The sequence below is a fragment of the Acinetobacter courvalinii genome (genome assembly GCF_014635545.1).
Lineage (GTDB): Bacteria > Pseudomonadota > Gammaproteobacteria > Pseudomonadales > Moraxellaceae > Acinetobacter > Acinetobacter courvalinii.
Map to the genome: position 1 here is coordinate 115344 of NZ_BMDA01000002.1, position 57671 is coordinate 173014.

53 protein-coding genes and 1 riboswitch (2 of these 54 cut by a window edge) are annotated in these 57671 nt (G+C 43.7%); of the genes, 36 read left to right on the forward strand and 17 right to left on the reverse strand.

Going from position 1 to position 57671, the window contains the following annotated elements; all coding sequences use genetic code 11:
- A protein-coding gene (locus tag IEV39_RS10135; protein ID WP_005282375.1) for a hypothetical protein crosses the window boundary here: on the reverse strand, positions 1-112 show its 5' portion. The gene continues 383 nt to the left of window position 1, outside the view; only the first 112 of its 495 coding nucleotides appear in the window; its start codon is at positions 110-112; the stop codon falls past the left edge of the window.
- A 913-nt stretch (positions 113-1025) separates the two neighbouring features.
- Between IEV39_RS10135 and IEV39_RS10140 the strand changes: the two genes are divergently transcribed.
- The 3 genes from IEV39_RS10140 (at position 1026) to IEV39_RS10150 (ending at position 3520) form a co-directional block, all read left to right on the forward strand.
- Positions 1026-1457: a hypothetical protein gene (locus IEV39_RS10140; protein ID WP_005282377.1), complete on the forward strand. Its 432-nt coding sequence runs from the start codon at positions 1026-1028 to the stop codon at positions 1455-1457.
- Between the two features lie 2 nt (positions 1458-1459).
- Positions 1460-2767, forward strand: a complete 1308-nt coding sequence (locus IEV39_RS10145) for a PQQ-dependent sugar dehydrogenase (RefSeq protein WP_005282379.1) — start codon at positions 1460-1462, stop codon at positions 2765-2767.
- Between the two features lie 300 nt (positions 2768-3067).
- A complete protein-coding gene (locus IEV39_RS10150; RefSeq protein WP_005282380.1) occupies positions 3068-3520 on the forward strand; it encodes a hypothetical protein in 453 nt (150 codons plus the stop codon).
- 55 nt (positions 3521-3575) lie between these two features.
- On the opposite strand, the gene IEV39_RS10155 is transcribed toward IEV39_RS10150, so the two are convergent.
- Entirely contained in the window at positions 3576-3773 is a 198-nt protein-coding gene (locus IEV39_RS10155) for a DUF3565 domain-containing protein (protein WP_005282381.1), read from the reverse strand.
- Entirely contained in the window at positions 3774-4226 is a 453-nt protein-coding gene (locus IEV39_RS10160; RefSeq protein WP_005282383.1) for a MarR family winged helix-turn-helix transcriptional regulator, read from the reverse strand.
- 177 nt (positions 4227-4403) lie between these two features.
- Between IEV39_RS10160 and IEV39_RS10165 the strand changes: the two genes are divergently transcribed.
- The 9 genes from IEV39_RS10165 to lpxC all read left to right on the forward strand — a co-directional run bounded on the left by IEV39_RS10165 (position 4404) and on the right by lpxC (position 14364).
- A complete protein-coding gene (locus IEV39_RS10165; protein WP_005282385.1) occupies positions 4404-4886 on the forward strand; it encodes a glutathione peroxidase in 483 nt (160 codons plus the stop codon).
- A gap of 227 nt (positions 4887-5113) precedes the next feature.
- Positions 5114-6058 (forward strand): glutathione synthase, encoded by a 945-nt coding sequence (gene gshB / locus IEV39_RS10170; RefSeq protein ID WP_005282387.1) that lies wholly within the window; start codon positions 5114-5116, stop codon positions 6056-6058.
- A gap of 227 nt (positions 6059-6285) precedes the next feature.
- Positions 6286-7383, forward strand: a complete 1098-nt coding sequence (murG, locus tag IEV39_RS10175) for an undecaprenyldiphospho-muramoylpentapeptide beta-N-acetylglucosaminyltransferase (protein ID WP_081401586.1) — start codon at positions 6286-6288, stop codon at positions 7381-7383.
- Between the two features lie 13 nt (positions 7384-7396).
- Positions 7397-8842, forward strand: coding sequence for a UDP-N-acetylmuramate--L-alanine ligase (murC, locus tag IEV39_RS10180; protein WP_005227915.1), 1446 nt, complete (start codon positions 7397-7399; stop codon positions 8840-8842).
- 47 nt (positions 8843-8889) lie between these two features.
- Positions 8890-9816: a D-alanine--D-alanine ligase gene (locus IEV39_RS10185; protein WP_005282391.1), complete on the forward strand. Its 927-nt coding sequence runs from the start codon at positions 8890-8892 to the stop codon at positions 9814-9816.
- Positions 9817-9822: 6 nt separating this feature from the next.
- A complete protein-coding gene (locus IEV39_RS10190; protein ID WP_005282394.1) occupies positions 9823-10680 on the forward strand; it encodes a cell division protein FtsQ/DivIB in 858 nt (285 codons plus the stop codon).
- Between the two features lie 61 nt (positions 10681-10741).
- Positions 10742-12004, forward strand: coding sequence for a cell division protein FtsA (gene ftsA / locus IEV39_RS10195; RefSeq protein WP_005282397.1), 1263 nt, complete (start codon positions 10742-10744; stop codon positions 12002-12004).
- A 164-nt stretch (positions 12005-12168) separates the two neighbouring features.
- Positions 12169-13350 carry a cell division protein FtsZ gene (gene ftsZ / locus IEV39_RS10200; RefSeq protein WP_005227906.1) on the forward strand — a complete coding sequence of 394 codons (1182 nt, stop codon included), beginning with the start codon at positions 12169-12171 and terminating at the stop codon, positions 13348-13350.
- 111 nt (positions 13351-13461) lie between these two features.
- Complete coding sequence (gene lpxC / locus IEV39_RS10205) at positions 13462-14364, forward strand: UDP-3-O-acyl-N-acetylglucosamine deacetylase (protein WP_005282399.1); 903 nt, start codon at positions 13462-13464, stop codon at positions 14362-14364.
- Positions 14365-14462: 98 nt separating this feature from the next.
- Here lpxC and IEV39_RS10210 read toward each other — a convergent pair whose 3' ends face one another.
- Complete coding sequence (locus IEV39_RS10210) at positions 14463-14903, reverse strand: DciA family protein (RefSeq protein ID WP_005227903.1); 441 nt, start codon at positions 14901-14903, stop codon at positions 14463-14465.
- 105 nt (positions 14904-15008) lie between these two features.
- Between IEV39_RS10210 and IEV39_RS10215 the strand changes: the two genes are divergently transcribed.
- The 11 genes from IEV39_RS10215 to recJ all read left to right on the forward strand — a co-directional run bounded on the left by IEV39_RS10215 (position 15009) and on the right by recJ (position 28759).
- Complete coding sequence (locus IEV39_RS10215) at positions 15009-15713, forward strand: M23 family metallopeptidase (protein ID WP_005227901.1); 705 nt, start codon at positions 15009-15011, stop codon at positions 15711-15713.
- 205 nt (positions 15714-15918) lie between these two features.
- Complete coding sequence (gene aceE, locus IEV39_RS10220; protein ID WP_005282403.1) at positions 15919-18636, forward strand: pyruvate dehydrogenase (acetyl-transferring), homodimeric type; 2718 nt, start codon at positions 15919-15921, stop codon at positions 18634-18636.
- A gap of 2 nt (positions 18637-18638) precedes the next feature.
- Positions 18639-20606, forward strand: a complete 1968-nt coding sequence (locus IEV39_RS10225; RefSeq protein ID WP_005282406.1) for a 2-oxo acid dehydrogenase subunit E2 — start codon at positions 18639-18641, stop codon at positions 20604-20606.
- Between the two features lie 136 nt (positions 20607-20742).
- Entirely contained in the window at positions 20743-21030 is a 288-nt protein-coding gene (locus tag IEV39_RS10230) for a hypothetical protein (RefSeq protein WP_005282409.1), read from the forward strand.
- 34 nt (positions 21031-21064) lie between these two features.
- A riboswitch (yybP-ykoY riboswitch) is annotated at positions 21065-21206 on the forward strand.
- A gap of 83 nt (positions 21207-21289) precedes the next feature.
- On the forward strand, positions 21290-21865 hold the full coding sequence (locus tag IEV39_RS10235; RefSeq protein WP_005227893.1) for a TMEM165/GDT1 family protein: 576 nt from the start codon (positions 21290-21292) through the stop codon (positions 21863-21865).
- A gap of 156 nt (positions 21866-22021) precedes the next feature.
- Positions 22022-22828 carry an oxygen-binding di-iron domain-containing protein gene (locus IEV39_RS10240; protein ID WP_032883210.1) on the forward strand — a complete coding sequence of 269 codons (807 nt, stop codon included), beginning with the start codon at positions 22022-22024 and terminating at the stop codon, positions 22826-22828.
- A 127-nt stretch (positions 22829-22955) separates the two neighbouring features.
- The gene (locus IEV39_RS10245) at positions 22956-23321 is read left to right on the forward strand and encodes a YkgJ family cysteine cluster protein (RefSeq protein WP_005282413.1); all 366 of its coding nucleotides are present in this window, start codon (positions 22956-22958) and stop codon (positions 23319-23321) included.
- Between the two features lie 141 nt (positions 23322-23462).
- The gene (gene guaB, locus IEV39_RS10250) at positions 23463-24929 is read left to right on the forward strand and encodes an IMP dehydrogenase (protein WP_005227887.1); all 1467 of its coding nucleotides are present in this window, start codon (positions 23463-23465) and stop codon (positions 24927-24929) included.
- Between the two features lie 128 nt (positions 24930-25057).
- Positions 25058-26395, forward strand: a complete 1338-nt coding sequence (glmM, locus tag IEV39_RS10255; protein ID WP_005282417.1) for a phosphoglucosamine mutase — start codon at positions 25058-25060, stop codon at positions 26393-26395.
- Between the two features lie 12 nt (positions 26396-26407).
- On the forward strand, positions 26408-27058 hold the full coding sequence (gene pdxH / locus IEV39_RS10260) for a pyridoxamine 5'-phosphate oxidase (RefSeq protein ID WP_005282420.1): 651 nt from the start codon (positions 26408-26410) through the stop codon (positions 27056-27058).
- Positions 27059-28759: a single-stranded-DNA-specific exonuclease RecJ gene (gene recJ, locus IEV39_RS10265; protein WP_005282422.1), complete on the forward strand. Its 1701-nt coding sequence runs from the start codon at positions 27059-27061 to the stop codon at positions 28757-28759.
- 44 nt (positions 28760-28803) lie between these two features.
- Here recJ and IEV39_RS10270 read toward each other — a convergent pair whose 3' ends face one another.
- Entirely contained in the window at positions 28804-29571 is a 768-nt protein-coding gene (locus tag IEV39_RS10270; RefSeq protein WP_005227880.1) for a putative porin, read from the reverse strand.
- A 418-nt stretch (positions 29572-29989) separates the two neighbouring features.
- Between IEV39_RS10270 and prfB the strand changes: the two genes are divergently transcribed.
- The 5 genes from prfB (at position 29990) to IEV39_RS10295 (ending at position 34775) form a co-directional block, all read left to right on the forward strand.
- Positions 29990-31085, forward strand: a protein-coding gene (gene prfB, locus IEV39_RS10275; protein WP_126687562.1) for a peptide chain release factor 2 whose coding sequence is annotated in 2 segments (ribosomal slippage) — positions 29990-30061 and positions 30063-31085 — 1095 coding nt in all. Because the reading frame shifts where the segments join, the coding sequence is not laid out codon by codon here.
- A gap of 161 nt (positions 31086-31246) precedes the next feature.
- Complete coding sequence (locus IEV39_RS10280) at positions 31247-31549, forward strand: ArsR/SmtB family transcription factor (RefSeq protein WP_005403396.1); 303 nt, start codon at positions 31247-31249, stop codon at positions 31547-31549.
- Between the two features lie 26 nt (positions 31550-31575).
- Positions 31576-32640 (forward strand): alkene reductase, encoded by a 1065-nt coding sequence (locus tag IEV39_RS10285; protein WP_005282424.1) that lies wholly within the window; start codon positions 31576-31578, stop codon positions 32638-32640.
- A 108-nt stretch (positions 32641-32748) separates the two neighbouring features.
- Positions 32749-34068 carry a 3-deoxy-D-manno-octulosonic acid transferase gene (locus IEV39_RS10290; protein WP_005282427.1) on the forward strand — a complete coding sequence of 440 codons (1320 nt, stop codon included), beginning with the start codon at positions 32749-32751 and terminating at the stop codon, positions 34066-34068.
- Positions 34065-34775 carry a 16S rRNA (uracil(1498)-N(3))-methyltransferase gene (locus tag IEV39_RS10295; RefSeq protein ID WP_005282430.1) on the forward strand — a complete coding sequence of 237 codons (711 nt, stop codon included), beginning with the start codon at positions 34065-34067 and terminating at the stop codon, positions 34773-34775. The genes IEV39_RS10290 and IEV39_RS10295 overlap by 4 nt, the downstream gene beginning before the upstream one ends.
- Here the strand turns inward: IEV39_RS10295 and IEV39_RS10300 are convergent.
- Together IEV39_RS10300 and IEV39_RS10305 are read right to left on the reverse strand one after the other, a co-directional pair.
- Complete coding sequence (locus IEV39_RS10300) at positions 34755-35735, reverse strand: mechanosensitive ion channel family protein (protein WP_005282439.1); 981 nt, start codon at positions 35733-35735, stop codon at positions 34755-34757. The genes IEV39_RS10295 and IEV39_RS10300 overlap by 21 nt on opposite strands.
- 126 nt (positions 35736-35861) lie before the next feature.
- Positions 35862-36431 (reverse strand): DUF805 domain-containing protein, encoded by a 570-nt coding sequence (locus IEV39_RS10305; RefSeq protein ID WP_005282442.1) that lies wholly within the window; start codon positions 36429-36431, stop codon positions 35862-35864.
- A 352-nt stretch (positions 36432-36783) separates the two neighbouring features.
- Here IEV39_RS10305 and acs point away from each other — a divergent pair, with 352 nt between their 5' ends.
- Positions 36784-38727, forward strand: a complete 1944-nt coding sequence (gene acs, locus IEV39_RS10310; protein ID WP_005282444.1) for an acetate--CoA ligase — start codon at positions 36784-36786, stop codon at positions 38725-38727.
- A 54-nt stretch (positions 38728-38781) separates the two neighbouring features.
- Here the strand turns inward: acs and IEV39_RS10315 are convergent, their stop codons facing one another.
- Positions 38782-39324: a cysteine hydrolase family protein gene (locus IEV39_RS10315; RefSeq protein WP_005282448.1), complete on the reverse strand. Its 543-nt coding sequence runs from the start codon at positions 39322-39324 to the stop codon at positions 38782-38784.
- 105 nt (positions 39325-39429) lie between these two features.
- Between IEV39_RS10315 and IEV39_RS10320 the strand changes: the two genes are divergently transcribed.
- Positions 39430-39843, forward strand: a complete 414-nt coding sequence (locus IEV39_RS10320; RefSeq protein ID WP_032883211.1) for an Lrp/AsnC family transcriptional regulator — start codon at positions 39430-39432, stop codon at positions 39841-39843.
- 78 nt (positions 39844-39921) lie between these two features.
- Here the strand turns inward: IEV39_RS10320 and sfnG are convergent, their stop codons facing one another.
- Together sfnG and msuE are read right to left on the reverse strand one after the other, a co-directional pair.
- Positions 39922-41028, reverse strand: a complete 1107-nt coding sequence (gene sfnG / locus IEV39_RS10325) for a dimethylsulfone monooxygenase SfnG (RefSeq protein WP_005282452.1) — start codon at positions 41026-41028, stop codon at positions 39922-39924.
- A gap of 25 nt (positions 41029-41053) precedes the next feature.
- Positions 41054-41794, reverse strand: coding sequence for an FMN reductase (msuE, locus tag IEV39_RS10330; RefSeq protein WP_005282455.1), 741 nt, complete (start codon positions 41792-41794; stop codon positions 41054-41056).
- 351 nt (positions 41795-42145) lie between these two features.
- Between msuE and IEV39_RS10335 the strand changes: the two genes are divergently transcribed.
- Entirely contained in the window at positions 42146-42796 is a 651-nt protein-coding gene (locus IEV39_RS10335; protein WP_005227861.1) for a response regulator, read from the forward strand.
- A gap of 121 nt (positions 42797-42917) precedes the next feature.
- Here IEV39_RS10335 and omp33-36 read toward each other — a convergent pair whose 3' ends face one another.
- Entirely contained in the window at positions 42918-43865 is a 948-nt protein-coding gene (omp33-36, locus tag IEV39_RS10340) for a porin Omp33-36 (protein WP_009510167.1), read from the reverse strand.
- A gap of 690 nt (positions 43866-44555) precedes the next feature.
- On the opposite strand from omp33-36, the gene blaOXA reads away from it, so the two are divergent.
- On the forward strand, positions 44556-45392 hold the full coding sequence (gene blaOXA / locus IEV39_RS10345) for an OXA-294 family class D beta-lactamase (protein WP_032883129.1): 837 nt from the start codon (positions 44556-44558) through the stop codon (positions 45390-45392).
- A 337-nt stretch (positions 45393-45729) separates the two neighbouring features.
- Here blaOXA and IEV39_RS10350 read toward each other — a convergent pair whose 3' ends face one another.
- Genes IEV39_RS10350 through kynU form a run of 4 tightly spaced genes read right to left on the reverse strand, consistent with a single transcriptional unit; the run spans position 45730 to position 50367 of the window.
- Entirely contained in the window at positions 45730-46884 is a 1155-nt protein-coding gene (locus IEV39_RS10350) for a porin (protein WP_005282464.1), read from the reverse strand.
- 23 nt (positions 46885-46907) lie between these two features.
- The gene (locus IEV39_RS10355; RefSeq protein ID WP_005282468.1) at positions 46908-47663 is read right to left on the reverse strand and encodes an alpha/beta hydrolase; all 756 of its coding nucleotides are present in this window, start codon (positions 47661-47663) and stop codon (positions 46908-46910) included.
- A 6-nt stretch (positions 47664-47669) separates the two neighbouring features.
- On the reverse strand, positions 47670-49076 hold the full coding sequence (locus IEV39_RS10360) for an amino acid permease (RefSeq protein ID WP_005282471.1): 1407 nt from the start codon (positions 49074-49076) through the stop codon (positions 47670-47672).
- Between the two features lie 40 nt (positions 49077-49116).
- Positions 49117-50367, reverse strand: coding sequence for a kynureninase (gene kynU / locus IEV39_RS10365; RefSeq protein ID WP_005282474.1), 1251 nt, complete (start codon positions 50365-50367; stop codon positions 49117-49119).
- A gap of 145 nt (positions 50368-50512) precedes the next feature.
- On the opposite strand from kynU, the gene gigD reads away from it, so the two are divergent.
- Together gigD and IEV39_RS10375 are read left to right on the forward strand one after the other, a co-directional pair.
- Positions 50513-50965 (forward strand): Lrp/AsnC family transcriptional regulator GigD, encoded by a 453-nt coding sequence (gene gigD, locus IEV39_RS10370; RefSeq protein WP_032873854.1) that lies wholly within the window; start codon positions 50513-50515, stop codon positions 50963-50965.
- A gap of 272 nt (positions 50966-51237) precedes the next feature.
- A complete protein-coding gene (locus tag IEV39_RS10375; protein ID WP_005282480.1) occupies positions 51238-52959 on the forward strand; it encodes a GGDEF domain-containing protein in 1722 nt (573 codons plus the stop codon).
- A gap of 17 nt (positions 52960-52976) precedes the next feature.
- Here the strand turns inward: IEV39_RS10375 and IEV39_RS10380 are convergent, their stop codons facing one another.
- Together IEV39_RS10380 and uvrA are read right to left on the reverse strand one after the other, a co-directional pair.
- Positions 52977-53819: an AbiJ-NTD4 domain-containing protein gene (locus IEV39_RS10380; protein WP_005282482.1), complete on the reverse strand. Its 843-nt coding sequence runs from the start codon at positions 53817-53819 to the stop codon at positions 52977-52979.
- Positions 53820-53938: 119 nt separating this feature from the next.
- Positions 53939-56770, reverse strand: coding sequence for an excinuclease ABC subunit UvrA (gene uvrA / locus IEV39_RS10385; RefSeq protein WP_005282485.1), 2832 nt, complete (start codon positions 56768-56770; stop codon positions 53939-53941).
- A 244-nt stretch (positions 56771-57014) separates the two neighbouring features.
- On the opposite strand from uvrA, the gene IEV39_RS10390 reads away from it, so the two are divergent.
- Entirely contained in the window at positions 57015-57617 is a 603-nt protein-coding gene (locus IEV39_RS10390) for a TetR/AcrR family transcriptional regulator (protein WP_005282488.1), read from the forward strand.
- 3 nt (positions 57618-57620) lie between these two features.
- Positions 57621-57671: the start of a zinc-binding dehydrogenase gene (locus tag IEV39_RS10395; protein ID WP_005282493.1), read on the forward strand. Its footprint extends 927 nt past the window's final position; 51 of the gene's 978 nt are visible here — the first part of the coding sequence; it begins with the start codon at positions 57621-57623; its stop codon lies off the right edge, out of view.

The following is a 57671-nucleotide window of genomic DNA, read 5'->3' on the forward strand; positions in this document are numbered from 1 at the left end:
GCATTTCTTTGGGCTCAAGTTGATTGACGAAGTTTTCAAAAGCTTTGCTTTCTGTGCTTTCGCCCAAAAGATCGAAATATTGATCTGGATGATCAATATACTTGGTATTCATGCAAGCTGTAGATAAGCAGCATAAAAATAGAATTAGAATAATTTTGTACATCTTGAATTTTGAGTTGATCTAATCGTTTTGGAAAAATGAACTTAAAGGCATTCATTGCAAGCAGATAGTATACAGATGAGTCTTTATAAAAAATACAAGATAAAATATTGAGGAGGGACAATATCCGCCTAGATCAGAATTTAAACACTTTATTCCTGTAGCCTGGTCACCTTTCTTTAACGTAAATGAATTTAACGGAGCTAAAAGTAAATATTGTATGGCATGAAGCACATCAGCCAGCAGGAGAGAAGAACAGTTTTTATTCTAAAACTATGTCAATCAAGGGCTCCCTAAGTTTTTTAATCGTGACTGCGATTTGTCTCGGCGCAAACTGAGTTACCTAGAAAACCATTTGTTTATGGGTCTGTTTATCCCTTGCACCAGCTGTTGGACCGACCAAAATGGTTTTGGCAATTATGATTTTATCGATATCTGTAGCAGAAGTGTTTAAAAGAGTCATGATAAAATGAGGGTGCCACATCACAGGATCATCATTTTTATTTAACATTATGAGTTGTTTTTACAATTTATTACTCGATAATTTTATAGCTATAAAAAACCCTAAACTGTAACGCTAAATAAAAACAACGTTACGCAAATATAAAAAAATGAAATATTTAATTTTGTTCTGACCCTTATTGTTAAATAAAAAATTAAAAAATGTATATTTCTATTGTAAAGGTATCGTCACTTTATTATTTCAATCAAAAAATAAAAAGAACAAGTTTGATGGCATTTTTGACAGTCCCTGAATAGGCCCTTTATAGTGGGTGAAAATTATACTATCTGAGTTTTTAATAAATAATGAGATTTTTTTACGTTGTATTGACCATCCATAACTCATCAAAAGTAAGAGGTTTGAATGAAAAAAAACAATCCAAGATCTGGTGTTCTGTATGCCATCTATATGCTGTTGAACCCGCTTCCCTTTGGCTTTTTTGCTGCAGGTTGGATTTTTGATATTTTTTATAATCAGAGTGCCGAAGTATTATGGGCGAAGGCTGCCGCATGGTGTATTACATTCGGATTGCTGATCTGTATTATTCCACGCTTGATTAATTTGTTTTATGTCTGGTTTAGGCCCGTTGTTGAGCAAAGAAAAGCTGATATTGTCGGCTTTTGGCTCTATGGTTTTGCCATTATTGCAGCGACCTTCAATGCCTTTGTGCATAGTCGTGATGCCTTTGCCATCGCGCCGGAAAACCTTATTTTGTCGACCCTGACTATTGTCCTGATTGCACTGCATTATTTATATCAATCCACCCATATCCACAACAGACTGATTGGAGAATAAACGTGAAACGATCAAATACATTATTCTTTTCAGCTTTGCTGGGTATGGGTTTATACGGCTGTTCTGGTGGAAAACCCCTTGACCCGCAAACACAATATGGCCCTGATCCGGAATTACCTGAAGCAAAGAACTTTCTGGTTCCTCCAATAAAAGTACCAAATGGGGTAGGCTGGAAAGCCAATCAGACGCCTGTGGTTGCAGCAGGTTTAAAGATTGAAAAGATTGCTGATCAGCTTGAGCATCCACGTCAGTTATATACCCTGCCGAATGGCGATATTCTGGTGGTTGAATCGAACAATCCTGGAGAGGCGCCACTGACCGCACCAAAACAGGTGATTGCTAATTTTGTTAAAAAATCTTCAGGCAAAGGTGGTAAAGGGGGAAATCGAATCACCTTGCTTCGTCTGGAAGCCGATGGCCAGTGGAAGAAATATAAGTTTCTGGAACATCTGCATTCTCCATTTGGGGTGCAATTGATTGGTAATAGTCTATATGTGGCAAATACCAATAATATTATGAAATATCACTATGACGAGAATGCAACCCAAATTACTGATCAGGGTGAGGAGCTGTCTGATTTGCCGGATACGGTTAATCATCACTGGACCAAAGCATTATTGGCCAGTAAAGATGGACAGAAGCTATATGTCGGTGTGGGCTCAAACAGTAATATCACCGAAAATGGATTAGCGATTGAATATCGCCGTGCAACTGTTTTAGAAGTTGATGTCGCCACAGGGGCAAGCCGAATTTTTGCCAGTGGGATCCGCAATCCAACCGGACTGCAATGGGAACCTGAAACTGGAAAATTATGGACGATTGTGAATGAACGTGACGAAATTGGTGCCAGTCTAGTGCCTGATTATTTAACGTCAGTACAGGAAAAAGGATTTTATGGCTGGCCGTATAGTTATTTTGGTCAGCATGTGGATGAGCGGGTACGACCACAACGTCCAGATCTGGTTGCTAAAGCGATTAAACCTGATTATGCCTTGAGTTCTCATGTTGCACCCTTAGGTTTATGGTTTGCTTCGGCTACAACCCAGCTGTCTGATCAGTTTAAAAATGGCGCATTTGTGAGTAATCATGGCAGTTGGAATAGAGATCCGCTCAATGGTTATAACGTGGTCTTTATTCCATTTAAAGAGGGTAAGCCGAATGGCAAGCCTGTTAATGTGGTTCAAGGTTTCTATTCAAAAGATGAAAAAACTTTATATGGTGCGCCTGTGGGTCTCACTGAGGATAAAAGCGGTGCTTTGTTGATTGCGGATGATGTTGGCAATACAGTATGGCGAGTTTATTCACCTTGATAGGTTTGCTGTCTGTTTTAAAACTTAGGTCAATCTGGATTGGCCTAAGTCTTTAGATATTTGTATTTAGCATTACTGGCATCAAAATCTCGTTCGAATAACTCATTAATCTATCCATATTTCTGAGAATAAGAGGCTATTATAAAAGCTTAATTTGGCTTGAGGTCAAGAGTATAATATATAGAGCCAAGAAAAGAATTTTTGTATTATTAATCCTTTATATCTAAGATTGGTTTGATTACTACTGGCTTGAGTGTTTTTCTTATATAATTACTTTACTTTTTAGGCTGATTATTCATTATGATAAAAACTAAATTATTACTTATCATTTTTTTAGGCCTGAGTATTGTCCAATTAGTGTGGTCAGCACTCCCAGAAAATAATCAAATTGCTCCAATTCTGAAAGCTGAACTTAGCGATAAAATATTAACACAGGCTGAAATTACACAAGGTGCAAATCAGACACAGATGCTTTACCAATACTGTATCCAAGAAACGGTTGAGAAACTTAAAATGATGTATCCGGATGTGGATCAAAACACTATCATCAATACAGTAAATAGTTCTTGTGTATATTCTGAGGATCATTTTAATCTTTATAGTATATTATTGGCAGCTTCGAGCATGAAAAAGCCAATGTCAGAAAAACAAGCGGCAGTGTTTATAGAAAAAAATTATGCAAAAGATGGTCGTGATCAAAATAATGCTGCCCAACGCAAGGATATTTATAAAAAGTTAGGTTTGTTGGAGTAATATTTCATTATTATCTCATTGAGATAGGTTCCGCTAGTATTGAGTACAAAACGTCTTATTGAGACTTTTTCTCCTCACACTTCTTACATTCCAGCATCATCCCTAATTTCTCTTTGCGTCCTTGCTCGGTCAACACCCAAGGGCGATTTTGCCACGGTGGATCATGACGCACATGTTGCCCATGCCCACAGGCAAGGTCTGCAACCCAATGTCCTTGCTCATCGAGATGAAAGCTCACAATCGCTTGTTGCATTTAATTGTCCAGACTCTCAAGTTTAGATTGTTCCAAACCTTTTAAAAAACGATGGCATAAGTTATGAATCGCCAGCAGATCATTCTGCTCCATGCCTAAAGCGCAGGCGAGTTTAAACGGAATACCGATAATCTCATCTTTTGAAACCAGTGCTTTTTCTAGCAACACCACTTTTTTCATCCGCTCATCTTCTTTAACTGCCACACGTTTTAAAAACTGCTTTTCTTCAAGTTTTTTAATAATTGGCGTTAGCGTTCCCGAATCAAAAAAGGTCTTTTGTCCAATCTCTGACAACATCACATTGTCCTGCTCATACAAAGCCAGCAATACAATAAATTGCGGATAGGTCAGATCATATTCCTGAAGCAAAGGGCGATACTGGCGAATCATGGCATTGGTCGCGGAATACATGGCAAAACATACCTGATTATCCAAAAATGAAACTTCAGCCATGATGTTTTTCCTCGACTTGGTTGTTGAACATTCAGTATAAATTGGATCGTTTAAAAAGTACATTGTGTATAATTAACTTGTGCACAATATAATTGTGTGCAATATTAAGTAGCCAAGCTGAATGATTAAGCAACGTATTTTGGGTAAGTCTGCAATTTGATTGATGAGAGTATGTGTATGAGCAAGATTTATGATTTTCAGGCTGAACTGTTAGAAGGTGAACAAAAGAACCTCGCGGATTACCAAGGCAAAGTGTTATTGGTGGTGAATACGGCGAGCCAGTGTGGTCTAACGCCACAATTTGAGGGCTTGGAAAAGCTATATCAGAACTATCAACAACAAGGGTTGGTGATTCTCGGTTTTCCATGTAACCAATTTGCCAATCAAGATCCATCCAGCAATGAAGAAATCGGCAGCTTCTGTCAGCGTAATTATGGTGTGTCATTTCCAATGTTTGCCAAGATTGATGTGAATGGTCCAACCGCACATCCTCTGTATCAATACTTAACTTCTGAAGCCAAGGGAATTTTGGGCAGTGAAAGTATTAAATGGAATTTCACCAAATTCCTAATTAATCAAAATGGTGAGGTGGTCAAACGCTATTCGCCGATTACCAAACCTGAAAAAATTGCCAAAGATATTCAACGTCTTCTTGGCTAAAGCAGTTTTAAATTAGAGAGAGTGGAAATGACTGGTTTATAAGTTGAGTCAACTGGTGGTTTCCTTCTCCTCAACAAATTAAATGATAAAGCTGAATATTTTTAATATGTTGTAATTAATTGAACAAAATAGATTTTTTAATCTTTAAGATTTATACAACTTGTTTCACGATTGCCTGCAAACTTCGCTATACTTTTTGCCAAGATTAAAAATACGAGCGTCAGATTATGCGTGTACTGGTAGTGATGGACCCGATTGAAACCGTGAATCTCAAAAAAGATTCCACCATGGCGATGTTATGGGCGGCCAGCCGTCGTGGACATGAACTGGGTTATGCATTACAGCACGATTTATATATCGATCAAGGCAAAGCGTTTGGCCTGATCTCTCCTTTGCAAGTATTTGAAGATTATAATCATTATTATGAGTTAGGCAAGCAGCGCAAAGAGTCGCTGGCCGATTACGATGTGATATTGATGCGTAAAGATCCGCCGTTTGACATGAACTTTGTCTATACCACCTATATTCTGGAACAGGCAGAACGTGAAGGTGCGTGGATTATCAATAAACCGCAATCACTACGTGACTGTAATGAAAAGCTCTTTGCCACCCAATTCCCAGAACTGCAAGTCCCGACCTTAGTGACGTCTCAACAAAGCCTGATTCGTGAATTTATCAAAGAACATGGTGATGTGATTGTGAAACCGCTGGATGGTATGGGCGGTATGGGGATTTTCCGTTTGTATCAAGACGGGGTGAATATTGGTTCAACGCTGGAAATGCTCACGGAAATGGGGACACGTCCGATCATGGCACAGCGTTATATTCCTGAGATTGTAGAAGGGGATAAGCGTATCTTGATGGTCAATGGCGAACCGGTTCCCTATTGTCTGGCTCGTATTCCGCAAAATGGCGAAGTGCGCGGTAATCTGGCGGCAGGTGGTTTAGGTCAAGCGCGTCCACTGACTGAAAATGATAAATTGATTGCGGCAAAAGTTGGTCCGTTCCTGCGTGAAAAAGGTTTGGTTTTCGTTGGTCTGGATGTGATTGGTAATTACGTGACTGAAATTAATGTGACCAGTCCAACCTGTATCCGTGAGATTGATGCACAATTTGGGACATCGATTGCGGATGATTTATTTGCCGTGCTGGAAGCAGGATCTAAAAACTAAATAATTCTTATTTTTTTGACCAAACTGCCCGTTTGTATTGCCTCGAATTTTGGATGCAAATGGGCTTTTAGATATCGGCGGTCTCTAGTTTTTAACAAACAATCGAAAAAAGCTCAGCTTTCTGTTGTAAACAAGTGAAATTCGCTTTTCGTGAATGAAGCTTTAGGATTAAAATAACGCTCGAAAACAATAGACGATAACCTTTTTTTGAGTTGAAGAATTAAACCGTGACCAATTCACCCCAGAACAAACCCAAACATGTCATGATGATGGCCGCTGGTACAGGTGGACATGTTTTTCCTGCGCTTGCTGTTGCCAAACAACTGCAACAAGAGGGCTGTCAGGTCTCTTGGTTGGCGACCCCGACAGGAATGGAAAACCGGTTACTTAAAGATCAAAATATTCCAATTTATCAGATCGATATTCAAGGTGTGCGCGGTAATGGCCTGATCCGTAAACTCAGTGCACCATTTAAAATTTTAAAAGCAACCTTAAGCGCCATGCGCTACATGAAGCAGCTGAAAATTGATGCTGTCGCGGGTTTTGGCGGTTATGTCGCCGGGCCAGGTGGCTTGGCTGCACGGTTGCTGGGTATTCCTGTGTTGATCCATGAACAGAATGCGATTGCAGGCTTTACCAATACTCAACTGGCGCGTATCGCCACAACCGTATGTCAGGCTTTTCCAGAGACATTCCCAAGTAGTGATAAAGTGGTGACCACAGGCAATCCTGTGCGTGCCGAAATCACTGCGATTTTGAATCCGTCATGGCGTTACCAAACCCGTGAACAGCAACAGTTGCCACTAAATATTTTAATTGTGGGCGGTTCATTGGGGGCGCAAGCGTTAAATGAGCGTTTGCCGGAAGCATTAAAAAAGGTCAGTGTACCGCTGAATGTATTTCATCAATGTGGTCAAAATAAGCAAGATGCGACGCGTGCACTCTATCAAGGTGCAGCTGAGCATTTAACGGTTCAGGTTGAGCCGTTTATTCATGATATGGCCAAAGCCTATAGCGAGGCTGATTTAATTATTTGTCGTGCCGGTGCTTTAACGGTAACTGAAGTCGCAACCGCAGGTCTGGCAGCGGTTTTTGTTCCTTTACCGATTGCGGTGGATGATCACCAGACTGCAAACGCCAAATTTTTGGCAAATGCAGGCGCTGCAAAGATTTGCCAGCAAACAGAAATGACCCCTGCTGTTTTAGATGAGTTATTTGCCAGCTTGCTCAATCGCCAGCTCCTTTCTGAAATGGCGGTTAAAGCACGTCAACAAGCACAACCGGATGCGACGCAGCATGTGGTTGATCTGATTAAAAAATTGTAATTCGAGTTTATCTATGTCTCCTACAAATCCAAACCAAGCCAAAAAGCTGATTAAAGTGCCAGAAATGCGCCGTATTAAAAATATCCACTTTGTTGGTATTGGGGGTGCAGGGATGTGTGGTATCGCCGAGGTATTGAGCAACCAGGGTTATAAAATTTCGGGCTCGGATATCAAAGCCTCAAAAACCACGGCTCAACTCGAAGCCAACGGCATTAAGGTGTTTATCGGCCACTCGGCAGACAATATTAAAAACGCCAATGTACTGGTGGTGTCGACAGCAATTGATCCTGAAAATCCAGAGATTAAAGCTGCAATTGAACAACGTACCCCGATTGTGCGCCGTGCAGAAATGTTAGGTGAGTTAATGCGTTACCGTCATGGTATCGCGGTTGCGGGAACACATGGCAAAACCACCACTACCAGTTTATTGACCACCATGCTGGCGGAAGAAAATCTCGATCCAACCTATGTGATCGGTGGTTTGCTGAATAGTACCGGGGTCAATGCAGCCTTGGGCGAAAGCCGCTTTATCGTGGCGGAAGCAGATGAGTCGGATGCTTCATTCCTGTATTTACAGCCAATGGCTGCGATTGTGACCAATATCGATGCAGATCACATGGACACTTATGAAGGCAGCTTCGATAAATTAAAAGATACCTTTATCCAGTTCCTGCATAACCTGCCATTTTACGGCTTGGCTGTGGTCTGTGGCGATGATGCCAATATTCGTGAGATTTTACCGCGAGTCGGTCGTCCGGTCTTAACTTACGGTTTTGACGAAGGTAACGATATCCGTGCCATTGATGTGGCGCAGGAAGGCATGCGTTCGCACTTTACCGTATTGCGTAAAGACCGTGAGCCATTACGCGTCACTATCAACCAGCCAGGCTTGCATAATGTTCTAAATGCGCTTGCTGCGATTGGTGTGGCAACCGATGAGGGCGTTTCTGATGGGGCGATTTGTCGTGCCTTGGAAGGCTTTAGTGGTGTGGGTCGTCGCTTCCAGGTGCAAGGTGAATATGAAGTGGGCGAGGGCATGGTGAAGTTGGTGGATGATTATGGCCACCATCCAAAAGAAGTTGAGGCAACCATTAAGGCTGCACGTGCCAGCCATCCGGACCGCCGTTTGGTGATGTTGTTCCAGCCGCACCGTTTTAGCCGTACCCGTGACTGTTTTGATGACTTCGTAGATGTGTTGTCCCAAGTCGACCAGTTATTATTGTTAGAAGTTTACCCGGCAGGCGAAAAACCGATTGTGGGTGCGGATAGCCGTGCCTTGGCGCGTAGTATTCGTCTGCGCGGCGAAGTGGAACCGATTCTGGTTGATCCAGTGGAAGGGAATTTACCAGGCGTTTTACAAAAAGTGTTACAAGCTAATGACCTGTTATTAACACAAGGCGCGGGTAACGTGGGTGCAATTTCGGTAGAATTGGCCCAGCATCGTTTGTATGCCCAATAATTTTGTGTTTTGAATATTAAAAGTTTTACAGTTTTAAGGATATAAACGTGTCAAATGCTGCGAAATTCGGCAAAGTTGCTGTGTTATTTGGTGGGAAATCGGCTGAGCGTGCGGTGTCATTAGACAGCGGTCAAGCCGTTTTAGACGCATTGTTGCGTTCGGGTGTGCAGGCAGAAGCATTTGATCCGCAAGATCGTAGTGTGACTGAACTGGTCGGTTATGATCGTGCTTTTATCGTGTTGCATGGTCGTGGCGGTGAAGATGGCCAGATTCAAGGCGTATTGGAATGGTTGAATATTCCGTATACCGGGACTGGCGTGCAAGGTTCTGCCATTGGCATGGACAAAGTCAAAACCAAGCAGATCTGGCAGGGTAGCGATTTACCGACTGCGCCTTACCGCATTATTACCAAAGATACCGATCTTGAACCTGTAATTGCTGAATTGGGCTTGCCTGTGATTATCAAGCCAGTACATGAAGGCTCGAGTGTTGGCATGAGCAAGGTTGAAAAAGCCGAAGACTTTGCCGCTGCGATCGAAAAAGCGACCCAGCATGATGCAGTGGTGATGGCTGAAAAATGGATTACAGGTCGTGAATTCACGATTTCATTCCTGAACGGTCAGCCTTTACCGGTGATTCGTTTACAACCACCTGCAGATGTTGCTTTTTATGACTATGAAGCAAAATATCAGCGTAATGATGTGGAATATGGTATTCCTTGCGGTCTCAGCGAGTCAGAAGAGAAAAGTCTACAGGCATTGTGTTTACGTGCTTTCCAGGCTGTGGGTGCAGAAGGCTGGGGCCGTATTGATGCGATGCAGGATGAACAGGGTCATTTCTGGTTATTGGAAGTCAATACCGTTCCAGGCATGACCAGTCATTCTCTGGTACCAAAAGCAGCGCAAGCCGTTGGTTATAATTTTGATCAGCTCTGTGTTGCGATTTTAGAGCAAACTTTAGCACAGCCGGCTTAATTATTTATGGCTCAACTTCCTGCATCTATGCGTCGCAAAACGCGACCAGCCATTAGCTCGATTCACGAGAAACCGCCTTCGCCTAAACAAAAGATGGTGAATGCGGGGGGCTGGGCATTACTTGTTATTGCATTCGCTGTACTGGCATTAGGTCTGTTTGGCTTATATAAAGTCATGACCGATGCCAAAGTTGCAGAATTGCAGGTGGTGGGAACCAATTCTGAAGTTGAAAATCAGCAATTAGTTAAATACCTGAATCCTGTCATTAAAGATAATTATTTCACTTCGGATTTAGAGCAGATTCGGGATCAGGCATTAAAGGTTTCTTGGGTAGACCGTGTGGTGGTATCACGAGCTTGGCCAAATGCAATTCGGGTGCGGGTGATGCCGCGTCATGCGATTGCACGTTGGGGAACAGGGCGTTTGCTGAGTGATAATGGTGAGGTGTTTAGTGAAGCGGTTCCGCAAGCACATCCAAATTTGCCACTGTTACATGGGCCAGCCAGCCAATCCAAAATGATGATGCGTCGCTATAATGAAATTAACCAGTTATTTCATCCAGCGAATTTAAGATTAAAAGAACTGTATTTAACTGAGCGCATGACCTGGTTTATGCAGTTTGATTCGGGTTTACGGATTATCGTGGATCAGGATCAAACCATGAACAAGCTACAGCGCTTAAGCCATTTGGCACAGACAGATCTAAAACCTGCATGGTCTAAAATCACGGCAATTGATCTGCGTTACCGCAATGGCCTGGCCATTCAATGGAAAAACGCAGCTCCGCCGAAGATTGTGAATGGTCAGTTAGTTGTAACGATTGATGACACAAGCCTTGCAGGGGCAATTCAGGCAAAGCCATAATACGTGGCTTAAAATAAAGGGCAGTGGTCCTAAACAACACTAAAGATATGGTATTGAAGTAATGAGTGAAGCTGTTCCCTCAGTTGTTGCGATTGATATTGGGACCCATAAAGTCTCAGTCTTGATTGGTAAGGTCCATGCACCGGATAATATCCAGGTCATTGGCATGGCAACTGCTCGCAACCGAGGCATGGTTAAAGGCAAGATTGTCAGCTTGGACAAGGTCATTGCTGCGATTAAAAATGCAGTATCCGAAGCAGAGGATATGGCAGAGTGCCGTATTCATAGCGCATGGGTGTCTATTCCGAGTACTGAATTACAAAGTTTTTATGCATCAGGTCGTACCCCTGTCGCCAACCACGATCATATTATTACGACAAATGAAGTGGTGCGTGCGCTGGAGTTGGCCAAAGCCAGTCATGTCTCACCAGATTATTATCTGGCCAGCGCTGTGCCATTGGGCTTTGAGCTCGGTGATTCGGCTGAATGGGTGCAGAATCCGGTCAATATGTCTGCACATAGTATGACGGGCCATTATCAGTTGATGATGATGCCGATCAGCACCATGCAAAACCTGGATCGAGCCATGAAAGGGGCCAATATCGGGGTAGAGAAAATGGTGGTGTCTTGTCTGGCAACGGCTGAGGCAAGTCTGCTCAAAGATGAAAAAGAATATGGGGTTTGTCTGGTCGATATTGGCGCAGGCATTACCAATATTGCAGTGTATCTGGATGGTCGATTGGCTTTAGCACGGACCTTGCCACGTGGTGGCGAGAATGTCACCCGTGATATTGCAGCGGTTTTACAAACCACCACAGAAGAAGCGGAACGCATCAAGATTTTACATGGTTGCGTCGATCTGAGTGTGGTGAAACCCGATCATATGATTCAGGTGCAAGGCATTGATGGCACACAAACCATCAGTCGTATTGAGCTTGCAGAAATCATTATTGCGCGTTATGAAGAAATCTTTGCTTCAATTCGTGAAGAACTGGAGCATAGTGGGGCGATTCATGGTTTATATCATGGTGTGGTGCTGACCGGAGATGCCTGCCAAATTGAAGGTATGGTGAATCTGGCGCGTCGTACGCTCGGTGTGTCTGCGCATCTGGGCAATCCGCCACTGCAAGTGTATGCGGAGGATCAGCACTTACCAGCCTTGCGTCGTTCAATGTATGCTACTGCAGCTGGTTTGTTGATGTTTAGCCAGAGTGATTTGCAGGATACGGTCGAAGAACCAGAAGAGGCTAGCGATCGTAGTTTTGTTGATCGGGTTGCCAATGGTTGGAATGCATTAAATAGCAAATTAAAGGCCATTTTTTAAGTTGTAGTTATTTTTGGGAAAATTTGTTAGGAAGTTGTTCTAAATCTGCCACTGTACTTGACAATCTGGTGATTATTGAACAGCATCCTAAACATCAGTTGTTTAAAAATCAGGGCAGTAACGGGCTGAAGTAACTGCCATTAATATTAGGAAATCTAAAGGTCATGGCCTCATTTGAATTTATAGAAGATGAACTAGACAATGGCAACGGTCAAGCCCGTTTCACAGTATTTGGTGTGGGTGGTGGCGGTGGTAATGCCGTGCAACACATGGCCCAATCGGATATTCAAGGTGTCAAGTTTGTTTGTGCCAATACAGATAAACAAGCACTGGACAGCATGAACGCGCCATTCAAAATTCAATTGGGTGAACAAAGTACGCGTGGTTTAGGCGCGGGTGCGAATCCAGAAGTGGGTCAAATCGCCGCTGAAGAAAGCCGTGATGTGATCCGTCAGCACCTTGAAGGTACTGATATGGTCTTCGTTACTGCCGGTATGGGTGGTGGTACTGGTACAGGTGCTGCACCGGTTGTTGCTGAAGTTGCCAAAGAAATGGGTATCCTGACCGTTGGTGTAGTGACAACCCCATTTAACTTTGAAGGCCGTCGCCGTCAAAAGTCTGCTGAAAAAGGCATTGATGCTTTAGAAGCACATGTTGATTCACTGATTATCATTCCGAACCAGCGCTTACTCAGCGTCTATGGCGATATCTCAATGAAAGATGCCTATAAAAAGGCAGATGATGTATTGTTGAACGCAGTTCGCAGTATTTTTGACCTTGTGGTCAATCGTGGTCATATTAACCTCGACTTCGCCGACTTGAAAACAGCGATGAGTACACGTGGTTATGCCATGATGGGTGCTGGTTTAGGTCGTGGTGAAGATCGTGCCCGCCAAGCCGCTGAACAGGCGATCCGTAGCCCATTGCTTGATAATGTGAATATTATCAATGCGAAAGGTGTATTGATCAACATCACCGGTGGTGATGATATTACCTTACGTGAAACCGAGATCATTACAGATGTGGTGAACCAGATTGTTGACTTGGATGAAGGTGAAATCTTCTACGGTACGGTATTCGATCCGGATGCGCGTGATGAACTTCGTGTTACGGTTATAGCGACTGGTTTAACGCGTAATGCCAGTGAAGTGGACCAGAAACGACGGACTGCTGCTTCGCATGTAAGTTCTGCTCAAGTGGCACAACAACCGGTTGATGAAGATGACGTTCCGGCGATTAGTAAACGAGCAAATGTAGACGCTCCAGCAAGCGCTACCGCAAGTTCTACGCCACGTTCATCGCCAATGAGCATTCAAGACTATCTGAAAAATCAGCAACGTAAATAATAAAATCAGTTATTTAGAGAAAGGAGGCAATCAATTGCCTCCTTTTTTATTTTTTTAAAATGGCAAAATATGCTAAGTTATATCGGTTTTTGCAAATGAAGTTGGTATGGCATGTTGAAACAACGTACTCTCAAGCGTGTGGTGAAAGCGAGCGGGATTGGTTTGCACAGTGGTCAAAAGGTGCTGATCAATTTTGTTCCACACCATATTGACGGAGGTATTGTCTTTCGCCGTATCGACTTAAATCCCCCTGTGGATATTCCAGCCAATGCCTTGCTGATTCAAGAAGCATTTATGTGTTCGAATCTGGTGCGTGAGGACATCAAAGTGGGCACCATTGAGCATGTCATGAGTGCGATTGCCGGATTGGGAATCGATAACCTGATTGTTGAAGTGTCTGCTTCTGAAGTGCCGATCATGGATGGCAGTGCAGGACCTTTTATCTATCTGCTCATGCAAGGTGAGCTGGCAGAGCAAGATGCGCCAAAGAAGTTTATCCGCATTTTAAAGCCCGTCGAAGCTTTAATTGATGACAAAAAAGCGATTTTCACGCCCCATTCGGGCTTTCAGCTTAACTTTACCATTGATTTTGATCATCCCGCCTTTGCCAAAGAATACCAGTCAGCGACCATTGATTTTTCAACAGAAACCTTTGTTTATGAAGTGAGTGAAGCCCGAACTTTTGGTTTCATGAAGGATCTGGATTATCTCAAAGCCAATAATCTGGCCTTGGGTGCAAGCCTGGAAAATGCCATTGGTGTCGATGATACCGGTGTGGTCAATGAGGAAGGCTTGCGTTTCGCCGACGAGTTTGTGCGACATAAGATTTTAGATGCAGTCGGTGACTTATATTTGCTTGGTCACCAGATTATTGCCAAGTTTGATGGCTATAAGTCGGGTCACGCGCTGAACAATCAGTTATTACGCAATGTTCAAAATGATCCAAGCAGCTATGAAATTGTAACATTTAATAACGAGAATGATTGTCCAATTCCTTATGTGAGTGTGACATAAGTCATTGTCTTTTATTGGCTATGTTATATTATAACAAATGAATCTGAGAATTTTGTCACAAAATATAATGATGTATTTCGATACTGAATGTATGAAGTTTACTTTTTATTGCTTGCCAAACGTAGTAGAGCTTGGCTAAGCTTAGGGTCGCTCACATATTCAGCGGCGCTACGCAATTGCTCTTGGGTCTCTGATGTAAGTGCTTTTGTTGGGGGAGAGGGTTCACGAGAGACAACTGTTTTGTTTCTTAAACGAACTTGAATTTTTCGTAATTCCTTGAGTCCTTCGAGCTGAGCTAACTGCGCAACATAGTTGCTTTGTAAATAGCTGAGTTGACTAATCATGGCCTGATTTTCACCAGTAATGATCAAAACACCATGTTGATAACAAACAACTTGCCATTGCTCTGGTTGGGGCAATAACGGTTGAATAATTTTCGTAAGTTGTTTCCATTGCGTAACTTGCGTTGTCAGAAACGTTAAGTTTCCAGTTTTTATGTGTTGTCCTTTCTGTTGGAAAACGTTGTTAGGCTCAGACATAGCACTTCCTCGGAGGTAATGTGTCCATCTTAAGCGTTTGGTTCAGCTGTTATCAAGGAAGAGATGATAAAGGAACGTTTGAAGGACGGTTTCAAGAGGTTTTTTATGCATCATACGCGTCGTATTTTACTCGCATTTTCATTGGCTGCTTCAGCTGCTTCGGTTGCTTTTGCAGACTACCAGAATATTGGTCAGTCAACAGGTGATGACCGTCTAGAGCAATTATCAAAGACTCTCGCTCAAGGTTCTTATACTCATTCTGCAGATATGGATCTGCCTGCTATTTCGAATGTGTCAGTTAAATTACGTGAAAAAACCATTGAATTGAACAATGCAACGATCGAAAAGAAATACGGTCGTTCCGCAGTTTCATCTCAAGACAATGCGTCTTCTTCGTTCTCTGCAAATACCGGTTATTCTTGGTTGGTCAGCCATCCATTACAGGAAGGTCGCGTGAGTTCTTCTTGGGGAACACGTACTTTACTCGGTTCAACCCGCCATCATTCAGGGGTTGATCTGGCTGCACCTTCAGGCACACCGATTTATTCAACAGGCCCTGGTGTTGTGACCAAATCAGGCTGGGGCACGGGTTATGGTCAATATGTTGAAATTGATCATGGCAATGGTTATATCACTCGCTATGCCCATGCATCACGTTTAATCGTGAACGCAGGAGATCGTGTTAGCGCAGGTGAGCATATTGCCAATGTTGGCTGTACTGGTCGTTGTACTGGCCCACATCTACATTTTGAAGTTGTGAAAGATGGACAGCGTAAAAATCCTTCAACTTACCTCGCAATGTTGCCTTAATGTAATTTGTTAACAGTTGTATATAAATGTTAAGAGAAAATCGCCTTTATTGGCGATTTTTTATGTGTTTTGTTTCAGTTCGGTCAATGACTATTTTGTCAGAAAATAATATAGCGTTTCCCATTCAGCTAGGGCCATACCCCTTATAAAGCAAAACATGATAAAAATAGGGTCGACAAATAACTTAAGGGAAAAGGTGAATTGTATGGCGTTTTATGGCGACTCTGACGCGCAAGAAACCCAGGAATGGCAAGAAGCATTTGATTCTGTATTACAACACATGGGCACGGAACGAGCTGCTTTCTTACTAGAAAAACTCTATCAACGGGCAATTGCGAAACATGTGCCAATCCAGCGCTTAAATACACCTTACCTCAACACCATTTCAGTTGATGAACAACCTGCAATGCCAGGTGATCAGGATATGGAACGCCGTATCCGAGCTTTGATCCGCTGGAATGCTTTGGCAATGGTATTACGTGCGAACAAGACTGGGGATGATCTGGGTGGTCACCTTGCAAGTTTCGCATCGTCTGCAACCTTGTATGATGTTGGTTTCAACCATTTCTTCCGTGCTGCCTCGAACAACTTTGGCGGCGACATGATTTATTACCAAGGTCATTGTGCCCCGGGTATCTATGCGCGTTCTTTCCTTGAAGGGCGTTTAAATGAAGAGCAGCTCAGTAATTTCCGCCGTGAAGTGGGCGGTAACGGTTTACCTAGCTATCCACATCCTTATTTAATGCCGGACTACTGGCAGTTCCCGACCGTATCAATGGGTCTTGGTCCGATCATGTCGATCTATCAGGCACATATTCAGAAATATCTGATGAATCGTGGCCTGATCAAAGAAGAGGACCGTAAAGTCTGGGCTTATCTGGGCGATGGTGAGATGGATGAGCCAGAAAGTACGGGTGCAATTTCACTGGCAGGTCGTGAAAAGCTTGATAACCTGATTTGGGTGGTGAACTGTAACTTACAGCGTCTGGATGGTCCGGTACGTGGTAACGGTAAAATCATTCAAGAATTAGAATCTTTATTCCGTGGTGCGGGCTGGCGTGTGATTAAAGTGGTCTGGGGCCGTCATTGGGATCCGCTCCTTGCCAAAGACAAGTCTGGTGCTTTAAAAGCAGTGATGGATGAAACCGTTGATGGCGAATACCAACGCTATCAAGTGAAAGGCGGTGCATATACACGTGAGAAATTCTTTGGCAAGTATCCAGAAGCTGCGGAACTGGTCAAAGATTTAAGCGATGAAGACATCGACAATCTTAACCGTGGTGGTCATGACCCGTATAAGGTTTTTGCTGCCTATGCCGAAGCAATGAAAGCCAAAGGTCAACCAACCGTTATTCTTGCGAAAACGGTTAAAGGGTATGGTTTATCTGAAGAAATTGAAGCGGTGAACAAAACTCACCAAATCAAGAAAATGCAGATCGACTCTTTGAAATATGTACGTGACCGTTTCAACCTGCCATTTACAGATGATAAGTTAGAAGAGCTGCCATTCTATCGCCCAAGTGAAAACTCTCCAGAAATGAAGTATATGAAGGCGCGTCGTGAGGCATTAGGCGGTTACTTACCTGCACGTCGTAAAGAGAGTGAAACTTTAGCGATTCCTGAATTATCAGTATTTGATGCGGTATTAAATGGTTCTGGTGGTAAAGAGCAATCGACCACGATGCTGATGGTGCGTTTAATTGCCGCTTTACTGAAAGAAAAAGCCATTAAAGACCGCGTCGTGCCAATCGTTCCAGACGAAGCTCGTACATTTGGTCTGGAAGGGATGTTCCGTCAGCTCGGTATTTATGCCGCTCACGGTCAAAAATATACCCCAGAAGACCAAGAACAGTTAATGCATTATCGTGAAGCAAGTGACGGTCACATGTTGCAAGAAGGGATTAACGAAGCGGGTGCGATGAGCGCTTGGGCTGCGTTGGCAACCAGTTATTCAACCAATAACTTGCCAATGATTCCAATGTACATGTACTACTCAATGTTCGGTTTCCAACGTATTGGCGACATTGCATGGGCTGCAGGTGATGCACAGGCACAAGGTTTCTTGTTGGGCGCGACTGCTGGCCGTACCACATTGAACGGTGAAGGTTTACAGCACCAAGATGGTCATTCACATATCTTGGCGAACACGATTCCAAACTGCGTATCTTATGATCCATGTTTTGGTTATGAACTGGCTGTGATCGTTCATGACGGTTTACAACGTATGTATGTCAACCAAGAGCGTGTGTTCTATTACTTAACCGTAATGAATGAAAACTACGAGCATCCTGCAATGCCAGAAGGCGCTGAGGAAGGCATTAAACGTGGTATGTACCTGTTCGAAAAAGATGACAAAGCTACGGTTCAATTAATGGGCTCAGGTGTCATTCTGCGTGAAGTGATTAAAGCTGCGAAAATCTTGCGTGATGAATACCAGATTCATTCAAACGTTTGGAGTGTCACCAGCTTCAATGAGTTGTCACGTGACGGTATGGCATGTGAAGAATACAACCGTTTACACCCACTGGCTGAAGAAGTGAAAGAGTCTTGGGTATCTAAACAGTTACGTGGTACCGAAGGTATCGTTGTGTCTGCAACAGATCATATGCGTGCGTATAGCGAACAAATCCGTGCCTATCTTCCAGATGGTCGTCCATTTGTTGCATTAGGTACAGATGGTTACGGTCGTTCAGATACACGTGCGAACTTACGTAGTTTCTTTGGTGTTGACGCTGCGCATATCGTTGTTGCGACATTGAAAAAACTTGCTGATGAAGGCGAAGTTGATGCGCGTTTAGTGAAAGATGCCATTTCTAACTTTGAGTTAGATACGGATCGTCCAGTTGCATGGGCACCACAAGCGCATCCGGAAGTTCAGGCTGTTGCTGAATACAATGAAACACAAACAGGTGAGGGGAAATAATCATGCAAATCCAAGCACCTGATATTGGCGTAGATAAAGCGCTCGTTGCAGAAATCTTGGTCAAAGTAGGCGACCATGTTGCAGTTGACGATAGCCTGCTGGTGTTAGAGTCAGATAAGGCAACGGTAGAAGTACCAAGCACTGCGGCAGGGATCGTAAAAAGTATTCTGGTTAAACAGGGTGATGAAGTCACTGAAGGCGTTGCATTGATCGAACTAGAGTCGGAGTCTGCTGCGGAAGCACCTGCGAACGAAGCACCGAAAGCGGAAGCGCCAAAAGCAGAAGCAAAACCTGTCGAAGCTGAAACAAAAGCACAGCCCGCCGCTGCTCCAACAGCGACAGCAAGCCAGGTTGTGGATGTCAAAGTTCCAGATATTGGTGTAGAAAAAGCCTTGGTTGCAGAAGTGCTGGTCAAAGTCGGTGACCAGATTGAACCGGAACAAAGTATTGTTGTGGTTGAATCGGACAAGGCGACGGTAGAAGTACCAAGCTCGGTTGCAGGGGTTGTAGAAGCCATTCAGATCAAAGAAGGCGACAGCATCAAAGAAGGTGTGGTCTTAATTCAGGTGAAGACAGCTGCTCATGCAGCATCGGAACCGGAACCGCAAGCTGCCCCAGCTCAAGCAGAAGCGCCAGTCACAACGACTGAAGCACCAGCTGCAAGCAATACCTCAACAGGTAATGTTGAAATTGAAGTGCCTGATCTGGGTGTAGAAAAAGCACTGGTTTCAGAAATTCTGGTCAATGTTGGCGATCGTGTTGAAGCTCAACAAAGCCTATGTGTGGTTGAGTCAGATAAGGCATCGGTTGAAGTGCCAAGCTCGGTTGCAGGGATTGTGAAAGCAATTCATGTCTCTGCCAACCAAGAAGTGCGTCAAGGCGTGGCTTTGGCAACAATTGAGGTGAGCGGTCAGGTTGCTGCTCCAGCAGAAGCGAAAGCTCAACCTGCCGCAGCACCTGCGACTCCAGCAGCACCAGCAAAACCACAGGCAGCAGCGACCGCAGCACCGAGTGCACCAGCGCAAGCAGAAAAGCTGACCAAAGAACAAGAAGCTGAAAATGCGAAGGTTTATGCAGGTCCTGCGGTGCGTAAACTGGCACGTGAATTAGGCGTGATTCTGGGTCAGGTGAAGGCTTCAGGTGAACATGGCCGTGTGATGAAGGACGATGTTTTTGCTTATGTGAAAGCGCGTCTCACCACAGCTCAGGCAGCGCCTGCTGCGCAAGCAGCGCCAGTAGCGTCGGGCTTGCCGAAGTTGCCAGACTTTAGTGCCTTTGGTGGCGGTGAAGTGAAAACAATGACGCGTTTACAGCAAGTGTCTGTACCGCAATTGTCATTGAATAACTTTATCCCGCAAGTCACACAGTTTGATTTGGCCGATATCACCGAGCTTGAAGCGTGGCGTGGCGAGCTGAAGGACGGCTTTAAAAAGCAGGGTCTGAGCTTAACCATTTTGGCCTTTATTGCCAAAGCAGTCGCACACTTGCTGAAAGAAGAGCCTTATTTCGCAGGCCATTTGGCGGATGATCAGAAGTCAGTATTGTTACGTAACGAAATCCATATGGGTATTGCGGTTGCGACCCCAGATGGCTTGACTGTTCCAGTACTGCGTAATCCTGACCAGAAATCAATTAAGCAAATCGCGACTGAACTGGCTGAGCTGAGCCAGAAAGCGCGTGACCGTAAATTGTCGCCGAAAGATTTACAAGGTGCCAACTTTACCATTACCAGCTTAGGCAGTATTGGTGGAACCGCATTTACGCCGTTGGTGAACTGGCCACAGGTTGCGATTTTAGGTATTTCACCTGCAACCATGCAACCAGTGTGGAATGGTAAAGACTTTGATCCGCGTTTGATGTTGCCATTGTCATTATCTTATGACCATCGTGTCATTAACGGTGCGGATGCAGCACGCTTTACCAATAAGCTGACCAAGTTACTCAAAGACATTCGTAGCTTATTGCTGTAATCGTTTTTGAATCTAGAAGACCTCGCATCAGCGGGGTTTTCTATTTTTAGGGTGACAAAAATATGGCTTTATTTGAGAATACTTTTGCCTAAAATAAATCCGTATTGATAACGATTTTTTGGATCAGGGAGCAAGGATGTTAGTGATTTATCGGGTGATGCTACCCTTATTACTCATCGTTTTTGTATTAATGGGCTTATGGGTGAGTTTTTTGCATTTCCCTTGGGATTGGGTCATGTACGCCGTTATGGGGCTGGAGGTACTGGTCGGGACCGTAGTGATGGCCATGGAATATCAGGCACAGCATGTCGGTGGGGTAAGTGCTGGGGGCAGTTTTGGTTTTCTCGGTCTCAGTGCCTATCTGGCGTTGGTTCTGGGGCTGATCCGTCTTTTGGTCTGGAGTTACCAAAAATTTTGGGCTTAAGCATTCAAAAGCATTTTATTGTTTGCTAGAATGGCTTTACTTCATTGGGGAGTAGCCGCTCTTTACGCAAAGTAAAGAGGTGATGATCAACATAATTGTTCAACCGAACATGGTCATCATAGCAAAGAACCAAGAACAGCTTTTCAGCTGTGCTTTTGTTGGCAAGACCTTTGATTTACCACTCTGCATCAATCTATTTGATTTTGGCTAGCAGGAGGGGTAGGTCATCGGTATATTTTGCTAGCCAGAGCATTCAACTATGTATGAATTCCTCATCTCCACATCAATTGTTGCCCTTGCTGAAATGGGCGATAAAACCCAATTACTGGCATTGTTACTGGCGGCGCGTTTCCGTAAACCTGTTCCGATCTTAATTGCTATCCTGCTTGCGACCACCATTAACCATGGTATTTCGGCTGTGTTGGGGCAATGGATTACCACCGTCCTCAGCCCTGAAATCCTGTTGTGGATTCTCGCACTGGGCTTTATCGGCATGGCGATCTGGATGCTGATTCCGGATGAATTGGGTGATGAAAGTGAAAGCATCAATAAATGGCAGAAATTTGGGGTTTTTGGTGCCACCTTCATCTTATTCTTCTTGGCTGAAATTGGTGATAAAACCCAGATTGCAACCGTGGCTTTGGCGGCACGTTTTGACAGTGTGTTCTGGGTTATGTGTGGAACCACGTTCGGCATGATGCTTGCCAATGCACCGGCTGTGTTTATTGGCGATAAACTCGCGGATAAATTACCGATTTCCTTGATCCATAAAATTGGTGCTGCAATTTTCCTGGTGGTGGGTGTCTCAACCTTAGTGCAGCATTATTTCTTCTAATTGAGTTAGAACCTGAAAAAACCCGTCTAGTCGTGACGGGTTTTTTTATAAATAATGATAAAAATCTAAACTCTGATTGAAACATGCATTAAATCCCATTATTTTATTATGGAATTAAAAAATATTTCATATTTAAAGAATTTTTCCGGGGTAGTTATGAGTTTCGAGCGCACAACGTCACAAATATTATTTGATAATGGCACACATAAATGCATCAGTTTTACCAGTCTGGTCAAAGGGGAAGGCATTCAGGCCAATCAGTTTTTAATTATTGACCATGATCGGGCCGCGGTTTTAGATCCGGGCGGTGACCTGACCTATGTGCCTTTAACCATGGAACTGAACCGTTATACCAAACTAAAAAATCTGGACTATGTGATGGCCTCCCATCAAGATCCTGACATTATTACCTCAATGCCGCGCTGGCTGGTGTATACCGATGCCAAAGTAGTGGCTTCCAAGTTATGGGCACGCTTTTTACCGCATCTGAATTCGGCCTTTATGAGTGACCGTATGAAAGGCAATTGGGAGGAGCGCCTGATTGAGCTATCAGATACAGGGCAAGTCATTCCTCTCGGTGAAGCTTCGATTTTGGCTGTGCCTGCGCATTTCCTGCACTCGGTTGGAAATTTCCAGTTCTATGATCCGACTGCAAAAATTTTATTTTCAGGTGATATGGGGGCTTCAATTGTCGAAGATGCCAGCTTACCGATTACTGACTTTGATGCCCACATCAAAAAAATGAAAGGTTTTCATCAGCGTTATATGTGTTCCAATAAAGTCATCCGTCTTTGGGTCAATATGGTTCGGCAGATGGATCTTGAAATGATTGTGCCTCAGCATGGGACCGCTTTTGTTGGTAAAGCGATGATCAATCAGTTCCTGGACTGGATCGAAACGCTGGAATGTGGTGTAGATCTGATGAATGAATATGTGTTCAGTTTGCCGGCTGAAATGAGCTAAATGTCCGGGGTTGCAAAATGACTGGAAAATACATCAATCATTGATCAGACACTCTTGTCGGCAGGCATAAATTTTCTTAGGATTTATCGGATCAAGGATTGAATCTGATAACGAGAATTTTAACAAAATGTTGTCTCAAATTGCGACTCCCGATGCCTGTGTCAGTTGTGGTGCCTGCTGTGCAAATTACCGTGTTTCTTTCTATTGGGCTGAGGCAGAACTGATCCCTGAACACATGGTTGAGCCGTTGACTGCGGTCTACTCATGCATGAAAGGGACCAATCAGGCACAAGTCAAATGTGTGGCCTTGCAAGGTGAGGTGGGGCAGCAAGTCAACTGTTCAATCTATTCAGTTCGGAGCTCAAGTTGCAAGGAAGTACAGATTGCCGATTCGCATTGTAACAAGGCACGGCTGGCGCATAACCTGATCCCGCTGGTCGCGATTGACCAGCAGCCCTCTGAAAATAATGACAATTATGATCAGGTTTGCTAAGGGGATGTATTTGATTCGAAGGGTAAAACTCTCTAGCTGAAAGCTTTTTAAACAACGATTGAAATTATTTTCATCATAGAAAATGAAAATCACATCGAAATTTGTTTATAATAGCTCACGGAAATTACCAGTGAGATTGTTATGCTGACCATCGTTCAAGAAGCGTTAACCTTCGATGATGTCTTATTACTTCCTGCCTACTCAACTGTTCTCCCAAAAGATGTCTCCTTAAAGACACGTTTAACTCGCGGAATTCAACTTAATATCCCTCTCGTTTCTGCTGCAATGGATACCGTGACTGAATCACGTATGGCGATTGCAATGGCGCAAAACGGTGGTATAGGTATTTTGCACAAAAACATGGATATCGCAGCACAAGCTGCTGAAGTCCGTCGTGTGAAAAAATTTGAAGCAGGTATGGTGAAAGATCCAATCACTGTATCACCTGAGACAACAGTGCGTGAACTGATTGCGATTACCCAGGCCAATAATATTAGCGGCGTGCCTGTTGTGAAAGACGGCAAAGTGGTGGGTATTGTCACCGGACGTGATACACGTTTTGAAACCAATCTTGAACAGCCTGTAAGCAACATCATGACCGGTCAAGACCGTTTGGTGACTGTTCGTGAAGGTGAATCAAAAGAAAATATCCAAGCTTTGCTTCAAAAGCATCGTATTGAAAAAGTGTTGGTGATTGGTGAGAACCATGAGCTGAAAGGTCTAATTACGGTGACTGATTTCCGTAAAGCCGAAAGCTATCCAAACAGCTGTAAAGATGATTTAGGCCGTTTACGTGTCGGCGCTGCAGTCGGTACCGGTGCTGAAACTCCAAGCCGTGTAGAGGCTTTGGTTGAGGCGGGTGTCGATGCAATTGTGGTTGATACGGCGCATGGTCATTCTGCTGGTGTAATTGAACGCGTACGTTGGGTAAAAGCCAACTACCCACAAGTTCAAGTGATTGGCGGCAACATTGCAACGGGTGATGCAGCGTTAGCATTGCTTGATGCCGGTGCAGATGCGGTCAAAGTCGGTATTGGTCCAGGTTCAATCTGTACCACACGTATCGTTGCTGGTATTGGCATGCCACAGATTTCGGCGATTGACAGCGTTGCCAATGCACTGAAAGATCAGATTCCTTTGATTGCAGATGGCGGTATCCGTTTCTCTGGCGATATGGCAAAAGCAATCGGCGCGGGTGCGAGTACGATTATGGTCGGTTCACTCCTTGCTGGTACTGAAGAAGCGCCTGGTGAGGTTGAGTTCTTCCAGGGCCGTTACTACAAAGCTTACCGTGGTATGGGTTCATTAGGCGCGATGGCTGGTGTATCCGGTTCTGCGGACCGTTACTTCCAGGACGCTAAAGCAGGTGCTGAGAAATTAGTTCCAGAAGGCATTGAAGGCCGCGTGCCATATAAAGGCCCAATGGGCAACATCGTTCATCAAATGATGGGTGGCTTACGTTCATCTATGGGCTATACCGGTTCATCTGTGATTGAAGATCTTCGTCAAAATGCGAAATTTGTGAAAATTACTTCAGCCGGTATGTCTGAATCACATGTGCATGATGTAACCATTACCAAGGAAGCACCAAACTACCGAGTTGGTTGATTTTTGGTAATTTTGCCGATCGAAAAACCGTCAGTGTACTGACGGTTTTTTTTGTTTTGGTGTAAAGTGAACAGGATGAAGAAGGATATGGTTACAGGCCATATAAAAGATAAGAAAGTGAGTAAAACATGAGCTATTTTGGTACTGATGGAATTCGAGGCAAGTTTGGACAAATGCCAATTACCCCAGAGTTCGCATTAAAACTAGGTTTTGCCGCAGGAACAGTATTAAAAAGAAATAATCCTAAAAGTAAGCCGATTGTGGTATTAGGAAAAGATACCCGTTTATCTGGCTATATTCTGGAAGCGGCTCTACAGGCTGGCTTGAATGCCGCAGGTGTTTATGTGCATCTGTTAGGTCCTTTGCCAACACCAGCGATTGCGCATTTAACCCGCGCACTACATGCGCATGCAGGTATCGTCATTTCAGCATCGCATAATCCATATTTCGATAACGGGATTAAATTTTTCTCCAGTGAAGGCAAGAAATTACCTGATGCAATTCAGGATCAGATCAATCAGGAATTAGAGAAAGAACTGGTCATTGAAGATACAGCAAATCTGGGTAAAAGCGTGCGTGTCAAAGATGCCAATGGTCGCTATATCGAATTTTGTAAATCTACTTTCCCCTACCATTTCGACCTGCGTAATTTAAAAATCGTGGTGGATTGTGCCAATGGCGCTGCCTATAGCGTTGGGCCATCGGTATTCCGTGAATTAGGCGCGAAAGTTATTCCACTGTTTAATGAGCCAGATGGTTTAAATATCAATGAAAACTGTGGTTCAACCCATCCTGAACAATTGCAAAAAGCAGTAGTAGCGCATCAGGCGGATCTGGGTATTGCGTTTGATGGTGATGCAGACCGTGTGGTTATGGTGGATAAGAATGGTCAATTGGTTGATGGTGACCACATTCTATATATCCTGGCGACACAGGCAAATCACAAGCCGGCAGGCGTGGTCGGTACCGTGATGAGCAATATGGCACTGGAACTGGCGTTACAACAGGCTGAAGTTGGCTTTGTCCGTGCCAAAGTCGGTGACCGCTATGTACTACAGGCGTTGGAAGAAAATAACTGGGTCACAGGTGGTGAACCTTCAGGGCATATCCTGACGCTAGATAAGAGTACCACTGGTGATGCGATCATTGCAGCACTTCAGGTGTTAACCGTGATGGTGGAACAAGGTAAGGCTTTACATGAACTGGTTGCAGGCTTTGAACTGTTCCCGCAAGTCTTGGTCAATGTGCGTCTACAGGACATGATTGACCCTTATTCGATTCCTGCACTGGTTGCAGAGTTTGAAAAAGCAGAGCAGCAACTCAAAGGCCGTGGTCGACTCTTGATTCGTAAGTCAGGCACTGAACCTGTTATTCGTGTCATGGTGGAAGGCGATCAGCAGCAAGAAGTTGAAGCATTGGCGAACCATTTGGCTGATGCGGTCCGTGCTCACGCCCAAGCTGCTTAAGAGAGTTTCCGCATGAATGATGTGATTAAAGACCTGAGTGAATTGCGTTTAAGCTATGAACAAGGTGAATTACATGAAACCCAAGTGAGCGATCAGCCTCACTTGCAGTTTTTAAACTGGTTTAACCATGCCCTTGCCGCGAATTTGCATGAACCCTATGCCATGTCTTTAGCCACCGCAAATGCACAAGGCCGTCCACATGTACGTACGGTGCTATTACGTGGTGCCACAGAAGCGGGTTATGACTTCTATACCAATTATGACAGTCAGAAAGGATTGGACCTTGCGGAAAATCCTTATGCTGAATTGTTATTCTATTGGCCGAGTCTGGAGCGTCAGGTCCGCATTGGCGGCAAGGTGGCCAAAATTTCTGAACAGGAATCGACCGACTATTACCATAAACGTCCACGTGATAGTCAGATTGCAGCGCATATCAGTACACCACAAAGTGGCGTGATTGAGAGTCGTGAAGTGCTGCAACAACGCTTTCAAGCATTACAGAGCCAAGCTCAGGCTGAGCTGGATAAACCTGAGTTCTGGGGCGGTTACCGCTTAGAAGCGGATTATTATGAGTTCTGGCAGGGGCGACCAAATCGCTTACATGATCGTTTAAGTTATGAAAAACAGAACGACCGCTGGGCCCTACAACGTTTGATGCCATAAATGACGCAGATGCAAATTCAAAAAAGACCTTTACTTACACGCCCTGAACAGTTTCAGGGCGTGCCTGCTTTTATTGCTGAAATTCTGGCCAGACGGGGCGTGCAGTCAGAACAAGAGCTTGAACTGAAACTGAAACATTTATTGCCCCCAGCTTTAAAAGGCCTGGAGACGGCAGTTGAGTTGATAGATCAAGCCATTGATCAACAAAAACAGATCGTGATTGTTGGGGATTATGATGCGGATGGTGCAACCAGCACTGCTTTGATGGTGCTGGTCTTGCAAGAAATGGGTGCCAAGGTCGAGTATCTGGTGCCTGACCGGTTTAAGTACGGCTATGGTCTGACCCCGGCAATTGCCGAGTTGGCCCAGCACAGTTATCAGCCTGATCTTTTGATTACCGTGGATAATGGTATTTCCAGTCATGCAGGGGTGGAAACCGCCCAAGCCCTAGGCATGCAGGTGATCATCACCGACCACCACCTCACCACTAAACCAACTCCAGTTGCCGAAGCGGTGGTCAATCCGAACCAGCTGGGCTGTGACTTTCCCAGTAAGGCTCTGGCTGGTGTCGGGGTTGCTTTCTATGTGCTGGCAAGATTGGCAAGTTCACGCACTCAGCAAGGGAAAAGTAGCGCTAAAGTGACGCAATATCTGGATCTGGTGGCTTTGGGCACCTATGCCGATGTGGCGACACTGGATTATAACAACCGGATCCTGATTGATGCGGGATTAAAGCGGATTCAGCAACAGCAGTGTCGTGCTGGCATTTTGGCCTTACTGGATATTGCCGGGCGTGATCCTGCCAGCTTGCGCGCACAAGATTTAGGTTTTGTTGTTGGTCCCCGCATTAACGCAGCGGGACGGATGGAAAGCATGCGGATCGGTATTGAATGCCTGCTGGCCGCCGATATGGCAACGGCTTATCCGCTGGCGCAACAGTTGAACCAATTGAATATCGAACGCCGTCAGGTGGAAAATGAAATGAAGCAGCAGGCAATGCAAGCGCTGCAACATATTCAACTGGAAACGACCCATCTACCGGCTGCACTGGTGATGTTTGATGAACAATGGCATCAAGGGGTGATTGGCATTGTGGCAGGGCGCTTAAAGGAACAGTTCCATCGTCCCAGTCTGGTGTTTGCACCTGATGAAGATGGTGTGCATATCAAGGGTTCAGCACGTTCGATCGAAGGTATTCATATTCGCGATACCATTGAGCAGGTGGCTGAGCAGTATCCGCATCTGGTCAGCCATTTTGGTGGTCATGCTGCGGCAGCCGGCTTAACCCTGAAAAAAGAACATTTTGAGACGTTTAAAAGCGTGTTTACCCAGTCGATTGCCGAGATGGATGAGGATTTATTTCAAGCGACTTTGTGGACCGATGGTGAATTGACCGATGCCGATCTGCATTTGGGAACACTGGACTGGATCGAACAACTGGGCCCGTGGGGACAAAAATTTCCATTACCTCAATTCGAGGGGCGCTTCAAAGTCATTGATTATCGCTGGTTGAAAGAACAGCATCTGAAATTGAAACTGGCGGTCGGGCCACATTCGGTCGATGCCATTGCCTTTAATGCCAAAGATCGTTTTGAATTTGATCCCATGCTGGGCCATGTCGATCTGGTCTATACGCTGGAACGTAATGTCTTTAATGGCAATACCAGTCTGCAGCTGCAAATTGCCTATTTAAAACAATAAAAAAAATCCGCTCATTTGAGCGGATTTTTTGTTTCTGACGGAGATTAGAAACGATAAGCGGCACGGACACCGTAGTTTTTATCGTTATCGCCGAAACCAATACGGCCTTCAACACTCACTTGCTGATTTAAGAATTTCTTGGCATTAATACCCCATTCATCCTTATCAGTTAGGTCATTGTTGTAGTAATCAGCACCTACGCTTAAAGTTTTATCAAGGTAGTAGTCGCCTTTAACGCGGTATTCGTCAAGATCACCAAAAGCGCCATAAGCTTCAAGGTTGATATCGTTGCCGCCGACCTGTGTTACGTATTTCGCACGAACGGTAGGATCTGCACCGTCTTTACCATTCTTCTCATCGTAACCTTTCACACCTAAAGCAAGTAATAAACCAGGCGCTGGTAAATAACCTACTTCAGCAGCATAGGTCGTTAATTTTTGGTCGTAATTGATTTTGTCAATTTCACGTTCCTGTCTTCCTACATCACCACTGAGGTAGAAATCAGAGTTTGGAACGTAGTATTCAATACCTACACCATATTGTGTATCTTTAGTCCCACTGTTATCGCCATAATTCACATGGGCGTCAACATTACTGGCACGATTTAAGAAAGCTGCTTCTGCAAGCGGTGCATTACGGGTCTGAACTGGATTGAAATAATAAGTTCCATCGACACCAAATTTACTTACGCTGTTGCCGTGATCCGGATCAAGATAATTATAAGAACCACCAACTTCAGCTTGATAAGCATGAGCAGTGCCTGTTACTGCCAAAGCAGATAATAGTGCTGATGCAATTGCTAATTTTTTCATGGTTATGCCCCTTTTGAGATAATGAACCAGATGAATGTTAATTACATGTTTTGTTACAACTACCAGTCTAATTGAAATAACAGGAGCGTCAATCGCAGGAACGTAAGCAGAGTGTACAAATGTAATGGACTTGTAAAATTGACAGGGCAAGGTTTTGATATTTAAATATAAATTTCAATTGTTTTGAATTATTAAAACTTAGTAGAGATTGTGTTTTTGGCTATTTTAAAGACTAATTTAAGTGAATTGTTAAGAAATTTTAATCAAAATTAAGGCCTAAAATATAGTTGATTTAGCAGCCCAGCTTACTTTAGAGATTATTTTCTTCAACAGATTGAGCCAGAATAAGGGTGCTGTGTCGACCAAAACAGTTATGTTAAAATAGCGGATTAAGTGAAAAAATTGTGAGAAAACACGCGTGGAAATTAATCCGTATTTAGTCCAATTGAAAGATTTATCTGATCGTAGCCAAACACTACGGGGGTATCTTTGACTACGATCTAAAGGTTGAGCGTTTAGAAGAAGTTTTAAGAGAATTAGAAGACCCTGCGATCTGGAATGACCAAAGTCGTGCTCAGGCGATCGCGAAAGAAAAGGGCAGCTTAGAAAATACTATTGGTGTATTTGATCGTCTTGCAGAACAGCTCGATGATGCCAAAGCCATGCTTGATCTTGCTGTTGAAGCAGATGATGAAAGCCTGCTGGTCGATGTACAAACTGAATTAGACAGTGCTGAACAGGCTTTAGGTAATCTTGAATTCCGCCGTATGTTTAGCAATCCGATGGATCCAAATCCTTGCTTCCTTGAAATCCAGTCAGGTTCTGGCGGTACAGAGGCACAAGACTGGGCATCGATGTTATTGCGTATGTACTTGCGCTGGATCGAGCGCCACGGTTTTAAAGCGGAATTGATGGAAGTGTCGGATGGCGATGTGGCAGGGATTAAATCTGCGACCATTCGTGTCGATGGCGAGTTCGCTTACGGCTGGTTACGAACTGAAAGCGGTGTTCACCGTTTAGTGCGTAAATCACCATTTGATAGTAACAATAACCGTCATACTTCATTCTCGGCGGTGTTCATTTCACCTGAGATTGATGACAATATCGAAATCGATATTAATCCTTCTGATGTGCGTACCGATACTTACCGTGCATCGGGTGCAGGCGGTCAGCACATTAACAAAACTGACTCTGCGGTCCGTTTAACTCACGCACCAACGGGTATTGTGGTGGCATGTCAGAACCAGCGTTCACAACACGCCAACCGTGACCATGCCTGGAAACAGTTACGTGCCAAACTCTATGAATTAGAGATGAGCAAACGTAATGAAGCGGCACAGGCGCTGGAAGATTCGAAATCTGATATTGGCTGGGGCAGCCAGATTCGTTCTTATGTCCTGGATGATTCACGTATTAAAGACTTGCGTACCAGTGTGGAAACATCTAATACCAAAGCAGTTTTAGATGGTGACCTTGATAAATTTATCGAAGCAAGTTTGAAGCAAGGTCTATAAGTTTTTATCAATTAAAACGGCAATCTCGTTCAGCATCGGCTGGTCAATCGAAAAAACATGATATTAATATCGAAAAAAATGGATATTAATATTTGAAAATTTCGATATACTGGATTTAGATGCTGAACAAAGCTTTGCCTGTTGAGAAGCGTGGTGAGTCTATGGATATTGATGTAATAAGCAAGGCCTTAGCCAATCCATTACGTCGACAGATTTTGCAATGGTTAAAAGAGCCTGAGCAATTTTTACCGGTACAGGAATGTGGTGGCAGTTTCGAACGGGGCGTATGTGCAGGGCACATCGAACGTTTAGGAAAAGTTGCACAGTCGACCATGTCGAATCATTTGTCTGTCTTGCAACAGGCAGGTCTGATTAAGGTCGAAAAATATGGGCAATGGTCATATTTCACCCGTAATGAAGCTTTGATTCAGCAATATATCGAACATTTAAAACAAACACTTTAGATCAATAAGTGTAAGTTGAGGCGATCATGGCTGAACTAAATTCTGCGTTACAAGTAGGTGATTTTACTATTAAAAACCGTCTGGTTTTAGCACCTCTGACCAGAGCACGGAGTGGTGAACAACGTATTCCGAATGATTTAATGGTGGAATATTATCAACAACGTGCCAATGCGGGCCTAATTCTTACTGAAGCGACCGTCATCAGTCCGAAAGCAGCGGGTTATGCCAATACCCCAGGCTTATGGTCACAAGAACAGGCTCAGGCATGGCATAAAATTGTAGATGCTGTGCATGCACAAGGCTCGAAAATTGTGGTTCAGCTCTGGCATGTTGGACGTATTTCACATCCAGATTTACTGGATGGCGATACGCCTGTCGCACCAAGTGCGATTCAGCCTGCAGGTGAAGTGAGCCTGCTTCGACCAAAACGTCCTTTTGTAACTCCACGTGCTTTATCGCATGAAGAAATTCAGGAAATTGTCGCGCAATATAAACATTCTGCAGAACTGGCAAAAGCGGCTGGTTTCGATGGGGTTGAATTGCATGCTGCTAATGGTTATTTGATCGATCAATTCCTGCAAAGCACCACCAACCAACGTGATGATGAATACGGTGGCCCAATTGAAAACCGTGCGCGTTTATTATTGCAAGTGGTCGATGCATTCATTGAAGTATGGGGTGCGGGTCGTGTTGGTGTGCATCTTGCACCACGTGGTGATTCCCATGATATGGGTGATGAAAATCCATTGGCAACGTTTGGTTATGTGGTTGAGCAACTGAATCAACGCAATATTGGCTTTATTTTCACGCGTGAATATGAAGCAGAAGACAGCTTAATGCCAAAATTACGCCCTAAATTTAAAGGCGTATGGATTGCCAATGAAAGCCTAACTGCTGAATCTGCGAAACGTATTCTGGCAACCGGTCAGGCGGATGCGGTTTCATTCGGTAAACAGTATATTGCCAATCCGGATTTGCTGGATCGTTTGCAACATGATTTGCCTTTAAATCCACTTCAGCCCCAAACCCTGTATGGTGCTGGTGCGGAAGGCTATACCGATTATCCGGTATTTGAAAAGTTAGAAGCTTAAGCCGTATTAAATGCTACAAATGACTCATGTAATTTACCAAAATTGCATGAGTTTTTTATTTAAATTCCGCATAATGAGCGGGAATCAAATTGTCAATTATGGTCTCGGATGGCGCAGCAAAACGCAGTACAGCAAACCCCGTTCTGGTATAACTTTCTACTGACCTGTCTCAAACCGTTATATCGTTGGAAAATCAAACAGCGGGCGGAAAGTGATGCACTGTTTCAGCAGGAATGCCTTGAACGTTTTGGTCCATTCCAGCCCGTCAAAAATACGGGTGCAATCTGGTTTCATGCGGTATCCGTTGGGGAAACCAATGCCGCCCAGCCTTTAATTGAGCATTACTTAAAATTAGGCCACCCCGTTTTGGTCACCAATACCACCAAGACCGGGCAGGCACGGGCAAAATCACTGTTTCAAAAAGCACCCTATTTAGATTTATTTCAGGCAGTGTATCTACCTGTTGATCAGAAGCCCTTACTCAAACAGTTTTTTCAGTGTTATCAACCGAAAATACTGGCTTTGGTTGAAACCGAAATCTGGCCGAACCTGATTGCCGAAGCCAAACTACAGCAGATTCCTTGTATTCTATTAAATGCCCGCCTTTCTGAAAAATCAGCCCAAGGTTACGCTAAAGTTCGTCGTTTAACCCGGCCCATGTTGCAACAGTTGACCTGGATGCTGGCACAAGATGAGGCTACGCAACAACGTTATGTCAGCTTGGGATTTGATCAGGCTAACAGTCAGGTGGTCGGCAATATTAAATTTGACATTACCGCGCCGGAACATTTTGTCGCGCAAGCACGGCAACTCAAACAGGATTGGCCATTGTCGGGACGTCAGATCATCACGCTGGCCAGTACTCATGCGCCTGAAGAACAAAGCCTGTTGCAACAGTTGCAACCGCATTTAAATTCGAATCCGAATTTACTCTGTATCGTGGTGCCACGACATCCGGAACGCTTTGATGAGGTGTTTCAAGTTTGCCAGCGTCTAAATTTGAAAACGCAACGCCGTAGTTTACAACAGCCGATTCAGGCGGATACCCAAGTCTTTCTTGCTGACAGCATGGGCGAAATGTGGCTGTGGTATGGCTTGAGTCAAGCCTGTTTTGTTGGTGGTTCACTGAATGAGCCAGGTGGCGGACATAATATCTTAGAGCCAATGGTGCTGGATGTGCCGACCTTGATTGGACCACGATACTTTAATTTTCAAACGATTGTAGATGAGTTCGTGGCTGAACAAGCGATTCTGATCGGTGAGGATGCAGCACAGGTGGTACAGCAGTTATTGAGTTGTCTGGAGAATTCTGCCCAAGTCTCGCAACGGCTTGAACGTGCACAACAGGTGTTACAACGCAATCAGGGTTCCTTACAAAAACATATTCAGTTACTTGATCATTATTTAGCACAAGCCACTTTGCCATGAATATCGTTTTACTTGAACCTGAGCAGATTGCTGGTAGTGATGCATGGAAAATTAAGTCCCCCCGTCAATTACAGCATTTACGGCAACATCTTGATTTAAAAATTGGCGATACCTTAAAAGTGGGCATCCGCCAAGGAGCGCGTTATCTTAGCGAAGTGTTGGAAATTTCAGAGCAGTGCATTCTGGTGAAACCTGTTCAACTAGAAACTGTACCGGAAAAGTTGCCTGTGCATTTGATTCTTGCCTTGCCACGACCCAAAGTCCTGCGTCGTATCATTATGGATGCCGTGACGATCGGTGTTGAACGGATTAGCCTGATTCATAGTTATCGGGTGGATAAAAGTTACTGGCAAACGCCATTTTTACAACAGCTGGATGATTATGTAACACTGGGCCTAGAGCAGGCAGGCGATACGATTGCACCCGAGATCCAATTATATAAACGTTTTAAGCCCTTTGTTGAGGATGTCTTGCCGACCTGGATCAATGCTGAGCGACCTGCTTATGTGGCGCATCCCTATGCAGAACAGCACATGCCTTATGCGATTCAGCAGGGCTGTAGCTTGATTGTGGGACCAGAGGGTGGATTTATTCCCTATGAGGTTGATCTACTCAAAAAAAACGGCTGCCAGGCAATGAGCATCGGCAACCGGATTTTGCGGACTGAAACAGCCGTATCGAATATTTTAGGTCGTTTGTTTGTCTGATGAATCAGCCTGTTCAGATTGATCGCCACGATAGACTTTGACTTCCTGTACCGGGTAGGGAATAGAGATACCTTTCTCGTCAAAAGCCGTGACTACCTGTTCCTGAATTTCACTGATTGAGGTGGAGGTCGAGGTTTCAGTGGTATTGACCCACCAGCGTACGGTGAGGTTAATCGAAAAATCTGCAAGCGCCGTGACATTAACAGAGAAACCGGGCTGGCTGAGCACATTCAGGTTGCGATCCAGAATATCCAGAATGATCTGCTTGGCCTTTTGCATATCGTCTTCATAGCCAATGCCGACCACAAATTCGCAACGACGGCGCTGGTAGGCATTATTGACTGTGACCGCGCTGGTATAGACGGTTGCATTCGGAATCACGATACGGCGGCCATCAGGCGAACGTAAAAAAGTCGCGCGGATCTGGATATCTTCGACATTACCTTCTAGACCATTGACCACAATATCATCGCCAATACGGAATGGTTCACTGATCAGAATCAGGATACCTGACAGCAAGTTCTGGAAAATATCCTTAAAGGCAAAACCAATCGCAACCGAACCAATCCCCAAGGCACCAATCAGTTGGCTGGGGGTGAAGCCAGGAATAGCGATGACCAGTGCAATCAGGAAACCGAAGAAGATAATAAAGGTGCTGCCGACGCGATTCAGGACCAGCACCAGATTCTGACGGGTATAGCTGCGATTTTCTAAAGTCTTGCGAATAAACAGTTTAAATAATTTGGTCAGAAGCCAGAAAATGACGAAAACCGTAATCGCGATCCCGATATAAGGCAAACGCTCCCAAAAGCTATCCATGATTTTATCAATCGTAGTATAGGCATCGTGATATTTTTCAGTATGAGCGAGTACGGTCTGGGTGGTTTTGGTCCCTGCCTGATGAATCAGCTCACCCGTATCTCTTGCCACTTCAGTCAATGTTGTTTGTTCATTCGCCACAGGAAAATCTCTATTTCGCAAAGGATGGAGTCAATGAGGGAAGCAATCATAATGAATTTCTTGCGAATACGCATGCATAATTCATAGACCTGATCCCTCTAATTATCCGCTACCTTTTGTTATGTTCTAGAAATAATCGGTTGTATTTTGAATCATTTGTGTTGGGGTTTCCCACAGGTCTGGACTGGCAAAATAATAAGCAAAAGTAAACAGGCCAAACATCATCAATACTGTGACCAGAATCATGAGCCAGGCCAGCAGTTTTTCCCAGCCACGTGATGGACGTACCTCACCATAGTCATTGCGATGTGGCGTGCCCGGTGCCAGTAACACATATAAGGTAAAAAAGAACTGCAGCAGAGGTACTAGCATCAGCAGGCTGAGCCAGCCTGTTTTATTTAGGTCATGTAAACGACGGATCAAGAATACAATTTGGAAATACATTGCCACCAACCACAATGCGATCAGGGCAAAGACCGAAAAGCCTGAAAAGGCCGACATTATCGCAGCATCAATATTGACCTGATTCATGCTAAAAAGCCCGGTAAATGCAAACAGGCCAAGAAAAGCAGCCATGCACAGCAGACTGAGTAATCCGTACCAGCCAATATAGCTCAGGCGATTAAAACGGCCGTTTGGCGACAGCGGATGGTCGTTTAGTGGTGGGGATGAGGTCGGGGTATCGGGGTTGAACATAGGTGGATCCTGTTTTTTTGTTTATTAAATCTTTTAAGCTTGCTGCAATGATCAAAATAATCACTTATTTTAAAAAGAAAAAGCATAGACAAGCAGTTCAGATTTAAATTATTTTGAGTAAATTTTTGAAAATAAATTAGGGACTGTTGACACTTCAGCCATGCATTGAGAGCTTTAGCTTGCAAGGTGAAATGTTAACAGCCCCTAGTCGTAACAGAATAACCTTCCTACGACCAAAGCCGCATTGTTTGCACTTGTAAATGATGCACATACTGCTAAAGAGAACAAAACATATCCAGAAGAATAGATGAGAGCATCTAGGATATGAAATAAAAGACCAAGGAAGTAAGCTATGAAAGAAATCTACCCAGTGCCTGATAAATTCAAAGAAACGGCAAGAATCTCGGAAGCAGACTATTTCAAACGTTATCAGGAATCGATTGAGCAGCCCGAAGCATTTTGGGCAGAAGAAGCAAAAAATATTGACTGGATCAAACCGTTTACCCAGGTAAAAAATACCAGTTTTCAGCAAGATAATTTTAAAATCGAATGGTTTGCAGATGGTGAACTGAATGTCTCTGCAAATTGTTTGGACCGCCATCTTAAGGATAATCCATTAAAGCCGGCGATTATCTGGGAAGGTGATCACCCATCACGTCACAAGATCATTTCTTTTGTCGAATTGCATGATGAAGTGTGCCGCTTTGCCAATGTCTTGAAAAAACACGGGATCAGCAAAGGCGATCGTGTGGTGCTGTATATGCCGATGGTACCAGAAGCCGCAATTGCGATGTTGGCCTGTGCACGGATTGGTGCCGTGCATTGTGTTGTATTCGGTGGCTTCTCGCCAGATTCACTGGCCAGCCGGATTGAAGACAGTCAGGCCAAACTGGTGATTACTGCCGATGCCGGGATGCGTGGCGGCAAGTTGCTGCCATTGAAAGAAAATGTCGATGCTGCATTAGAGATTGCAGGAACTGAAAGCGTGCAGAATGTGATTGTGGTGCACCGTACCGGTAATTCGATTCAGTTTAATGCAGCACGTGATATCTGGTATCACCTTGCCATTATGGAAGTGGATGAGCATTGTCCACCTGAGCCCATGAAAGCGGAAGATCCGTTATTCATTCTGTATACCTCGGGTTCAACTGGCAAACCTAAAGGTGTGTTGCATACCACCGGCGGTTATCTGGTTTATGTCAACAGTACCTTTAGAGAAATCTTTGATTTAAAAGAAGATGACGTGTATTGGTGTACCGCCGATGTGGGTTGGATCACCGGACACAGTTACCTGCTTTATGGTCCGCTCAGTAATGCCACCACAACCGTGATGTTTGAAGGCATTCCGCAATATCCGACCTGGGCGCGTATCGGGCATGTGATTGATAAGCACAACATCACCATTCTGTATACTGCACCCACTGCAATTCGTGCCATGATGCGTGAAGGTGATGCTTATGTGCGTGAAAGTGATCGCAGTAGCTTGCGCTTACTCGGTTCTGTCGGGGAGCCGATCAACCCAGAGGCATGGAACTGGTACCATGAAATCGTCGGTGAGGGACGTTGTCCAATCGTCGATACCTGGTGGCAAACTGAAACAGGTGGCATCCTGATTTCCCCATTACCAGGGGCAACTGCACTTAAACCGGGTTCGGCGACACGTCCATTCTTTGGGGTACAACCTGCCTTGGTGGATGGTGAAGGCAATGAACTTGAAGGTGCGACTGAAGGCAATCTGGTGATTAAGGATTCTTGGCCGGGCCAGATGCGAACCATTTGGGGCGATCCGGAACGCTTTATTGAGGCTTATTTCTCAACCTTTAAAGGCAGTTATTTTACTGGTGATGGCGCGCGTCGGGATGAAGATGGCTATTACTGGATTACCGGACGTGTTGATGACGTGCTTAACGTCTCTGGGCACCGCCTGGGTACGGCTGAAATCGAGAGTGCGCTGGTGGCACATGAAGCGGTTGCTGAGGCTGCTGTGGTCGGCATGCCGCATGAGATCAAGGGACAGGGCATATGTACCTTCGTCACCTTGCAGGCCGATGTTGCAGAATCGGAAGAACTGCGTAAGGAGTTGGTGAACTGGGTGCGTAAAGTGCTTGGGCCAGTGGCAACGCCGGATGCCTTACATTGGGCACCTGCCTTGCCAAAAACGCGTTCAGGTAAAATTATGCGCCGTATCTTGAGAAAGATTGCTGCCAATGAACTGGATACGCTTGGTGATACCTCAACACTGGCAGAACCAGCTGTGGTAGATCATTTGATTGCGACGGTGTACCCGAACCGATAACCATGATTGAATTGAAGAAGAGCGTTATCGAACGCTCTTTTTTATGTGCATTATTTAATGATTTGCTAAAAAATCAGCCGTATTTTGTACCGTGGCAAAGAAACTCAGTGCCGATAAAAATGCAGTTTGGACATCTGCTGCTTTTACTGTTTTACCGTTATATTCGAGATCACGGGATGCAGTGGCATCTGCAATCACAATCGGTTGATAGCCCAGTTCTTTGGCAGCACGTGTGCCCGAATCAATACATACATGGGTCATCATGCCCGTAATCACCAGTTGCTCAACCTCATGCTGTTCAAGAATGGCCTGTAGATTGGTGTCTACAAAGCTATTTGGAACATGCTTTTCCACGATAATCGAGTGATTGTTTACTTTTAACTGTGGATGTAGTTCAGCACCGACAGTATTTTCCTGAAAGAAGCTGGCAGTGGCCGGGCTAATATGCTGGATATAAATAATGGGTAAATTGTGCTGGATAAAATAATCTTCCAGCTTGTTGGTTTGTGCCAGTGCTAGGTCTGGATTGACCAGTTCCATTTTGCCATGTTTAAAATAATCATTTTGCACATCAATAATCAGCAGGGCTTGTTTCATGGTTTTTACTTCCCGTGTTAAGTTAAAACAAGAGTAGGGCAAGCGTGAAAAATCGGCTATATTCAGGTGAAAGCATTGTTGCCGGTTTTCTTTCGTTATGAAAAAATGAATATTGAACTTGATCCCATCGACTTAAAAATTATTGAACTGCTGAAACAGGATTCGCGGTTAAGCCATAAACAGATTGGCCAGCGGGTGCATCGTACAGGGCAAGCTGTGGGGGCACGTATTGCCCAACTGATGGATGCTGGCATCATTAAAAATTACACCATTGCCCTTCAATATGAACACAAGCAGTTTATTCAACTGTTTATGAATGATCAGCAGGCCTTTATTGAGGTTGAGCACTTGGTCAAACAATATGAGCAGGTAGATGAGTGTTTTAAAATTCTCGGCAATGCCTGTTACATGATTGTCAGTCACTTTAATCCTGCGCAGCTGAATGATTTCATTGAGCAGTTGTCCAAATGGTGCCGTTATTCGGTTGAAACGGTGATGCGGGAAATTGCAACGACTTAAAATAAAAGACCCCAAGCCGAGTCTTGGGGGAGAGTATTTGCCCTATCTTTTCTTTTTCTTCTTGTTTCCTAGTTAAGATTAAGCTGATTTTTCGATCAATAGCGTCTCCTGTTGTTGCTCCAGTTGACGAACCAGGGGTAAGACTTTCTCGCCGAAATATTCGACTTCCTCAATGAAATGCAGAAAGCCAGAAAGCACCAGATCAACGCCCACCTGTTTTAAGGCCACAATCCGTTCTGCAATCTGTTGCGGTGTGCCAATCAGGTTGGTTTTAAAGCCATCGTTATATTGCACCAGATCATCGAAGGTCGATTTGGCCCAGTTGCCCTCACGTTCAGGCGCGGCTGCGCCTGCTTCACGTGTGGCATCACCAAAGGCATTGACGGCTTCAACATTGGCCTGAGCAATGATCTCATTCAGCACTGCTTTGGCTTCTTCTTCAGTATCACGGGCGATAATAAATGCATTGACGCCAATTTTGACCTGACGATTTTCCAGTTTGGCTTTTGTCCGGACATCCTCAATCTGTTTTTTGATTTCTGCAACACTGTTGCCATTGGTAAAATACCAGTCGGACACACGCGCAGCCATATCACGCGCAGCACGCGAGCTACCGCCTTGAAATACTTCAATATGGGGCTGTTGCAGTGGTTTCGGTTTAAGGGTGTAATTCTGGAACTGGTAATATTTGCCGTCAAAACTATAGTTGTCTGTGGTCCAGATGCCTTTGAGAGTACGGATAAACTCTTCCGAGCGTACATAGCGTTGATCATGTTCTGGCCACGGTTCACCAATGGCATCGAATTCCCCACGGAACCAGCCGCTGACTACATTAATGGCAATCCGACCTTGGGTCAGATAGTCAATGGTGGCCAGCTGTTTAGCTGCAAGTACGGGCTTCCAGGGGCCAGGCAGGATGGCTGCGATGACTTTGAGCTTTTCAGTTTTTGCCAACAAGGCATGACTAAAACTGACCGATTCATGTTGATATTCAGCGCCGTATCCCGCGGTAAAACGGATCTGGGTCAGCGCATATTCAAAACCGTTTCGTTCTGCAGCCTGAGCAAGGCGCACATTATAATCATAACTCCAGTCGGTACGTTGCTCGATATTACTTACAACCAGACCACCGCTTACATTGGGAACCCAATAGGCAAATTTGATTGCAGATGTTGTTATTGTCATCGTTGTACCCTCCATAAACTATGGCTTATGCGACGTGCGTCAAATTCTTTGCAGACTTGGGATGCAGGCGTGATTCAGCCACATCCAGATTCGGTACAGCAGCGGAAGGCAAGACCTCTGCCTGTTCAATCTGTTTATTAATGCCCAGGTTTTGATTGGCCTGCTCGGTTTTGGTTTTGATGGCTGCGGCACGCTGGCCTTTGGCGGGTGCCCATTCCAAAATCGGTAAAGCACGAGCAACAGCCAGAGTAACCCGATCCGCCAGTTGTTCACTTTTGACCGTATATTCAGGGGTAAAGTCCCGATCTGTTGCATAGACGCCAATCGGTAAAGTCTGTGCCTGAAAAAAGCTAAAGAGAGGACGTAATTGATGTTCGAGCACCAACGCATGACGGTCACTGCCTCCTGACGCAGCCAGTAGGACAGGGACATCCACCAGTGCAGTCTGTTCGACAAAGTCAAAGAAGTGCTTGAACAGGCCGGTAAATGAGGCACGATAAACAGGTGTACCGACAATCAGGGCGTCTGCTGCTTCGACAGCTGCCAGATCATCCTGAACCCGTTGCGGCAATTGATTACGGTAAATGGCGCCGCCCAATAATGGCCCAATTTCACTGAGTTTGACAAAATGCACCTTGATATCAATGGCTTCTGAAAGCTCATCTAAAATAGCTTGAACTAGACTTTCAGTTTTTGATGGACTATTTAAACCACCAGAAACAGCAACAATATTCAGGGGAGTCGATACGGTATTGCGATTGGACATAATAACTGCCTAAAAAGATCATTTCGAATTGCTATTTATTTATCTATATCGGCATAGGGGCTGTAAAATAAGGAAATGCTGCAAGCTTATCTTTTTTATAGATATATCGATGTAATCGCCTTCATTTAAAATGATCCGGATTTAATCAGCTGTTTCTATTCAGAATTTTTAAACTATTTTTTGAGTTGCCTAGGATTTAAACGGGTTATATCAATATTTGATTTATTTTGCGGGAAAAAGAAATAAATCAATGCTTGTGCTTGACCTCAGCGCTAATTGAAAATAGGCTTAGACGGATTGAATTTAAATAAACATCGTACAGTGACGTACTTGCAGACAGCTTAAGCGCTTATGAATATTTTAATTGTAGACGACCATCCTCTCTTTAGACATGCCTTGATTCAAGCGGTTCGTTATAGTTTGCCTCAGGCACAGATTCAGGAGACGGCTGATGTTGATGAATTCTATGCACGCTTAGAACATGGTGCGGAACCTGATCTGGTGTTACTGGATTTAAATCTACCGGGTGCTTCCGGTTTCTCTGCTTTGGTATATGTGCGTGCACAATACCCTGCCATTCCGATTATCATCGTTTCAGCCCATGAAGAAGTGTCAATCATCCAGCGTGCCATTGCACATGGCGCCATGGGCTATATTCCGAAATCTTCACATCCAAGCCATATTGGTGAAGCAATTAAACACGTTCTGGAAGGTGAAATCTGGTTACCGCCGAATTTACCGACGCATGCCGGTTTTGACCCAAGAGCCGCGGATGAAACCGCTTTGGCAGAACGCCTGCAATCACTGACACCACAGCAGTTCCGTGTGTTGATGATGGTGGCAGAAGGTTTATTGAATAAGCAGATTGCTTATGAACTGGAAGTCTCTGAAGCAACCATTAAAGCACATGTCACGGCCATTTTCCGTAAATTGGGTGTACAGAACCGTACTCAGGCTGTCTTGGCAATCAGTGCTTTAAATATTGAAGATAAAAAAATGTAAGCTGTTGAAATGAGAATCCAGATTCTCATTTTATTAAATAACAAAAAATAAAAAACCAGTTCATAAGAACTGGTTTTTTATTATGAATTTATTGTTCTATTACTAGAACCACAATCCAATATTAGAAACGGAACTTCGCGTTTACGCCAACAGTTTGCGTATCACCTAAATCAGCGTCAGCATGTTTAGCATTAGCATTTACGTAGCTAGCACCAACAGCAATTGCTGGAGTGATGAAGTAATTTACGTTTGTACCCCAAGCAGACTTGATTTGACGGAAGTCTTCATTTGTTGGGTTTTTGCTAAAGTTTGCTTCTGCATATGAAGCACCAACGCTTAACTTAGGTGTTAAATAAAGATCAGTTTTTAAACCGTAAGCTTGGTTATCGCCGTATACAAGACCAGTTTCAAAACCTACAGCCATGTTTGTACCGTCGATGTTACCAACGTATTTAGTACGTGCAGTTACAACGTCTTGTTTATCACCAATTGTTGCTGCATCAGCAACAGCGCTGAATACGCCATTTTCAAGAGCTTTGTTTGCATCTAAAGCAATTTGGTCAGCAACGCGAGTATAACCTACAGCAACCAAGAAGTTAGGTAAAACCATAGCACCAAGTTCTACAGAATAGCGGTCGCCATTGTCTTTTTCGTCTTCAAACTTAGTTTGAGAGTGGCTATATGCAGCGCTTGCGTAAGCAGGTACATAAGGAGTAGGAAGGTAAACTTCACCTTTCGCACCGAAAGAGTTGTTCTTAACAGTTTCGATTTCATCGCCACTTACTTTTGCAAAGTTATATGCAGCAGAAACATTCGAAGCTTGGTTTAAGAAAGCCGCTTCAGCTAAAGGACCTTTAGACGCATCTACATTTTTGAAGTAGTAAGTACCTTTAGCAGCACCAGTAAAGTCTTTATCATTTGCAGTTGTATCTACATATTCAGATTGACCTTGAACTTCGACTTGGTATGCATGAGCACCGGTCATGGCTAAAACTAGAGCAGTGGCTAAACCGAGTTTTTTCATAATGATTTCCAGCTTTAAAACAAGAAAGAGTAAATTTGCAGCCATTGTATTGTAACAATTTATGAAGTCAATGTAATAAATTCGGCCTTCCGATAAACGTTCAAAATGTGGCTTGCGATCGTTTAAAAAGTGAACATTTAATTGAATTGTTGTCAACCATTTATAAAGTATATAACTAACAAGGAGATAAGCTTATATTTTGAGTTTTTATAGAATGTAATAGGTATGTCGTAAATAAATAGTTTGATTGGTTTGTTCGATTATTATAATCGTTTTTTTCGTTAAGTTGAGGCTTTATTTTGTCATAAAAAGGTAATTAAAAGCGTGAGCTGAAATAACCTTATTTCGATATTATGCGAAACGGTAGGCAAAAAATTGCGTTTTTTCAAGTTGGGTTAATATAACCGAAAATAGCGCATAAATCTGATTTTTAATAACCAATTAGCAAAAACGATTGGAAATTTAATTCCGATCTATTTAATCAACTTTACTTTTCGAGAAGCAATTCACATAATAATTAACAAGAGGTATCTAATTTGCATTTTAATATCTCATAACATTTTCTTGAGCATTCTGATGTTCTAAACATCAATGTTTTACTAGCTCGGCTTTCCCCAAGGCTGAGCTTTTTTTTGTCTGCAATGGCCCATTTTGCCTAATAAATAACGCTACAGTATAGATACATGAAAAAGCTTATAGTCATAGGTTATTTCTGTGTTGTTCAATTTTATAGTCATGCCGAAAAAATTAAAATTACTCGCTCTATCTGTAGTTGTGATGCCCTCAATAATATTATTGGGCTGCCAAAATATTCAGCCACACGTTCAAGCTTTAGTCACACAGAAACAGACTGAAGATCAGATCGCAACTGCATTTGAAAATATCCAGACCTCCGGTGTACTGGTCACCTATGATGGCAAAGCTATTCAAAAATATGGCAATGCGCTTAACCGGGCCGATCAGCGTTATATTCCGGCTTCCACCTTTAAAATGCTGAATGCCTTGATTGGTATCCAGCATCATAAGACTTCACCAAATGAAGTATTTAAATGGGATGGACAGAAGCGGGCATTTACCAGCTGGGAAAAAGATTTAACCCTGGCAGAAGCCATGCAGGCTTCGGCTGTACCTGTGTATCAGGAACTGGCACGCCGTATTGGTCTGGAATTAATGGCCAGTGAAGTAAAACGGGTCGGGTATGGCAATCAGTCGATTGGAACGCAAGTGGATAATTTCTGGTTAGTGGGGCCTTTAGAAATTACCCCTGTGGAGGAAGTAAAATTTGCCTATGCCTTGGCGAAAAAACAACTTGCATTTGACTCATCAACCCAGCAACAAGTTAAAGATATGTTGCTGATTGAAGATATTCAGGGCACCAAAATCTATGCCAAAAGTGGATGGGGCATGGATGTAAAACCTCAGGTGGGATGGTGGACAGGTTGGGTAGAACAACCCAATGGTCAGGTCACTGCATTTTCACTGAATATGGAAATGAAAAAGGCAGCACATGCAGAAGCACGTAAAGCTATTGTGTATCAGGCTTTACAACAACTGGGTCTATTGCCCCAATAATATTTAAAAAAAGACCCAGCTTTTAAGATCAAGCTGGGTTCGAAAAAGGATGTTTTACATTGGGGAGAAAAACATCCTTGAGGGTTTCTGGCTAATAAAAGAATTTCTCTGCTTGATTAAATTATGTTCTTTAGAAAGTGATTTGTGAAATTGATAATTTTTATTTTTAAGATAGGGTTTTTCGATTGAGAATCACAAAGCCTTTGTCATTGCAAAGGCTAGGGGAAACTAAGTTAGGTGTAGACGTTTAAAGCAAGATGGAGATTAAGTGATGAAAGGCATATGTCTCATTGAGTCTATATAAGCGATATTTTTTATGCCCCGATTTTGAATGAGATTACCATTCATAGCGCAATCTAAATAAATGCATATCCGGTGTATGACTGGTATCTCGGGTAAAAAGACGTTCATAATCCAAACCCAGTCCATGGCTAAAGCGCAATGCCACACCAACACCATGATCCTGACGTGAGAAATTATAGCCACTGCTATATTTCAAATAATTACCCATGACATAAGGCTGAATGTATTTGATTCCATCATGGCCAATATCGAAATTATGTCCTGCATAGTATTCAAGTCCATAAGCTTCCGTATTTAAAAATTTTTCTAGTGAATCGGAATGGGCTGAAAATTCAAAATTAGGAAGAAGGTTTTTATACCAGCCTCCTCCAGCGGAGAGCATCCAGGTTCCGTCAAAATAAAACAGGGCAGAAGCAAGTAAAGTTTGGGAAAAGCGATCTGTTTCAAGATCAGACTGAAGCTGGGCCTGATTATATTTTCCCGAGATGGCCCAGCTTAGGTTTTTATTTAAATGAATATCTACAGCAATTTCCTGTCCGGATTGCCGTTGATAACGGACCGGCCCGAGCGTCGTATGGTCTTTAAATAAATAAGACGCATATACATCAATGTTGTTGATTTTGTTCTCATATCTTAAAGTTTTCGCCGCTGCCTGAGTACCATCATGATATGCAAAAGGACTCCAGGTTTGAGGCTGGGCCAGTGTGCTATAGTCCCAAAGGTCGGTTTTGCTGCCGACCACATCGTAATAAACACTATAAATCTTTCCATATTTTAAAGTGCCATAATGTGGATTTGTGATTCCCAAGTAGGCTTGTTCTGTGCTTAGGCTCTGGTCATTTTTCTGATAATGTCCTTGCCAATCCAGAATTTTGGCAGGATTAATAAAGTTTTGATAACCTGCAATCAGGTTGAACTGATCATTGATTTTATAATCCGCATTGACGTAGATACGGCTCGTCGAACTATAGCCATTTCTGCGATATTTCTGCCCTGTATTCGATGCATCGTAGTGATCAAAATTAAGTGCCTGTAGTCGCATGCTACCTTTACTGGTCAATCTCAACTGATCATGATCGGACAAGATATGCTCTTGTTTGAGCAGCTCGATTTCAGCTTGGCTAAGCGGTGAAATTAATAAATTTAAAGCAATAAAAAGCCACTGGTACTGAAGTTTAAACTTAACCATTGTTATAACATCCATGTATCAATTTAAGTTTTTGGTTTTAATAAGTGCTGAAAATATTCATCCAGAATCGTGTAGTGATTGGTCTTGTCGAGTAATTTAAAGCTGACCTGTGCTTGATCTAATCCAGACCTGTGCTGAAAATAATTTTGGCTTTGTAAAATTAATTCGTCCAGCTCCTGCTCGCCACAGTAAATACTGTAAGGCTTTGAAATAGCATGCTGTCGTAATAGCGGACTATATTGAAGAATGTCCTGTTCTGTTAAATTCAATGCCGTATTCAGATGTGTTTGCTGGATCGGTCTCAAATCATAAATACCACTGAGCAGGACGGCTTCAGTCACTATCTCATGCTGCATCCAGAGCGCTGCCAAATGCGCACCTGCGGAATGACCGACAAGTAGCACGTGCTGCGTAATCCAGGGCTGCTGCTGGATAAAGTCGAGTGCCTGCTTAACCTGTGCGACGATTTCGGCCATCGTGCTTTGTGGCGCAAGCTCATATTCGACCAATACACACTGCATGCCTTTGGCCAGTACATCTGTGGCGATAAAGGCAAAATCTGACTTATCACACCATTGCCAATAGCCGCCATAAATAAAGACCAGCGTTGTTGTCGCCTGCGCCAAGGGGAAGACATCGAGGGTTGATCGTGGAGCTTCGGCATATCGGATTTCCTGAAGGCAAGGAAAATGTTGATAGGCCAGCCTACTGCGCTGCTGGAAGGCAGCCAAAATCTCTGCCTCATTAGCTACTGTGCGAGAATTGTCATAAAGCTGCATGATTTTCTACTCGGACACTTCAGTTTTTAAGGCGAGATCGCGTTTTTTTGCCCTATGTTTCAGCGTATAAAAAAACAGGAGCACCCCAATAAACGGGAGACCAAACTGCAGGGTGGATTTAAATTCCTGTGTAAACCAGGTGGTGAGCGTAATACTCAGAATACTGAATAAACCGAGCCATGAAATCAGTTGACTGGCCGGGATCTTGAATTTTAATGTTCTGCCATTCTTGGCCATGTTTCTTCTAAAAAAGATATGCGTGACGAAAATACTGCCCCAGGTAAATAAAGCGCCAAACATGGAGAGCGCAATCATGATGGGAAAGGCTGAGGCGGGATCAAGGGTATAAACTACACTGGCGACGGCAATCCCCATTGCAGAGAGAAACAGGGCATTGATTGGTACGCCATTCGGACGGATTTTACCAAACAATCGCGGGGCATCGCCTGCCCGCGAAAGGCTAAATAGCATGCGGGTTGAAATATACAGCATACTATTCATGGCCGAAAGTGCCGCCACAATAACGATAAAGTTCAAAATACTATCTGCATAAGGGATACCGACAATGCGCATGACAGTGACGAAAGGACTGGTTGCATTCTGTCCGATCAGTTCAGTCCATGGCACCAAGGCAACAATCAAAGACAAGGACAGCAGATAGAATAGAATCAGGCGCAGGGCAGTACTCTTAAATGCATACTTGACTGCTTGTTCAGGATTTGCCGCTTCGCCTGCTGCAACAGCGATCATTTCAATACTCAGATAGCTGAAAATAGAAATAATCACACCCATCCAGACTCCGCTAAACCCGTTTGGAAAAAAGCCGCCGTGACTGGTTAGATTCCCCATCACATGGCTACTTTGTTGGGTATTTTGGGTAAGAATACCGATCGCTAGCAGAATGAAGACAATAATGGCAAAGACCTTGATGGTAGAAAACCAGTATTCCACCAGTCCAAATGCCTTGACACTATAGGCATTGACTGCGAGTAAGGTGCCAGAAAAGAAGACGATCCAGATCCAGGCGGGTAGTTGTGGAAACCACATTTTCATATACTCGGCAACCGCCGTGATTTCTGTGCCGACTGCGAGCACAATACAGGCCCAATAACTATAGCGAACCAGAAAACCAGCCATGGGATTGAGATAGTGCTCGGCATAGGCACCAAATGATCCGGAAGTCGGATGTTGCACGGTCATTTCCGCTAAACAGGCCATCAGTGCAAAGGCAATCAGGCCGCCAATCGCATAACTGAGAATTACGGCTGGGCCAGCAAAACTAATTGCAAATTTACTGCCCATAAATAGCCCGGTGCCAATTGCTCCGCCAATGGCAATCATGGCCATTTGGTTGGCGGAGAGTTTCTTATGTAAACCTGCTTCACGTGCTTGAATCTTGTTAAAATTATCCATTGGCGTCTCCTTGCCAGAACTTCAATCTGAAAGTGTCAGATCAGGTCACTTCACTTCTTACCAGGTAGCGTTCATTCTTCCATTCTTGTTGCTGCATAATTGCCTTGAGATGCTGCACGGCATGCCAGATATCTTCAAAGCCCAGATAGAGCGGGGTGATGCCAAAGCGTAGAACTTCAGGTTCGCGGTAGTCTCCGATCACGCCACGGGCGATTAGTGCCTGAATAATTTCATAACCATGGGGATGCTGGTAGCTGACATGACTGCCACGGTATTGATGATCTTGTGGTGTGATCAGCTCAAAACCAAATTCTGAGCACTCCTGTTCGATCAATGCCATCAACAAATCGGTTAACTGAAGGGATTTTTCACGAATTTTTTGCATATCGGTTTTCAGGAAAATATCTACCCCACATTCAATCAGACTCATCGAGATAATTGGCTGGGTACCACATAGATAGCGACGGATATTGTTGGCTGGTTCATAATGTTGAGCCATATCAAAGGGTTTTTTATGCCCCCACCAGCCGGAAAGAGGTTGCCAGAATTGATCACGATGTTTGGGATTCACCCACAGCAATGCAGGCGAACCCGGACCACCATTCAGATATTTATAGGTACAACCGATGGCAAAGTCAGTGCTGGTTTGATTGAGATCCATCGGCACGGCACCGACAGAGTGACATAAATCCCAGATGATTAAGGCCTTTTTTGCATGGATGCGCTGGTTGATGGTGGACATGTCATAGAAGTAGCCGGTGCGATAATTGACATGTGATAACACCACAACGGCAACATCTTTCTCCAGAACCTGTTCTAACTCCTCGGCACCTTCAATCAATTCAACCTGATAGCCTTGATTGATCAGGTCAATAAAACCTTCAATAATATAAATATCGGTTGGAAAGGCATCTTTTTCCGCCACAATAATTTTGCGTTGTGGGAATTGTGCGGCCTGAATCTTGACTGCGGCAGAAAGGACTTTAAACAAATTTAAAGTGGTCGAGTCCGAAATAACGGTTTCACCGGTCTTTGCGCCAATAAGTTGACCGACCTTATCACCTAAACGGGTCGGAAGTCCCCACCAGTCTGCCTTATTCCAGCTATTGATTAGGTCTTCTCCCCACTGTTGCTGAATAATATATTGTGCATAGTTCAACGAATTTTTGGGTCTTGCCCCTAATGAATTCCCATCCAGATAAATGACGTTCTCAGGTAAGGCGAATTCGTCCTTAAAGACTTTGAGTTGATCTTGCTGATCCCAGTCAAGACATTGTTGATAGCTAATCATGATGCTTCTATCCCTGATTTTTGAAATTTTATCTTTAGATTTTATCAGTTGTTTTTTTATGATTTATTCGATAAAAACAGCAAAAAAAGTCAGTTTTTCGGATATGATTTCAAATATAGCTAAATTATTAGAAGAATTGACGAAGATGAATATTGATGCAATTGACCTCAAAATTATTAACTTTTTGCAAAGAGATGCGCGCCTCAGCAATCAGGAATTAGCAGACTTGGTCAATCTCTCTCCCTCGGCCTGTCACCGTCGGGTCAAGATTATGGAAAGCCATGGCATTATTGAAAAATATCAGGCGAAAATTAATTACGAGAAATTGGGGATTAAAATTGAGGCCATTGTTGAAATAAAACTTGTGCAGCTCACTGAAACAGATCATAAATTTTTTCTTGAGCAGATTGATCAATGTGAAGAAGTGATTAATGCCTATGTGATTACGGGGGATTCCAATTATGTATTACATGTTGCAGCCAGAGACTTAAATGAATTTTCACAGTTTATAATAAATAAACTGAATAAAATTAAAGGGATAATGAGTATTAATTCCAAAATTATTCTGGATAAGGTCATTCAGAAAAGTTTGCTGTAAATATGATTGCTCTTATGCAATATAAATATAAAGGAGTAGTATATTTAGATGATTTATAAATATAGTGAAATTATATACAACATGATTAAATAAAAATTATTCTCGATAAGTTGATTAAATCAGAGAATTGATATTCAAAGATTCATCACACCTTGGTACTTTTAACTAAAAAGCTTATTTAATCATGGTTCTGGGTTTTCAAATTCAGGTAAAATTATGCACTGTTGAAAATGCAATCGAGATCATTTTTTGAAAAAGTGTAAGGTGTGTTAATGGGGCAACACTTGAAAAGCTCGAAATTACGTTCTGAGCAAATTAGTCGGCGCCTGTTTCTCTGCATGCTTGTTATTATTTTTTCTATCTCCTATTTGTCTATTCCGCTTATTATTAATAGTTATCAAGAATATATAAGAACAAATAAAACCTTAATCGAGATCATTAGCCTGCGTAGCCTGGTGAAAACTGCCAATAAAATTTCACGGGAACGTGCTCCATCCAATAAAGTCATGTCGAGTCAGCCGCAGGATCTGGCCAAAAACCGTCAGGACTTACAACAATACCGTAAGGTCGTCGATCTGCAGATAGAACAAACCATTGAGACTTTAAAACGAAATGGTTTTGGCATGATTGCCGAAGATTTGGATACCGACCTCAAGACCAAACTGGCGCAGGCGCGTAGCACGGTCGATGCTTATGCAAATACTCCAACGCCTCAGCGCACCTCGATCCAGTTTGATCGCGCCATCCTGTCTATGTTTGATGTCTGGGATGAAAGCCGAGAGTTGCTCAAATGGTTAATGGTCTTGTCTGAAAGTAAAAACAGTAAAATGTCGAACTACTTTACTTCAATCCTGATTTTAACAGATATGCGGGATCAGGCCGGGCGAGTCGCTTCCAATATTATGGCGCCTGTGACCTTTGACGAGAAAATTTCCGATGAGAATCGGGCGCGCTCCTTACAGACCCAGCATCAAGCCATTTATCTATGGGGGCTGGTGGATACCATTCAGCCTGAACAGTCCAAATCAACTGAATATGTCCGTTTATATTTACGGGTAAAAACAGAGTTTCTGGATAAAGGCCTGCCTATTATTTCGCAGTTACTGGATGAAAGTAAAAATCATCAGGCCTACTTTATTACCGCGAACGAATTGACCGATCAGATGGTGGGTAAATTTACCACGGTCATGGATTTGCAAAACTATATTCTGGACGACAGTATTGCGGTTGCAGACGAACAAAACCGGCGTGCAAAACTGCAATTTATCTTTACCCTGTGTATTTCCAGTTTATCGTTACTGATTGCCATCTTTACCATGATTTATGCCAAGCGCAGGGTGTTTGGTCCGTTGATCAATGCACGCAATATGATTCTGCGTCTTTCCGGTAGCTCGGATGAACTGACTCAAATGCGCAAAAACAAGGAAGAGTTTTTTTCATTATTTGAAGCCATCGATAAACTCAGAGGGATGCTGAAACAACGCGACAGCATGGAGTTGCAACTCAAGCAGATCGCGAACTCTGATGTACTGACAGGTGTGGCGAACCGTTTGGCCTTAGAGGAGTATATAGCTGCACTTGAGGACAAAGCTGAGGGTTTGGCGCATACCTGTGTGATTGCCATTGATATTGATAACTTTAAGTTTGTGAATGACCAGTACGGGCATATTGTTGGAGATCAGGTAATCAGCATGATTGCGGATCAGCTTAAACGGCATGTGCGGACCTCTGACCTGATCGTACGTTATGGCGGTGATGAGTTTCTTATTGTGCTGGAAAATATTCAGATGGATGCTGCTAAAGCGATTGCGGAAAATATTCGTGAAGGGGTTGCAGGGCAAGGTATTCTGCTTTCGGGTATGGCCGACGAGATTCGGGTTTCGGTGAGTATTGGTGTTGCGATTGGGGCAAATAGCTGGTTAGCGCTGTTAGAAAAAGCCGATCAGTCTTTATTAAAAGCCAAGGCAAAAGGGAAGAATGTGGTGGAGGGGTAAACTCTCTTACCCCCAACCTATTTTGTCTTCTCAATTAAATAGTTTATGAAGTTTGTACAAGAAACTAGCATGAACTTAGCATCGATATAAGATAAAATCGATTCTTCTAGCATCGCATGTCGTATACCATCTCCATCCGAGGCATAACCATAAAGTTGGCTTAAACTACTTTTTAGGGCAGCATGTAAGCTATATTTTTCCTCAATGATTTTTAGTGCTTTACCCAAAGTCGCTTTATCATCTTGCGTGATAATTTTACAAATTGATTCGACAGCACTAATGGATTCTTTAATTGAGTTTCTATAGTCAGGGTTTTGTCTATCTGACATGAGTTTTAATGCCTGATTTAAATGCAGTTGAACACCTGAATATTGGTTAGTATTTTCTAATGCTTGTTCAATAGACTGTATTTCTTGTTCACTTGTAATTTCAAGTATATTACCGTTTGATAAGCGATAAGCTGATAAATATTTTTCGAGGCAAAGATTAACTGAGTTAGAAAATGAATCTGAGCTATATCTGATATTAGGATAGTTGTCTAACGTAACCTCAATAAAATCATAAACTTCATACCATTGGCACATCATAAAATATTTTTTTAATGCTGATATACCTTCACTTCTCCCAAATGGTATTTCATCGGTAGGTTTATGAAAAAGGTTCATATAAATATTAAGGAAAAAGCCTTCTAAATTGCTTCCCAAAATACTGGAGCTCCCAGGCTGGACTACATTGTTAAAATTAGAAAAAATTATTCTGTCATACAGAGACCATAAAGCATTTCTGAGTTCTTGATCAATTGACTCTTTTTGAATTATTTCTCGAATAGGTTTATATCCATATCTTTCTGAGAATCGCATTATTTACCTCAAAATTATAAAAATTTTCTTTTTATTCAATCTAAAAATCTCCCCTAGCCCCTCTTTTGAAAAGAGGGGAAGTCTTCCTTTTAATGCGAAGTCTAGGGTTAACGGATAAATTATTTCAACATCGGTTTCAAGAAACGCCCTGTATGTGAAATCTCAACCTCGGCGACCTGTTCAGGTGTACCTTCGGCAATGATTTGACCACCACCAGAACCACCTTCAGGGCCTAAGTCAATCACCCAGTCAGCGGTCTTGATCACATCCAGATTATGCTCAATCACCACAATGGTATTCCCCTTATTGCGTAGCTCGTACAAGATGTCGAGTAACTTTGCAATATCATGGAAATGCAGACCTGTAGTTGGTTCATCCAAGATATATAAGGTTCGACCTGTATCACGTTTTGCCAACTCACGTGCCAGCTTCACCCGCTGCGCTTCACCGCCAGAAAGGGTAGTGGCAGCCTGACCCAAACGGATATAGCCCAAGCCCACCTGAGTCAAAGTATCTAAACGACGATGAATCACCGGAATGGCACTAAAGAACTCGGCTGCATCTTCCACAGTCATTTCCAAGACATCAGAAATGTTCTTGCCTTTATAACCGACTTCTAAAGTCTCACGGTTATAACGCTTGCCATGACAGGCATCACAAGGCACATACATATCCGGCAGGAAGTGCATCGCCACCTTGATCATGCCATCGCCTTCACAGGCTTCACAACGACCACCTTTCACGTTAAAGGAGAAACGACCTGCGCTATAACCACGTGCTTTGGCTTCAGGTGTTTGCGCAAATAACTCACGGATTGGCGTGAATAAACCGGTATAGGTGGCAGGGTTGGAACGAGGGGTACGCCCAATTGGACTCTGATCGATATCCACCACTTTATCTAAATGTTGTAAACCATCAATCGAGTCAAACTTCTCGGCAGTTAGCGTGGTTGCGCCATTCAGTTGCGTCGCTGCTAACGGCAATAAAGTCCGGTTAATTAATGTTGATTTACCCGAACCAGACACCCCTGTGACACAGGTCATGATGCCTAATGGAATGGTCAGATCAACATTCTGCAAGTTATGTCCGCTGGCACCAGACAGCTTAATCACTTCATCCGGACGAGGAGACTGGGTACGTTGTTTCGGTACTTCAATTTTCAACTTACCTGACAGATATTGACCTGTCAGTGAGTCGGCATGATCTGCCAGTTCTTGATAAGTTCCTTCGGCAATTACGGCACCGCCATGAATCCCTGCACCTGGACCAATATCAATAATATGATCAGCGGCACGGATGGCATCTTCATCATGCTCAACCACCAGTACGGTATTCCCCAAATCACGTAGGCGAATCAGGGTTTGTAGTAAGCGATCATTGTCACGTTGATGCAGACCAATTGACGGTTCATCCAGCACATACATTACGCCCATGAGACCGGCACCGATCTGTGACGCCAGACGGATACGTTGGGCTTCACCGCCTGAAAGGGTTTCGGCTGAACGAGCCAAACTCAAATAATTCAGGCCAACGCTGACTAAGAAGTGTAAACGCTCACGAATCTCTTTAAAGATTTTATCGGCGATTTCACCTTTGGCACCTTCAAGATTGAGGTCCTGATAATAATTTTCCGCATCACCAATCGACATCTTGGTGATCTGGGCAATGGTCTTGTCCTTGACCCGAACATGGCGGGAAATTTCATTCAAACGTGAACCGCCACAAGCATCACACGCGGCATTCGACAAGTATTGCGCCAGATCATCACGGACATAATTCGATTCCGTCTCGCGGTAGCGACGTTCCAGATGCGGCAAAATCCCTTCAAAGGCTTGTACACGGGTATGCTTACGACCACGTTCATCAATATAACTCAGGTCGATTTTCTCTTTGCCTGTACCTTGCAGGAATTTCTTTTGCGTATCTTTATCGAGTTTGTTCCAAGGCTCATCCAGATCGATACCAAAATGATCCGCGACTTTTTGCAGCATGGTGTAGTAATACGGACGCTGTCTGTCCCAGCCACGAATTGCACCCTGGCTTATCGAAACCTCAGCATTTGGAATCAGTTTATCTGCACTGAAATGACTACGTGTTCCCAAACCGTCACAGACAGGGCAGGCGCCGAATGGGTTGTTGAATGAGAACAGGCGTGGTTCAAGTTCAGCCACGGCACGATCACACTCAGGACAAGAGTGCTTGGCCGAGAACACACGTTCCGGATGTTCACCATTCATCCAGGATAACACCGCAATATCGCCGCCTAGACGTAGTGCAGTTTCAAACGATTCTGCAATCCGGTTACCCAGGTCATCACGTACTTTAAAGCGGTCCACCACCACTTCAATGGTGTGCTTTTTCTTTTTGTCCAGCTCGGGTGGGGTATCGATATCAATGATTTCCCCATCAACACGGGCACGAACAAAACCTTGCCCCTGTAACTGTTCAAACAGTTGGGTGTACTCACCTTTACGCTCCCGTACTACAGGTGCAAGCAGCATCAATGCGGTGCCTTCTTCCAGACTCTTGACTACATCGACCATTTCCGAAATGGTTTGGGCCACCATCGGTAGGTCATGTTCAGGGCAGTAAGGCGTACCGACACGCGCGTAGAGTAAACGCAAATAGTCGTAAATTTCGGTAATGGTCCCCACGGTCGAACGTGGGTTATGACTGGTCGACTTCTGCTCAATGGCAATCGCAGGCGATAAACCTTCAATCGAATCGACTTCCGGCTTTTCCATTTGTGACAGGAACTGGCGTGCATAGGCCGATAGCGATTCGACATAACGGCGCTGGCCTTCGGCATACAAGGTATCAAAGGCCAAGGATGATTTTCCTGAGCCAGAAAGTCCCGTAATCACCACAAACTTGTCACGTGGAATATCGAGCGACACGTTTTTTAAATTATGGGTACGTGCGCCTCGAATACGGATATGACTTTGACTCATAAATACATCTCAATAAGCTGAACATGAAAACATGTATATGATAACGATTTAAAATTGTTCAAGTGTTATAAAAATAATTAAAACGACAAATTGTGACGGTTAATGAACTGGTTCACATTTATTGTGGGTAATATGCCTCGTATTTTGAGCTTTCCCTAGGCCAAATTACGACTTATCAACACGGAAGGAATAAAAATATACAAATTACTAGACGACTGGTCTAATATTAATTTATAGTGTGCTGATGAAACGATCAATTAAAAGTGAAGCCACGCGACAACATATTCTCGATACCAGTTTTGAACTGGTGTTGCGTAAAGGTTTTGTCGGGGTGGGCTTGCAAGAAATTCTCAAGACCTGTGCTGTTCCGAAAGGGTCGTTCTACCATTATTTTGCTTCTAAAGAAGCCTTCGGCTGTGCCTTGCTGGAACAGTACATGGCAGATTACAAAGTCCGGGTCGAGCAGCTTTGGCAACAGACAGAAGCAGATGCCTATGCGCGTTTGATGGCGTTATGGCAGGCCTGGATTGATGATCCTGTGTATGGCAGCTGGGCCGAGAATTGCCTGATTGTGAAATTAGGTGCAGAGGTGGCCGATTTATCTGAAGACATGCGTGAAATTCTCAATCTTGGTGTGCATCGGCTGACACAACGTGTGGCCTTGCTACTACAAGAAGGGCAACAACAAGGCTCCATTCCAATGCATCTGGATCCATTTAAAACGGCTCAGGTGATGTATCAGTTATGGCTGGGTGCGGCCCTGATGACCAAATTAGCCCAAGACAAAGCACCGCTACATCTGGCTCTGGAAACCACACAACAGCTGTTACAACCGATTAAGGAATAAAAAATGCAAAGTATTATCCATCACAGTTTTGGTGAACCTGCCGAGGTGTTACAG

Excerpts from the sequence above, each read along its gene's own strand:
- blaOXA (WP_032883129.1), top strand. The coding sequence starts at position 44,556 with ATGCCGAAAAAATTAAAATTACTCGCTCTATCTGTAGTTGTGATGCCC.
- pdxH (WP_005282420.1), top strand. The coding sequence starts at position 26,408 with ATGAATGATGTGATTAAAGACCTGAGTGAATTGCGTTTAAGCTATGAA.
- IEV39_RS10190 (WP_005282394.1), top strand. The coding sequence starts at position 9,823 with ATGGCTCAACTTCCTGCATCTATGCGTCGCAAAACGCGACCAGCCATT.
- gshB (WP_005282387.1), top strand. The coding sequence starts at position 5,114 with ATGCGTGTACTGGTAGTGATGGACCCGATTGAAACCGTGAATCTCAAA.
- IEV39_RS10150 (WP_005282380.1), top strand. The coding sequence starts at position 3,068 with ATGATAAAAACTAAATTATTACTTATCATTTTTTTAGGCCTGAGTATT.
- sfnG (WP_005282452.1), bottom strand. The coding sequence starts at position 41,028 with ATGACAATAACAACATCTGCAATCAAATTTGCCTATTGGGTTCCCAAT.
- IEV39_RS10350 (WP_005282464.1), bottom strand. The coding sequence starts at position 46,884 with ATGGTTAAGTTTAAACTTCAGTACCAGTGGCTTTTTATTGCTTTAAAT.
- murC (WP_005227915.1), top strand. The coding sequence starts at position 7,397 with ATGTCTCCTACAAATCCAAACCAAGCCAAAAAGCTGATTAAAGTGCCA.
- IEV39_RS10215 (WP_005227901.1), top strand. The coding sequence starts at position 15,009 with ATGCATCATACGCGTCGTATTTTACTCGCATTTTCATTGGCTGCTTCA.
- IEV39_RS10305 (WP_005282442.1), bottom strand. The coding sequence starts at position 36,431 with ATGTTCAACCCCGATACCCCGACCTCATCCCCACCACTAAACGACCAT.
- IEV39_RS10270 (WP_005227880.1), bottom strand. The coding sequence starts at position 29,571 with ATGAAAAAATTAGCAATTGCATCAGCACTATTATCTGCTTTGGCAGTA.
- ftsZ (WP_005227906.1), top strand. The coding sequence starts at position 12,169 with ATGGCCTCATTTGAATTTATAGAAGATGAACTAGACAATGGCAACGGT.
- aceE (WP_005282403.1), top strand. The coding sequence starts at position 15,919 with ATGGCGTTTTATGGCGACTCTGACGCGCAAGAAACCCAGGAATGGCAA.
- IEV39_RS10315 (WP_005282448.1), bottom strand. The coding sequence starts at position 39,324 with ATGAAACAAGCCCTGCTGATTATTGATGTGCAAAATGATTATTTTAAA.
- glmM (WP_005282417.1), top strand. The coding sequence starts at position 25,058 with ATGAGCTATTTTGGTACTGATGGAATTCGAGGCAAGTTTGGACAAATG.
- IEV39_RS10285 (WP_005282424.1), top strand. The coding sequence starts at position 31,576 with ATGGCTGAACTAAATTCTGCGTTACAAGTAGGTGATTTTACTATTAAA.
- IEV39_RS10380 (WP_005282482.1), bottom strand. The coding sequence starts at position 53,819 with ATGCGATTCTCAGAAAGATATGGATATAAACCTATTCGAGAAATAATT.
- acs (WP_005282444.1), top strand. The coding sequence starts at position 36,784 with ATGAAAGAAATCTACCCAGTGCCTGATAAATTCAAAGAAACGGCAAGA.
- IEV39_RS10240 (WP_032883210.1), top strand. The coding sequence starts at position 22,022 with ATGAGTTTCGAGCGCACAACGTCACAAATATTATTTGATAATGGCACA.
- IEV39_RS10155 (WP_005282381.1), bottom strand. The coding sequence starts at position 3,773 with ATGCAACAAGCGATTGTGAGCTTTCATCTCGATGAGCAAGGACATTGG.
- IEV39_RS10225 (WP_005282406.1), top strand. The coding sequence starts at position 18,639 with ATGCAAATCCAAGCACCTGATATTGGCGTAGATAAAGCGCTCGTTGCA.
- IEV39_RS10235 (WP_005227893.1), top strand. The coding sequence starts at position 21,290 with ATGTATGAATTCCTCATCTCCACATCAATTGTTGCCCTTGCTGAAATG.
- gigD (WP_032873854.1), top strand. The coding sequence starts at position 50,513 with ATGAATATTGATGCAATTGACCTCAAAATTATTAACTTTTTGCAAAGA.
- IEV39_RS10165 (WP_005282385.1), top strand. The coding sequence starts at position 4,404 with ATGAGCAAGATTTATGATTTTCAGGCTGAACTGTTAGAAGGTGAACAA.
- IEV39_RS10390 (WP_005282488.1), top strand. The coding sequence starts at position 57,015 with ATGAAACGATCAATTAAAAGTGAAGCCACGCGACAACATATTCTCGAT.
- IEV39_RS10335 (WP_005227861.1), top strand. The coding sequence starts at position 42,146 with ATGAATATTTTAATTGTAGACGACCATCCTCTCTTTAGACATGCCTTG.
- IEV39_RS10290 (WP_005282427.1), top strand. The coding sequence starts at position 32,749 with ATGGCGCAGCAAAACGCAGTACAGCAAACCCCGTTCTGGTATAACTTT.
- IEV39_RS10360 (WP_005282471.1), bottom strand. The coding sequence starts at position 49,076 with ATGGATAATTTTAACAAGATTCAAGCACGTGAAGCAGGTTTACATAAG.
- IEV39_RS10355 (WP_005282468.1), bottom strand. The coding sequence starts at position 47,663 with ATGCAGCTTTATGACAATTCTCGCACAGTAGCTAATGAGGCAGAGATT.
- msuE (WP_005282455.1), bottom strand. The coding sequence starts at position 41,794 with ATGTCCAATCGCAATACCGTATCGACTCCCCTGAATATTGTTGCTGTT.
- kynU (WP_005282474.1), bottom strand. The coding sequence starts at position 50,367 with ATGATTAGCTATCAACAATGTCTTGACTGGGATCAGCAAGATCAACTC.
- IEV39_RS10320 (WP_032883211.1), top strand. The coding sequence starts at position 39,430 with ATGAATATTGAACTTGATCCCATCGACTTAAAAATTATTGAACTGCTG.
- IEV39_RS10280 (WP_005403396.1), top strand. The coding sequence starts at position 31,247 with ATGGATATTGATGTAATAAGCAAGGCCTTAGCCAATCCATTACGTCGA.
- IEV39_RS10230 (WP_005282409.1), top strand. The coding sequence starts at position 20,743 with ATGTTAGTGATTTATCGGGTGATGCTACCCTTATTACTCATCGTTTTT.
- uvrA (WP_005282485.1), bottom strand. The coding sequence starts at position 56,770 with ATGAGTCAAAGTCATATCCGTATTCGAGGCGCACGTACCCATAATTTA.
- IEV39_RS10140 (WP_005282377.1), top strand. The coding sequence starts at position 1,026 with ATGAAAAAAAACAATCCAAGATCTGGTGTTCTGTATGCCATCTATATG.
- IEV39_RS10210 (WP_005227903.1), bottom strand. The coding sequence starts at position 14,903 with ATGTCTGAGCCTAACAACGTTTTCCAACAGAAAGGACAACACATAAAA.
- IEV39_RS10160 (WP_005282383.1), bottom strand. The coding sequence starts at position 4,226 with ATGGCTGAAGTTTCATTTTTGGATAATCAGGTATGTTTTGCCATGTAT.
- lpxC (WP_005282399.1), top strand. The coding sequence starts at position 13,462 with ATGTTGAAACAACGTACTCTCAAGCGTGTGGTGAAAGCGAGCGGGATT.
- guaB (WP_005227887.1), top strand. The coding sequence starts at position 23,463 with ATGCTGACCATCGTTCAAGAAGCGTTAACCTTCGATGATGTCTTATTA.
- ftsA (WP_005282397.1), top strand. The coding sequence starts at position 10,742 with ATGAGTGAAGCTGTTCCCTCAGTTGTTGCGATTGATATTGGGACCCAT.
- IEV39_RS10295 (WP_005282430.1), top strand. The coding sequence starts at position 34,065 with ATGAATATCGTTTTACTTGAACCTGAGCAGATTGCTGGTAGTGATGCA.
- recJ (WP_005282422.1), top strand. The coding sequence starts at position 27,059 with ATGACGCAGATGCAAATTCAAAAAAGACCTTTACTTACACGCCCTGAA.
- omp33-36 (WP_009510167.1), bottom strand. The coding sequence starts at position 43,865 with ATGGCTGCAAATTTACTCTTTCTTGTTTTAAAGCTGGAAATCATTATG.
- IEV39_RS10245 (WP_005282413.1), top strand. The coding sequence starts at position 22,956 with ATGTTGTCTCAAATTGCGACTCCCGATGCCTGTGTCAGTTGTGGTGCC.
- IEV39_RS10375 (WP_005282480.1), top strand. The coding sequence starts at position 51,238 with ATGGGGCAACACTTGAAAAGCTCGAAATTACGTTCTGAGCAAATTAGT.